The sequence below is a fragment of the Paracoccus wurundjeri genome (assembly GCF_030678915.1).
GTDB lineage: Bacteria > Pseudomonadota > Alphaproteobacteria > Rhodobacterales > Rhodobacteraceae > Paracoccus > Paracoccus onubensis_A.
On record NZ_JAUUTZ010000005.1, the window covers coordinates 55,735 to 111,650 of the forward strand.

Below are 55,916 nucleotides of genomic sequence, written 5' to 3' on the forward strand. Positions count from 1 at the left end.
TGCCGGCCCGCTGGCCGAAGCCGGGCCGCGGATCGTCGCGGCACGGAAGGCGGCGCGGGCGCGGCATGGCTGGATCATGGATATCTATCTGTTGCGGCGCGGCCCCGGCACCGGGATGCCGGGGCAAGGATCAGGCGCGGGCGCGTGACCACAGCGAGGCAGTGAACAGTCCCAGCAGCACCCAGACCACCAGCCCCACACCAAGCGCGCGCCCGGCGAATTGCGCGGCCAGTTCGGGCGGCGTCGGGCCGGTCAGCTCGGCCGGGTGTGGCGCACCGATAAGATGGGGCAGCGCCGCCATGACGATGGCCACCCCCCAGGCAGCCCAGTTTCTGCCGAAGGCGATCAACCACAAGGCCCCCGCTGACAGAAGCACCGTGACCAGCCACCAGATTTCGCGCTGCGTGATATCCGCCGCGGCCATGCCCGGCAATTCAGGCGCAAGCCCGAAAGCCGGCGCAAGCTGCACGGCGATGAACCCGGCCAGCCCCCATAGCAGCCCCTCGCGCGGTGTCACCCGGTGCCCCCGGTTCTCGGCCAAGGCGATCGCGCCGGTCAGCAGCAGCGCATAGCCGGCATAGACGAGGATCGAGAACAGCACCGACAGCCCGTCCCGCGCCGGGTCTATCCCGCCGGTTTCCGGCGGGGCCGCATGACCACCGGAAGGCGCGGTATCCGTCACCGCGCCGTGGCCGTGATCATGATCGTGATCACCCTCGGCAGCGAAATGGGTCAGTTCTCCACCTTCGTAAAGCTCGGCATGCAGCAGCACGGGCTGGACGAAAACAAGCTGCATCAGGGCGGCAATCAGCCCCGCAGCAGCACCAGCGATCAAGGCGCTGGTCAAAAGTCGTGCAAGCATGTCAGTGGCAGGGAAAGCCGGTCGCGTGGCGGACATCATGCGCGGCATCGTGAAGGGTTTCGGACTGGGCAAGGCCCGCCGTAAAAACCAGCGCCGCGCCGATACATATCACGATGAGAATATCCCGGGCAGAGGTGGAAACCGCGCCTGACGCGCGGGAAATTGTGGTCATGTTTACCTCCTTGCCGTCGACCCCGACGGCGGATTGCGTTTCACGCAGGGTCGGTCTCCTGACTCGCAGGTCGCGGCCTGTCCCGCCTTCCCATGGCCATGCGGCCACAGTGGACTTTCGGGTCGGCTCTCTGCTCACAGTCGCGGGGGCGGTCGGGTTGGGATGATGCCATCCTCCCTGTTCCCGTGCAGCTTTGGGGCTGCACCATGCGCTTTGGCACAGTGGCACCTGCATCCACATGGGTCAAGCGGCGGGAATCCGCGCCAGCACCTTGAAACGCAGCCGTGTCAGCGGGCGGGCATCGTGGATCACGCCCCTGGGATCGGATCGGTAAAGCCCAAGAAAGCGGCGTAGATCGTCAAGATCCCCTTCCTCTACCGGGCCGAACAGTCAGGCCATGCGCCCCGGCGCCCGCACCGCGACCGAGCCGCCGCTGCGGCAGCCGGACAGGCAGGCCGACGCGCGGATCTCGCATTCCTCGCCGGCAAAGGCCCCGGCGATCATCGACAGCCGGCGCGCGCCATCCGGGCATTCAGAGCAAACGAAGATACAGGTCATGCCGCCCGCTCTGCCCCGGCAATCAGATGAAAGAACGTGCCGGTGACATTGCCCCGCCGCGATCCGGCTTCGGGAACCGTCATTCCGTCCGCGTCCACCACATCGGCCAGCGGCTCGTCGGGTTGCGACTGAATGGTCGAATAATGGAACTCGTGCCCGCGCAGTCTTGCGCCCGCCTCATGTCCCGGCATCGGGGCGGTCAATCGCGCCAGACGATAGCCCAGATGCATCCGGCGCTTTTCATAGCTGGTGACCAGCCCCAGCAGCCCTGCCATCGGATGGGTCACGCCTTCGCCATCGGTCAATGCGCTGCCCAGCACCATATAGCCGCCGCATTCGCCATGCACCGGGCGATCCGTCGCAAAGCGGCGCAACCCGTCCATAAACCCCCGCGCGCCCGAGATCCGGCCGGCGTGAAGTTCGGGATAGCCGCCCGGCAACCAGCAGATATCGGCACCCTCTGCCGGCGCCTGATCGGCAAGCGGAGAGAAAGGCAGAATTTCCGCGCCCTGTCGTCTCCAGCCGTCCAGAATATGAGGATAGACGAAGGAAAACGCATCGTCCTGCGCCAGCGCGATCCGCTGCCCGGGTGGGGGAAGCAGTTGTTCTGACAAGGGAACCGGCCTGCCCTTTGCTGCCGCGCGGATGGCGTCCAAATCGATATGCCCGCGCAGAAAGGCGGCATATCCGGCGATGGCCCGGTCCAGATCCGGATGTTCGGCGGCCTGCACCAGTCCCAGATGCCGCTCGGGCAGGGTCAGGTCGCCTCGTCGTGGCAGGGCGCCGAAGACGGGGATCCCCTGTTCGTCGAAGGCAAGGCGGCACAGCCGTTCGTGACGGGGCGAGGCGACACGGTTCAGGATGACGCCCGCGATACGCACATCGTCGCGAAACCGCACCATGCCAAGCGCCATCGCCGCCGCCGTCTGCGCCTGTCCCGACACATCCAGCACCAGCACCACCGGCCAGCCGGTCAGGGCAGCGATATCCGCGCTTGCCCCGTTGCCGCTTTCGCCGGCGCGGGCAACGCCGTCGAAAAGCCCCATCGAGCCTTCGGCCAATGCAACCCCGCCGCTGCGCGCCAGTTGCGTCGCCAGTATCCCTTGCGTCATCGCCCAGCTGTCGAGGTTGAACGAATCCCGTCCGCAGGCCGCGCGGTGAAACGCCGGGTCGATATAATCCGGCCCGCATTTATAGGGCTGCACCGGCACGCCCTCTTCGGCCAGACAACGCAGCAGCCCCAGCATGACCGTGGTCTTGCCGGTGCCCGAGCGCGGGGCCGAGACGATCAGCCCCGCCGTCACGGTTTCGCCGCATCAGCCCGACCCGCACGAAAGCGGCGGTCGTAATCGGCGGCATAAAGACGGCTTTCGTCAAACCCCTCCTGCGCCAGTACCGGGCCGACAAGGATCAGTGCCGTCCGCTCTATCGTACCGCCGACCCGAGCCTCGATATCCGCCAATGTGCCTTGCACGACCCGCTGATCGGGCCAGCTTGCGCGCCAGACGACAGCCACCGGACAATCCGAGCCGTAATGCGGCAGCAGTTCCGCCACCGTCTCGGCCAATCGGTGAATGGACAAGTGAATCGCCAGCGTCGTTCCGGTTGCGGCAAAGGCAGCAAGGCTTTCCCCGCCAGGCATGGGCGAGGCGCGGCCGGGTGTCCGGGTCAGCACCACGCTTTGCGCGACGCCGGGCAGCGTCAGTTCCACCCCAAGCGCGGCGGCCGCAGCAGCGAAAGAGGGAACGCCCGGCGTCACCGTATAGGCGATCCCCGCCATGCGCAGGCGCCGCAACTGCTCGCCCATTGCCGACCAGACCGACAGATCGCCGGAATGCAGCCGCGCCACGTCAAGCCCCTGTTCATGGGCCGCCGCGATTTCGGCCATGATCGCGTCCAGATCCAGCGGCGCGGTATTCACGATCCGCGCCTTTTCCGGGCAATGGGCCAGCACGGTCCGGGGAATCAGGGATCCCGCGTAAAGGCAGACCGGCGAGGCCGCGATCAGGTTGCGCGCCCGCAGGGTCAACAGATCGGGCGCGCCCGGCCCCGCACCGATGAAATGCACCGTCATGAATTATCTCCTGTTTCGGCAAGCGCCGCCGTCGCCATCCTGTCGGCCGAGACAACCCGCGCGATCAGCAGGCGACTGCGCGCGCCTGCGGCCAGCGCACAGGCTTCGGCGACGCTGCCGGTACCGTAGACTTGCAGTGAAATCCGGCTTTGCGTCGGTGTGGTGATACGGGCCAGCGCTTCCTGCGGGATCGGCGTCACCCCGAACCCCTGCGCAATCAGTTCTGAAACCAGCGGATCGTCCCGTTTCGCCGCAGGCACGGCAAGGTGGCGCAGACCGGCTGCCCCGGCACGTTCCATCGCATCCAGGACCGAGGTCACAGTTGCGCCGCTTCGAAACCCGATGCCGGCGATTTTCATCGCAAGACCCTCCATTGCGTGACGGGATAGGATGATTTCCAGCCGCGCCTGCCACCGATCGGCGCGGCTTCGGACAGGTCGATGCGCAACAGGCTGCCGCCTTTCGCCGCCTGCCATGCGGTCAGCAGCGCCTCGGTCTCCAGCGTCACGGCATGCGCGACAATCCGGCAGCCCGCAGGCAGGCGCTGCCACAATGCGGTCAGCAGGGCATCATCTGCGCCGCCGCCGATGAATATGGCATCGGGATCGGGCAGATCGGGTAGCAGGTCCATGGCGCTGCCCTGCCGGATTTCCAGCCGATCCATTCCCAGCCGTGCCGCATTCCCCGCCGCCCGTTCCGCCCGGGCAGGATCGCGTTCGATCCCGATGCAGCGCGTCGAAGGATGGGACAGCAGCCATTCGATGCCAACGGAACCGGCCCCCGCGCCGATATCCCACAGAAGTTCGCCGGGCCGGGGCGCCAGCGCCGACAGGGCCAGAGCCCGCACCGGGCGCTTGGTGATCTGGCCGTCATGATCAAAATACCTGTCCGGCAATCCCGGCGTGCAGGGTATGATCCGGCCGCCGCCCCGAACCGACAGGGCGACCGCAACCAGATCGCCGATATCGTCGAAATCCAGCCCATCGGCGCTGGCCTCACGGATCCGTTCGCGCGGACCGCCCAGATATTCCATCACCGTCAGAATGCTGTCACCGAAACCCTCGGCGCTCAGCCACGCGGCCAGTTCCCGCGCCGCCACCCCGTCGCGCAGGGTCAGGATGGCCCGCCGCCCCGGCACCAGTTCCTGCCGCAGACGCGGGATCGGCGCGGCATGAAGCCCAATGCACAACGTCTCTTCGATCCGCCAGCCCATGCGGGCGGCTATCAGCGAAAAGACTGAAATCCCCGGGCAGGCGCGCCATTCATCCCGTGCCAGCACCTGCGCCAGCGCCCCGCCCGCCCCGTACCAGAAAGGATCGCCCGATGTCAGCACAGCGACCGGCCTGCCCCGCATCGCCAGCACCGGCTCGACCGAGAACGGCACCGGCCATTCGCGCCGGTCGGGATGGGCAATCATCGCCAGATGACGAGGGCCGCCAAAGACGGCTTCGGCCAGTCGCAGCGCATTCAGGCTTGTCATCGACAGCCCGTTGACGCCATCTTCGCCGATACCGATGATCGAGAGCCACTCAGCCATGACGACCCTTATCCTTGGCGGCACGACCGAGGCCAGCCGGCTTGCCGCAGCAATGGCTGAACGCGGCCTGCCCGCCATCCTGTCCTATGCCGGACGCACCGAAGCGCCGCGCCTCCAACCCGTGCCCACCCGTATCGGCGGTTTCGGAGGGGCCGGGGGATTGGCGGACTGGCTGCGGGCGAACCGGATTTCGCGGATCGTGGATGCAACCCATCCCTTTGCCGCGCAGATCAGCCGCAACGCCATGAGCGCCAGCGCCCTGACCGGCCTGCCGCTGCTGGTCTTTCAGCGGCCCGAATGGCAACCCGGTCCGGGCGATGACTGGACCGAAGTCGCCGATATCGCCGCCGCTGCACAGGCACTTGCCGGGCCCGGGCGGCGGGTCTTTCTGGCCATCGGCCGCCAGAACATTGCGGCTTTCGCGCGCCAGCCCCAGCATCATTACCTGCTGCGTCTGGTTGACCCTCCGGCCAGCCCGCCTCTGCTGCCCGACCATCATGTGGTGATCGCGCGCGGCCCCTTTGACCTGGCCGCCGATCAGACACTGCTGGCGCGCCACCGGATCGACCTGATCGTCACCAGGAATGCCGGCGGCACCGGAGCCGAGGCAAAGCTGATCGCGGCCCGCGCCCTGCGCCTCCCGGTTCTGATGATTGCCCGCCCCAAGATGCCGGACTACCCGGTTACCTCGCGGCTCGAAGAGGTGCTGAACTGGTGTCATGCCGATCTCGGCGTATAGACAAACCGCCCGATCCGGCGCGTCAGCGACGATCCGACCAGCACCATCGTCCGCATATCCGCCATGTCGGGCGCAGCCTCGGCCAGCGTTACCGTGCGGATCTGTTGTTCCGGGGTCGATACCGCGCGTGCGAAGGTGATCAGACGATCTGCCCCACAGCTTTGCCGCAGCAGATCCAGAACCTGCCCGAACTGATGCGGACGGCTGTTTGAACGCGGATTGTAGAAAGCCATCGCAAAGTCACCCTGCGCCGCAAGCCGCACCCGGCGCAGGATCAGATCGAAGGGTTTGAGGTTGTCCGACAGGTTGATCGCGCAGAAATCATGCCCAAGCGGCGCGCCCGCCGCCGCCGCCGCCGCCAGCATCGCCGTTATTCCCGGCAGCACACGCATATCCAGCGCCTGCCATTCTGCCGGACCGGCCTCCATCGCCTCGAAAACCGCCGAGGCCATGGCGAACACCCCCGGATCGCCCGAGGATATGACGACAACCCGCCGCCCTTCCGCCGCAAGCCGCAGGGCCAGCGCGGCACGATCGAGTTCCACCCGGTTGTCGGAACCATGCAGCACAAGCCCGGTGCGTGCCGGGATCCGGGCGATATAGGCCGCATAACCGATCACGTCGGTCGCATCGTGCAATGCCGCCTGCACCTCGGGCGTCACCATGCCCTCCGCACCCGGACCAAGCCCGGCGATGACCAGCCAGCCGCTCATGGTCTGCGCCCCTGTCCATGGATCAGAACGATCGAGAAATAGGCTACCGGCCCCTGAACCTCGGCCAGCGGGCAGACACGTTCGGCAGGCATGGTGCCATGTTCGACCAGCCATGCCTCGGCCAGCCGCCCCGCCGCCGCAATTGCCCTGCGCAGGCGCGGCAGGTTGCGCCCGATCTTCATCACCACCAGCGCATCGGTATCGGCAATGCGGCGCACAAGCTCTGTTTCGGGCAGGGTGGCGGGAAGGATGGTCAGGATATCGTCGCCCCATGTGATCGGCCGCCCCGTCGCGGTCCAGCACCCGGCCATGCCCGGAATGCCCGGCACCACCTCGACCAATTCCCGTGGCAGGCGGGCGTGCAGATGCATGAACGAGCCGAAAAAGAACGGATCGCCCTCACACAGAACGACCACGTCGCTGTGCTGTGCGACATTCGCAAGCCGCCCGGCCCAATCGTCGTAAAAACCCCTGAGCATGGCATTGTACGCGGGATCGCTGACCGGGATTTCGGTCGTCACCGGATATTCCATCGCCAGTTCGGTCACGCCTTCGGGCAAAAGCCCCCCGACGATGCGGCGGGCCTGCCCCATGCGGCCGGGCTTGCGGAAATAGGCCACCGTCGCGGCAGTCGTCAGATGGCGATGGGCGCGCAGGCTCATCAGATCCGGGTCGCCGGGGCCAAGGCCGATGCAGACGATCTTCCCCCCGCTCATTCCGCGGGTCCCGCCAATGCGTTGATGGCAGCCACGGTCATGGCCGAGCCGCCCGGCCTTCCGCTGACGATACACCAGGGCACGGGGTTGTCGGCAGCCAGCGCCGCCTTGGATTCCGCCGCACCGATGAAGCCCACGGGGCAACCGATAATCGCCGCGGGGCGGGGACAGGCCGGATCCTCAAGCATGTTCAGCAGGTGAAACAATGCTGTCGGCGCATTGCCGATGGCGACCACGGCGCCTTGCAGATACGGGCGCCACAATTCCAGCGCGGCGGCCGAGCGGGTGGTGCCCAGTTCGGTCGCCAGCCCCGGAACCTCGGGCCCGCGCAGCGTGCAGATGACCGCGTTCGAGGCGGGCAAACGCGCGCGGGTGATCCCCTCGCTGACCATGCGCGCATCGCAGAGGATCGGCGCGCCGCGCATCAACGCCTCTCGCGCGTGGATGGCGAAGCCGGGGGCAAACCGGATCCGCGGGGCCAGTTCGACCATGCCGCTGGCATGGATCATGCGAACGGCCACGGGTTCTTCCTCGGGCGTGAAGCGGGCAAGATCCGCCTCGGCGCGGATGGTTGCGAATGAGGCGCGATAGATCGAGGCGCCATCGGTTTCATAGCTGTGAGGCATGCAGGTCACTCAATATGCCGGGAAGGTCGTCCGGGTGAAACCCGCGCCGCGCCGGGTGGTCAGCGGGCGCGCCGTTCAGGATCAGATCAAACCGCCCGTCGCGCCCGGTCAGGGTCAGATCGGCGGGGCCGGGATGCGCGCAACCCTTGGCGCAGCCGGAAACATGCAGGGTTCCGCCCGCCGGCAGATGCGGCGCAAGGCGGTTGGCCAGCGCGAATGTCCCGACACTGGCCGAAGGGCAGCGGGGCTTGCCGATACAGGCGGCGATACGCAGGCGGGGGTCGCCGGGATCCCCGATCAGGTCGTCATGAACGGGCAAGACGGCGTCACCCTCGGCCAGCACGCCCCGCCAGGGCGTCAGGCGGACCGGCGCGGCGGCCAGATCGCGGAATGTTCCGGCACTGATGCGCCCGAAGGCGATGGCGCGGTATCTGCCGCCCGGTCGTAACGGCGCAACGGTCAGCGGCGCGTCATCGGCGCGAAGTTCAGGGGTTTCGCCAGCGCTCACCAGCCGCGCCATGCGGACCGCTTCGCCCGCCCTTGCGGCGAACCAATGGGCAAGCTCGATGGCGCGGGTGATCGCGTCGGCCTTTGTCACATATTCGCCCCGCGCCATTCCGTCGGCACGCAGGATCAACCCGCGCGGGCCGCGCTCGATACGGATATCGGCCGGGGCGGCGCCAAGGATCGCAGCCGGTCCAGTATCGATGGCAAAGCCGAATTTCGGGGGCAGGACAGGAAGCTCGCGCAGTCGCCGGGTCAGCTCCCCGGCCAGCGGCAGGGTATCGTCATCCGCCCTCCAGATCGGCGTCGTCAGCAGGTTGCGCCGGCGTTCCAGATCGGCATCGCCATCGATCAGCCCCTGCCCCCGCAGCGCGGCCTGAACCGCCGTCAGATCATTCGCGGATACCGCCCGAAGTTGCAGGTTGGCGCGACTGGTCAGCGTCACTGCCCCGTCGCCATACCGTATCGCCAGATCGGCGATCATCCGGATTTGATCGGGCATCAGCCGCGAGACATGGGGCCTGATCCGCAGGATCAGCCCATCGCCTGCGGGCATCGGCGTCAACGCGCCGGGACACCAGCCCTTGATCGCTCCGCTCATCCGATGCCCGCCATCCGGCTGTTCGACCGGCTGTGCCACAGACCGGATTCGGCCAGCGCGGCGAAACATGCCTGCATCGCGGCCAGCGCCTGCGGGTTCCGGTCACGCAGGAATGCCTCGACCTTGGGGTCGCCTAGGGTCGCGGCATGATAAAGATCGAAAAGATGCGGGGGCACGACTCCGGCAAGATGCGCGAAAGCGGCCATGTGATCCAGCGTCGCGGCGATTTCCGCCCCGCCCCGGAAACCATGCCGCATCATTGAGCGGATCCAGCGCGGATTGGCGGCGCGGGCACGGGTGACACGGGCGATCTCCTCGGCCAGAGTCCGGGCACGCGGGGCTTCGGGCCGGGTGGCGTCCAGATGATAAAACGCAGCCCGCCCGCCCAGATTGGCCAGGGCGGCGGCAAAGCCGGCCTCATGCGTGGCGTAATCCTCGGCCAGCAGCAGATCGGTTTCCGGCATATCCTGCATATGCACGAATGCATCGGTGCCTTTCAGCCGCGTTTCCAACGCCGCGCGGGCGGGGATCCCATCGGCGGAATGGGCTGACGCCGCCAGCCATGCATCGCCCGCCCGCTGCCGCGCTTCCGGGGTGAACTGTGCCGTGGAGATGCCCAGCCCATAGCTTGCAGGCGGGGGGGCGAAAACGCGCGGACCGGGCGGGGCCGCGACATAGGGATTCATGTCGGCAGCCTCATCCCGTGCCGCAAGCGCGCCGGTCGCGGCCTCGAACAGCCGTGCGAGATCGGGAAAGACATCGCGGAACAGGCCCGAGATGCGCAGCGTCACGTCGATCCGGGGCCGGTCCAGCAATGTCAGCGGGATGACCTCGAAGCCCGTGACCCGGCCTGATTGTTCATCCCATTGCGGCGAAATCCCGGCCAGATGCAGCGCCATGGCGAATTCTTCCCCCGCCGTGCGCATCGTCGCCGAACCCCAGAGGTTCACGACCAGCCCCTGCGGATAATCGCCCTGATCCTGCAGATGCCGTCGCAGCAATTCTTCGGCCAACCTGCCCCCCTGCGCGTAAGCCGCGCGCGACGGCACGGCGCGGGGATCGGTGCCATAGAGATTGCGCCCGGTGGGCAGCACATCGGCCCTGCCCCGGTAAGGCGAACCTGATGGCCCCGGCCTGACCCACCGGCCCGCCAGCGCCGCGATCAGACCCGCGCTTTCCGCCGCGATCGAGGCGGCATCTCCGGTCAGCCCGCCAGCCTCGGGCGTGCCGCGCCCCCAGATATGCAGCCCCTCGCCGAAATGCGAATCCTTCACGTCGCAGACGAACCGGTCGATCAGCGGAATCGCTTCTGCGGCGCTGGCATTGCCGGGAATGCCCAGATCATCCTCGACGCCTGCTGCCTGCGCGGCCTCTCTTATCGCAGAAATCAGCCGCTTCTGACGCGGCGCGTCCAGGCCGTCTGCCATCGAATATTCGTCAAGCAGCCGTTCCAGCCGCGTGAACTGCACCGGAGTTCCCGCCTGCGCCAGAGGCGGCGGCAGATGGCCAAGCGTCACCGCGCCAAGGCGGCGGCGGGCCTGTGCCGCCTCACCCGGATCGTTGACGATGAAAGGATAAACTACCGGCAGCGCACCGGTCAGCACCTGCGGCCAACAATCAGGCGACAGCGCCGCCGCCTTGCCCGGCAGCCATTCCAGCGTCCCATGCGCACCGATATGGATCAGTGCATCCACCTGCGTCTGAAGCCACAGGTAAAAGGCAATATAGGCATGGCATGGTACGCGCGTGACATCGTGATATTCGCCTTCGCGGTCGGGATCGCGGCTGCGCTCGGGCTGAAGCGCGATCAGGGCATTGCCGCGACGGGTGGCGGCAAAGGCGAAACCGGCGGTGGTCAGGGCAGGATCATCTTCGGGACGGCCATGCGCTTTGTGCAGCGCTTCGCGCAGGGATCGCGGCAGCCGGGCAAGTGCCTTGCAGTAATCGTCAAGCGGCCAGAGGATATGCCCGGTCGCAAGCGCCTGTTCAAGCGGCTTGCCATCGGCGACGGTATAGCCCGCACCACCCAGATCGGACAGCATCGCCCCGGCCGAAGCGATGGCATCCAGCCCGACCGCATGGGCCATCCGATGCGCTTTGCCGGGATATGTGGACAGGATCAGCCCGACCCGTTTTTCCGCCACCGGGATTACCGCCAGCCGGTGCCATGCGGCCACCCGTGCCACCGTGACCGCGATCTGCACCGGATCGGCGCTGTGGCGGGGGCAGGCGAATTGCAGATCGGGATCATGGGCCGCGCTGTCCTTGAACGAAATCACGCCCGCGGCAATCCGCCCGTCGACCTCGGGCATCGCGATATGCATCGCCAGATCCGACGGCGAAAGCCCACGGTCGGAAGCGGCCCATGCCTGACGGTCGCTGGTTGCATGGATCACCTGAAAAACCGGCACTCCGGCCAGATCGAGTGGCGATCCGCTGTCCGATCTGGCCGAGAATGCGGTGGCGTTGACGATGGCTGCCGGGGCAAGGCCGGGCAGGATGCGGCGCAGCCAGCCAGCGGCCCCTTCATCCTTCAGGCTTGGGACGAACAGCCCGCAGGCGTCGAAACCCGCATCCTCGAACGCCTCGATCAACGCGCGGATGCCGCCGGTATCCGCTGCCGCAAGCCAGGCGCGGTAAAACGGAATAATGACCAGCGGTCTGCGATCCGGCGCGGATGGCATGATCCCGGCCCGAGCATGCCAGAAACCGAAGGCGGGCAACGTTTCCGGTCCCGGCACCGGACCGGCAGACAGGCCCGCCGCCTGTGCCAGTTGCGCCAGCGCGCCCTGCGCCGCGATCTCGCCCCCGGTATCGCATAACCTGCCCAGCCTGCGCAGCGCAGCGGACGAAACGGTCGAGGCCCGATCAAGCGCCGGATCGATGCGCCCGTCGCCGGGCAGAAAGGCCAGCGCGATCCCGTTCTGCCGGGCGAGGCAAGAGACCTGCTCGACGCCGTAGGACCACCATGACATGCCGCCGATCAGCCGGATCAGGATCGCTTTCGCACCGGACAGCGTGCGCTCGATATAGGTATCGACAGACAGGGGATGGACCAGCGCCGACAGATTCGCCAGCCGTAGCGATGGCAGGGATTCGCGCCCGCGCCGCCATCCTGCCGCGAAAGCCCCCAGATCGCTGTCGGAAAAGGACAGCACCACCAGATCCGCGGGCGTCTGCCCGAGATCGCGGGGAGCCGCGCTTTCCTCCAGCCCGTGGCTTTCCCGGAACAGGACGTGCATTTCAGGCCAGTGCCCGCTCGACGGCGATGCGGTCAATATCGCCCTTTTCAGCGATCACCACCAGCCGGCTTTGCCGGGTCTGGCTGCCCCATGGCCGGTCGAACTGATGCCGGACGCGAGGGCCCACGGCCTGCACCAGCAGGCGCATCGGCTTGCCTTCGACCGCGACATGCCCCTTGACGCGCAGGATGTTCCGGGCGCTTGCCAGCGCCTCGATCCTTGCGGCAAGCGCCTCGGGGTCGCTTTGTTCGGGCAGGTCGACCACGATCGTATCGAAATCGTCATGGTCGTGATCCTCGAACCCGTCATGATGCGATGGCCGCGCGTCAAGGCTGTCCTCGGCCGCAGCGCCCAGACCCAGCACCACACGGGCATCGATCTCGCCTTCCGTCAGTGCCAGGACCGGCAGGGGGCGCGGGGCCTCGGCCGCGATAATCGCGCGGGCCTTTGCCACGCCCTCCTCGCCGGCAAGATCGGGTTTGGACAACAGCACCAGATCGGCACAGGCGATCTGATCCTCGAACACTTCGGACAGTGGCGTTTCGTGATCGGCATCCGTGCCGTCGCCCGTATCGGTATTGCCGGGCCGTGCCGGATCGGGGGCGAAACGGCCCAGCGCCACCGCCTCGGCATCGGCCACCGTGATCACCCCGTCAATGGTGATGCGCGAGCGCAGATCGGGCCAGTCGAACGCCTTGAGCAACGGCTTGGGAAGCGCCAGCCCCGAGGTCTCGATGACGATATGGTCCGGGCGCGGCTCCATCGCCATCAGCCGTTCGATCGAGGGGATGAATTCATCGGCGACGGTACAGCAGATGCAGCCATTGGTCAGTTCGAGGATATTCGCCTCGGGACAGTTCGCATCGGCGCATTCGCGGATCAGATCGCCATCGACGCCGACATCGCCGAATTCATTCACCAGAACCGCAAGACGCCGTCCGTCCGGGTTGCGCAGCAATTGACGTATCAGCGTGGTCTTGCCGGCGCCAAGAAAGCCGGTGATGACGGTGACGGGGGTTTTTTCCAGAGACATGATCAGACCTCGAATGGGGGGATGCGTGCAATGGTGTTCTTGCGGATGACCTCGGGGCGTTCGCGCCACGGCACGATCCCGTCATCCGTTGCGCCATAGGCGCGGTACATCTTGATCAGATCGGCAAGGTTGCTGTCGGGATCCAGCCCGCCCTGCACATAGGTCCAGAGTCCGGCTCCGCGCAGCACCACGGCACAGCCGCGCGTGCAGGCGGACAGGCATTCCTGCCGCCGATGCGCGATCCCGGCAGCCGACAGCGCATCCGACAGGCGTTGCCCGTCGCGTTGGGTCAGGGGGGCGGCCTGCGGATCGGCCCCCGGAAAACGGCAGGTGGTACAGACCACCAGTTCGAATGTCTCAGCCACGCGGCCCCTCCGGCCTGATCGTTTCTCGGGCGGCGGGATGGATCGGCCGGACTTCTCTGGCGGGGCCAGAAAGGTTCAGGACGACGACACACCCCGGTCGCACAGTTCATGGCGGTCCCTTGCGGAACCGATGCTGGCAGGTCTCCCGGCTTGCGGATGTCAGAGGAACTGGCCTCTGGCGGGTGCCCTGCCTTCCCGGCGCATCTGCGCCAGTGGCGGTGGGCAACCTCTCCGGTCACGGTCGCGGGGGCGGCTGCGCTTGGGCCTGGCGGCTTGTCGCATTCCCTCTTCGCCTGCCCTGAGGCAGGAACCAGCGATGGCAGAAGCCAAGCCACGGACCGGGCCCAAAGTCAAGCAAAGTTACGATGGGTGAACGCCACACAATGGCGGGCCAGACCCTTTGGCGCGCCGAAAAGCAGATGGAAATCAAGGCTCAACATGCCGAACAAAGGATGAGACCGGCTTTCCGCCGATCCCGTTCACGCAGCCGGAACCGTCACGGCGCTTGACTGCCTTCACCGTCTCGGGCATTCCACTTGCGATGGTTCCCGGGATGGCCAGGCCGACCGGGTGAAAAGGGAACGCGGTGAGGTGCTGCCAAACGGCGCCGATTCCGCGACTGCCCCCGCAACTGTAAGCGGAGAGCGTGCCCCGACAGCCACTGGCGCAGATGCGCCGGGAAGGCGGGACACGCGGCGACCCGCGAGTCAGGAGACCTGCCATCTTCACGTCAACCAACCCGGGCGGGGTGCCCCGGAAGGAGGAGCGATGACTGGATACAGTTCCTGGCGGAAGCCAACCGTCGACCTGTCCCTGCCGGCAGAAGCGCCGTCTTGCCTTGGTTTTACGCGACCTTCCCACCCTGTCCTTCACATTCAGGAAGGACATCAGCATGAACCTGACTACCGTTTCGATCGCCGCGATGGGCATATTGATGGCAGTTGCGGCATCGGCCGCCCCGACCGAATATCCGCTGACCATCGATAATTGCGGCCACGAAATCCGGTTCGACGGACCGCCCGAGAATGTCGTCTCGATCGGACAGGCCGCAACCGAGGTTCTTTACGCGCTGGGCGCCGAGGATCGCATGGCGGGCACATCGCTGTGGTTCAACGAGGTTCTGCCACGTTTCGCCAAGGCCGATGCCGGGGTCGAGCGGATCGCCGACAACATGCCCAGCTTCGAGGCGGTGGTGAACAAGCGTCCGGGTTTCGTGCCCACCATGTTCGAATGGATGATCGGCACGCAAGGCGTCGTCGGCACGCGCGAGCAATTTGCCGATCTGGGCATTCCCACCTATGTCATGCCGCCCGATTGCGAGGGCAAGGACAACCTTGTCGGCGCGGATGGCACGCGCCTTGCGCCATTCGACATCGCGACGGTCTATAAAAGCGTCGATCAGATGGCCGCGATCATGGACAGGCAGGATCGCGGAGCGGAACTGGTCGCCGAATTGAAGGCGCGCGAGGCTGATGCGGTCAAACGTGCCGCGGCGCTCGGGTTGCCTGATGCCTCGGCGGTGGTCTGGTTTTCCTCTGCCGATCTCGAGCTTGATCCCTATGTCGCCGGCCGCAAGGGCATTCCGGCATGGATGCTGGACGCACTGGGCCTGCGCAACGTGATCGAATCCGATGAGGAATGGCCGACTGTGGGCTGGGAAAGCATCGCCAGGGCGGATCCGTCGGTGATCGTGATTGCCCGTATGGATCGCCGCCGTTTTCCGGCCGACGATCACGAAAAAAAGCTGGAATTCCTTAAATCCGATCCGGTCACCAGCCAGATGACCGCAGTGAAAGAGGACCGTATCGTGATCCTCGACGCCGAGGCCATGCATGCCTCGATCCGGCTGATCGACGGTCTGGAAACGCTGACCAAGGCGATGGAGGCGTTGCCGCGATGACTCTGGCCCTGATCGGCACCCGGCCCCGGCGTCGCGGCCTGCGGGCGTTTCACGGAATCTGGATCGCCCTGATCCTGATCGCCGCGCCGCTGGCAGGGATTTGCATCGGCGAGACGCGGATCCCGGTCAGCACGGTTTTGCAGGTGATGGCCAACCGGTTCTGGGATGCGGGTTATGTGCTGGACCCGATAGATGAGGGCATCATCTGGTCCTACAGGCTGCCCCGCGCCCTTGTCGCCGGCGGATGCGGCACCGCATTGGCGGTTTGCGGGGTGATCCTGCAATCGCTGCTGCGGAACGCGCTGGCCGATCCCTATCTGCTGGGTATCTCTGCCGGTGCGTCGACCGGCGCGGTTCTGATCGCGGTCGTCGGTGTCGGAGCGGCAGCCGTGCCGATGTCGGCGGGTGCGCTTGGCGGCGCTTTGCTGGCCTTTGGCCTTGTCGCCCTTCTGGCACGCATGGCTGGCGGCGGAACGGGATTGCGCGGCGCCGGGCAGATCATTCTGGCGGGCATTGCCGGATCGCAGCTGTTCAACGCCATGACCTCGTTCCTGATCGCCCGGTCCGCCAATGCCGAACAGGCGCGCGGGATCATGTATTGGCTTCTGGGCAATCTGTCCGGGGTTCGCTGGGACGATGTCTGGCTGGCGCTTGCCGCCGCGATGCTGCTGCTGATCGTCGCGTTCTGGCATATGCGGGCACTCGACGCCTTTACCTTCGGGGCGGAATCCGCGGCTTCGCTTGGGGTCCCGGTCAGGCAGGTGCAGGTGGTGCTGATCCTCGTCTCGGCGATGGCGACTGCGGTCATGGTATCGATCACCGGCTCGATCGGCTTCGTGGGGCTGGTCGTTCCCCATGCCGCGCGGTTTCTGGTCGGGGTGCGCCATGCCCTGCTGGTTCCCGCTTCGGCACTGATCGGCATGGTTTTCCTGATCGCCGCAGATATCATGTCCCGGATCATGATTCCCGGGCAAACCTTGCCCATCGGCGTCGTTACCGCCCTTGTCGGGGCGCCGGTTTTCGCGGTAATCCTGATCCGCGCAAGGACCGTATCGCGATGATCCGCGCCACCGATCTGAGTTGGCGCGCGGGTGGCAAGGCGATATTGCACGGGACCAGCCTGACCGTCGCCAAGGGTGAGGTTCTGGGGCTGATCGGTCCCAACGGCTCGGGAAAATCCACGCTGCTGCGGCTGCTTGCGGGGCTGTTGAAACCGTCTTCCGGCCATCTTGAACTGGCCGGAAGACCGCTGGACCGAATGCGCCAGCGCGATATCGCCCGCCTGCTGGCTTTCGTGGCGCAGCAGGCCGAGACCTCGGACCGGATTTCGGTTCGCGACGCGGTCGAGCTGGGCCGCACGCCCTGGCTGGACGCACTGCGCCCCTGGTCGGAAGAGGACGACCGGCATGTCGCGCATGCGCTGGCGCGTGTCGGCATGCAGGGGTTCGAGACCCGCGACTGGATCACCCTGTCGGGAGGCGAGCGGCAGCGCGTCCATATCGCCCGTGCGCTGGCCCAATGCCCCAAGGTCATGCTGCTGGACGAACCGACCAACCATCTTGATATCCATCACCAGCTTTCGATCATGCAACTGGTCCTGGACCTGAAACTGACAACGGTGATTGCGCTGCATGATCTTAATCAGGCGATGATCTGCGACAGGTTGGGGGTCATGCATCATGGCAGGCTGATCGCGTTTGGCCCTCCTGCCGGGATCCTCACCCCCGAATTGCTGGAGCGGGTCTTTGCCGTCCGCGTCACCGAACTGACCGACCCTTCGGACGGGTCGAGGATCATGCGTTTTCTGCCCTTAAACCGAAAGGAAACCATATGCGCTTTCTGACATTCATCGCGCTCTTGCTTGCACATCCTGCGGCGGCCGAGGTTTTCGAAGTCAGGATGCTGAACCGGAATCACACCGGCGGCATGGTATTCGAACCCGACTATCTGGAACTGAGGCCCGGCGACCGGATCAAATTCCTGGCAACCCATCCGTCTCATAACGCCGCCTCGATGCCGGAAATGCTGCCGGAGGATGCGCAGCCCTTCAAAGGCCAGATCAACGAAGAGATCGAAGTCGAATTCACCGAACCCGGCTTCTATGGCATCAAATGCATTCCGCATTACACCATGGGCATGGTGATGCTGGTACAGGTGGGTGAACAGCCCGCTTCCTCGGCAGAGATCCCGGCTGATCTTCCCGATCATGTCATCGAACGCCTTACCCGGATCGTGGACCGCGCCCAAACCGGAAACGGCATCTAGACCAGCCCTTGCGCGGGCTGCCATTTGAAGCAGGCAGGGAAGATGCCGTGATCATTGGCAATCCGTAACCCGGCCCCGGTCAGCCCCCAGAGCCGAGACGCCATCTTGCCAGATGGATATGCCGCCCTTCTCCCTGCACGCTGTCGATCAGAGCGATATCCCGAATGCGCCACCCGAGAGGAGCGGGCAAAAGGCGTTCCCCATCGAAACCTGCGCCATAGGCAAGCGTGACATGAGGCGTAACCCTGCCCGGTTTCGGGAATTTCGGGAATGTTCCGGTCAGGGCGCGGCCGACCGTCCGGGCAAGCCGATCCACAAGGATATCCGTTTCCGGCGTTCTTAGCACGATCGGCCGCTTTTTCTTTGCCCTGAAGGTCATAATCCGGTCGAAAGTGATATCGAATGACGGAAAGCTGAACCCGGCAAGGGCTCCGCTCAGGGCGCGGACCAGTCCCGGGTCGATCGCGTCGTCCCTGATGACCGGCAATATGGTCATGTGAAGCGTCTTGTCGCGCAGCCTGTCGCCGGTGCCGACAAGCGGCCATATCTTCTGAACATGCCTGATGAAAGGCGGCGGCGGAACCGCGGCAAAGAAAAGGATGTGCCGGGGCCGGGGCCAGTCGGAAATCCTGTATCCGCCCATGATTGCAACCTCCTTGCAGTTGATGTTGCATCATAGAACAAAAATAGAACATTTTAAAGAGACCGGCAAGAAACCCGGCGGCGGAAACCGTTTCAGGTCGTCGGATCCGATAACGGACGACCGGCCAGCTCTGCCGTTACGGCATCGTCGACCGGCGTGTCGTAAGTCATCAGAAGATAGCCCAGAACCGAATAGAAGCCGACGGTTGCGATCAGGTCAAATACGCCGTCGCGCCCTAATATTGCTGCCAGATCCGCCTCCAGCGCTTCGGGCAGACGCCGCTGGTCGAACAGGGCGTCAACCGCCCGGGCGATCAATCCGTCCTCGCCGGCCGGCGCGCCGCGCATGGCAAGGATGCGATCATCCGACATGCCAAGTGCGCGGGCGCGGCTGACGTGATGGGCCCATTCATAGGCCGAACCCATGCGGCAGGCCGCACGAAGGATCACCAGTTCCGAGCGAATCGCCCCCAGGGCGCTGTCCTTGACGACATGCTGCCGCAGCGGCGCCCAGGCCCGCAGCAAGGCCGGATGATGCGCCATGGTGCGATAGACGTTCAACGCCCCGGCAAAACCCTTGCGCAGATCGAGAATCTCGGCGGGCCAGTCGGCATCCGAAAGCGGTGGGCAGGAAGAGGTCATGAAAGACTCCGGTCAGGGAAAGTATTTCGCATAGATCTCGGGCGCGCGATCGGCCCAGATGCCTGTAAAGCCGCGATAACGGGCAATCTGCGACAGGTCGATCTTGACGCGCAGAACGTCTTCGTGGTCGTGATCCAGCGCGCCAAGCACGGTGCCATCGGGCGCCAACGCGCAGGAACGCCCGAAAAAGCGTTGCCCGCCGGTACTGCCGCTGCGATTGCAGCTAAGGAAGAAAACGCCGTTCTCGACTGCGCGCGTATAGGCGCGGTGCAGGAAAAGCGCCTCATCGGCGACGGGGGCATCCTCGGCGCCGAAAGAGGCCCAGACCGAGGTCACGATCCCTGCCCCCTGCATTGCGAGAATGCGGGTAATCTCGGGAAAGCGGATGTCGTAGCAGATCTGCATGCCCAGCCGCGTCTCGCCAAAGGCAAAGCTGTCGATCCGGTCGCCACGGGTGAAATACAGCTTCTCATTCTGCCACTGGTGGATCTTGGCATAGCAGCCCAAAACCCCCTGCGGCCCGATCAGCACCGAGCAGTTGCGCATCACCCCCTCGCGCAGCGGATCGCGCAGGCCCATGCCGATGACGATATGGCAGCCGTGCCGCTGCGCCGCCTCGGCCAGCGCGGCAATCTCGGGGCCGTCGGGCGTGGCGCAGGCGCGGTGCAGCGCGGCGGCGTAATCGGCCGGGGGCAGCGTCATCGCACCGCCGGGAACCAGCGGTTCGACATAGCCGGTATTGGCGAGTTCGGGAAACAGAACAAGCCCCGCGCCACGGCTTGACTCGGCGGCGATATGGTCGTGGATGCGACGCAGGTTCAGGGCCGGGTCCAGCGGCGCTACATCCATCTGGATCAGACTCGCATTGATCATATCGCGGCCCCCGCCGGTTGTGCCAGCCGGTTGCCGGACGCGAAATCCCAGTCGCGGCCGGGGGCAGCGGCGATCAATGCGCGGGTATAATCATGGCGCGGACGGGCCAGCACTTCAGCCGCCGGACCCTGCTCGACCACCGAGCCGCGGCGCATCACCATCACCTCGTCGCAGATCTGGGCTGCCACGCGCAGGTCATGGGTAATGAACAGGATCGCCAGATTACGGCGCGCCTGCAATTCGGCCAGAAGATCCAGCACCTGCGCCTGAACCGAAACGTCCAGCGCCGAGACCGCCTCGTCGGCGATAATCACCTCGGGATCCATCATCAATGCCCGCGCGATCGCGATACGCTGGCGTTGCCCGCCCGAGAACTGATGCGGAAAGCGTTGCAGGCTAGCGCGCGGCAGGCCGACCACCTCGAGCAGCTCGCCTGCCCGTTCCAGCGCCGCTGCGCGGTTTTCACCCAGATTAAGCGGCCCCTCGATCAGACTTTCGGCAATGCGCAGCCGCGGGTTCAACGATCGGTTGGGATCCTGAAACACCATCTGGACGTTGCGCCGCGCAGGCGCCAATGCCCGAGCGCCGCGCAACCGGGCGATATCATTCCCGTCGATCAGGATTTCCCCGCCGGTCGGATCCTCCAGCCGCAGGACACAGCGCGCAACGGTGGACTTGCCCGAGCCGCTTTCGCCCACGATACCCAGGGTGCGGCCCCGCGACAGGCGGAAATTCACAGCGTTCACCGCATGGACGCGATGCGGCGTCCGGCCAAGCAGCCTGGCGGGCAGCGAGCCGATCTCGAATATCTTGTCAAGCGACCGGACCTCGATCACCGTCGGCCCGCCATCTCCGCTTCGCGCCTCTCGTGGCACCAGCGAGGGCACGGCGCGCAGCAACGCCTGCGTATAGGGCTGGGCCGGACGGCTCAGCACCTGATCGACGGTCCCGGTCTCGACCATCTCGCCGTGCCGCATGACGCAGACCCGGTCGGCGATATCGGCGACGACCCCCATATCATGGGTGATGAACAATACCGCGGTGTTCTGCTGTTCCTGCAATTCGCGGATCAGGGTCAGGATCTGTTTTTGCGTGGTCACGTCAAGCGCGGTTGTCGGCTCGTCGGCGATAAGCAACTTTGGCTTCAACGCCAGCGCCATGGCGATCATCACCCGCTGCCGCTGACCTCCGGAAAGCTGGTGCGGATAGCTGTCATAGATACGCGGTGGATCGGGCAGATGCACCGAGGCGAAAACCTCCAGCGCCGCCTGCCGCCGCTCGGCCGGGCGCATCCGGCGATGGGCGCGATAGACCTCATCCATCTGCAACCCGATCTTCAGCACCGGGTTCAGTGCCGTCATCGGTTCCTGAAAGATCATCGCCATATCCGCGCCGCGCAGCTTCTTGGTCCGCTCGGGCGTGGCGGTCAGGATATCCTCGCCATTCAGCAGAACGGAACCGCCGGTGGCCTTCAACTCTCCCTGCGGCAACAGATCCATCGTCACCAGCGAGGTGACGGATTTGCCCGACCCGGATTCGCCGACAAGGCAAACCGTCTCGCCCGGTGCGATGTCGAAGCCGATGCCCTTCAGGATTTCGGCCGGACGGCGGCCGCAGGTCGCGACGCGCAGATCGCGGATCGACAGCACCGGCGCGTCGGCCGTCACATGGTCGCCCATCACTCGTCCCTCCCTTTCATCTTCGGATCCAGACGGTCGCGCAGCGCATCGCCCAGAAGATTGATCGACAGGATGCATAGCGACAGCACGATGGCGGGCCAGAACACCAGCCAGGGCCGCATGGCGAAGTAAAGCCGCCCCTCGGCCATGATATTGCCCCAGGTCGGGATCTCGGTTCCGATGCCCACGCCAAGAAAGGACAGCGCCGCCTCGGTCAGAATGGCAGAGGCATAGATATAGGTCGCCTGCACGATCAAAGGCGCGACGGTCGCGGGCAGCAGGTGGCGCGTGATAAGCCGTGGCGCGGGCGTGCCCAGCAATTGCGCCGCTTCCACATAGGATTCGGCCCGCGCCGCCAGCACGCGCGAACGGACCAGCCGCACCACTTGCGGGATCTCGGGCAGCATGATGGCGATGATCACCGTCACCAGCCCGGCCTTGGTCAGGGCGACGATGGCGATGGCCAGCAGGATGCCGGGAATCGCCATCATGCCATCCATCACCCGCATGATCACGGCGTCGAAGCCGCGGAACCAGCCTGCAAGCAATCCCAGCGGCAGGCCGATCACGATCGCACCGGCAGCAACCCCTGCACCAACCAGCAGCGAGACCCGCGCACCATAGACGATGCGCGAATAAAGGTCGCGGCCGAAACTGTCGGTGCCCAGCCAATAGGTTTCGGAACCCGCCTGCAGCCGCATCACGGCGTTAAGCTCCGTGGGTTCAAAATTCGCTAGTTGCGGAGCGGCGACGGCCATGGCGACGATAGCCGCAAGGACCAGCAGCGACAGGACGATGGTCCAGTGCGGCAGGTTCCCGGCCAGCCGGCGATGCGGGATCTCGGGGGTCACGGGCGCTGTCATTGATAACGGATCCTTGGATCGGTCAGGGCATAGGAAAGGTCGATCAGCAGGTTGATCACGACATAGGTCCCGGCGGTCAGCAGAATGATGGTCTGAATCAGCGGGTAGTCCCGCGCCAGCACGGCATCGACGACCAGACGGCCCAGACCGGGAATGTTGAATACCGTCTCGGTCACCACCACGCCCGAAATCATCATGGCAAAGCCGGTACCCACCACGGTCAGGATCGGGATGGCGGCATTGCGCAGCGCATGGCGGAACAGAATGACCCATTCCGACAGTCCCTTGGCGCGGGCGGTGCGGATATAATCCTCGCCGAGAACCTCTAGCATCGCGGCGCGGGTCATGCGCGAGACCAGCGCGATATAGATCGACGACAGCGCCAACCCCGGCAGGAATATGCGGTGCAGGAACGGCCACAGCCCTTCCGAAAGCGGCTTGTATCCCTGCACGGGAAACCATTCCAGATGCACCGCGAAAATGCCGATCAGCACATAACCGATGACGAAAATCGGCACGGAAAAGCCCAGCACTGACAGGGACATGACCAGGCGGTCGACAAACTGTCCATGCCTGCGCGCGGCAACAACGCCCAGCGGCAGCGAGATCACCACCGTCAGGATCATCGCCACCGTCGCCAGTGCCAGCGTCGGACCGATACGCTGACCGATCATTTCGAGCACCGGCCGCCGCGAGATCAGCGAATACCCGAAATCTCCCTGCAGCATATTGCCGATCCAGGTAAAGAACTGCACCGTCAGCGGCGCGTCCAGCCCAAGACTGTCGCGGATGGCGGCGATCTGTTCCGGGCCGGCCTGATCGCCGGCAATGGCCTGCGCCGGATCGCCGGGCGTCAGCCGCAGGATCAGGAACACGATCAGGGCGATCAGGAACATGACGGGCACCGCCATAAGCAAGCGGCGCAGCAGGTAATAAAGCATGGCGACCTCTTGTGAAGCGTCAGGGCGGCAAGGACCGCCCGGACATGCTATTCGGATTTCTGCACGCCCCAGAACAGCGTGATGGGGCCGGGTTGGATCTCGCTGATCTCGTTCCGCCAGGCAGCAACCGACTGGAACTCGCCCGCATTATAGTAGAAACCCTGATCATAGGCGATCTGCTGGATTTCGGCGGCAAGACGCTTCTGTTCGTCCAGATCGGTCGCGACCAGATAATCTGCGCGCAAAGCCTCGATCTCGGGGCTGACCGGCCAGCCGGACCATGCATTATCGTCGCCCGAACCGTCCAGCAGCGCGTGAACCAGCGGATCCCAGATCCCGGTGACGCCCCAATAGGTAAACAGCATGTTCCAGCCGCCCTCGGCCACCGGCTGCCAGCCATTCTTGCGCGATTGCAGCGTCGCCCAGTCCATCGAGGCGACATCGACCGTGAAGCCTGCCTCGCGCAGCCGCTCGGCGGCGACGATCGGCTGGGTGGACAGAATGGTCAGATCGGTCGGCTGCATCATCAGCACCGGCGTTCCGTCATAGCCTGCGGATTGCAAAAGTTCCTGCGCCTTGGCCATACGCTCATCGGCGCTGCCGGCAAGATATTCCGAGCCCGCATCCGAGGCCAGCGGCACCTCGCAACCGTAATCCGACGCGCAAAGCGTGTAATATTCAGGATCGCCGACAGCAGTCTGCATCAGCTGTTCCTGATCAAGCGCATACATCGCGGCACGGCGGATATCGGCATTGTCAAAGGGCGGCAGACGGTGGTTGAAGCGCCCGGTCACCTGACTGCCCAGCGGGTTGATGGTGCCGATCTGCACCTCGTCATTCATCTGCAGAAGCGGCAGCAGGTCGATCGCGACCTGTTCGATCAGATCGACATCGCCCGATTGCAACGCATTGATCGAGGTCTGCATGTCGGGCATCGCCTGCCAGACCACCTTGTCGACATTCACCACCTTTCCCCCGGCGGTCCAGCTTGCCGGTTCGGAACGTGGCTGATAATCCTCGTTCCTGACATAGACCGCCCTGTCGCCGGGCCGGTATTCCTCGGCCACGAATCTGAACGGACCCGAGCCGGTCATCTCTTCTACCTGCTCGCCCGGGGGCGTCTCGGCCAGGCGCTTGGGCATCATGAAGGGTGGCACCGGCGAAGGTTTCGCCAACAGTTCCAGCACATGACCAAAGGGCTTGGCCAGCGTAAGCACCAGCACCTTGTCCGAGCTTGGCTCGATCGAGGCGACATATTCCATCATCTTGCGCCCGGCGGCGTCGTTATCGGCCCAGCGTTTCAGCGAGGCGACGCAATCCTCGGCCGTTACCGGGCTTCCGTCATGCCATGTCAGCCCATCGCGCAGGGTAAAGGTATAGGTCAGCCCGTCGTCGGATATCTCGTAATCCGCCATCTGCGGCTGCGGCTTGTATTCCGCATCCATGCCCAGAAGCGTGTCGAAAACCATGAAGCCATGCGTCCGCACGATCTGCGCCGTGCTCAGATGCGGGTCAAGGGTGCGCAGCGGCGCCTGCATCACCACGTTCAGCTCTGTCTCGGCCGATGCCGGACCGGCCTGAAACAGACCCGCCGCGATGGCCGCCCATCCAAGGGCGCGAAGTCCCGGAATTGTCATCATACCTCTCCTGTTTCTGGTTCTTTTGTGATTTCCGGCGATGCGCACCACGGCCAGGCGCGCGTGACGTCAAGCCGGCGATAGGGGATCAGCCGCACATCCGCGGGGCCCAGATCGGGTGTATCAACCACAAGGATGCGTTCGGCCAAAGGTTCGTAGAAGTCGCGGAAATGGGTCTTGGAGCGCAGCAGGATCACGTCGTAATCCTGCGGTTGTTCGTCAAAGATGGTGAAAGGGTCGCCATCGACCGCAAAGGCGAAATGCGAAACGACCGAGACCCTGACCCGCCCGATCTGCAACAGCGCGGTCAGTCCCAGATCGACGAAACTGCCCTGCTGATAGCGGCCCGAGACGGTAAAGGATTTTTGCCCGGTCCAGAGCACCTCGGCCCCGGTCTCGACCGGACCGCCGGTTTCCGGCGCGCTCTTGCCGCCAAGCCTGACATCGATACGCGCGCCTGCACCGGCGGCATGGGCCTGCGCGGCGGTTTCCGGATCCAGCAGGAAGGGCACCATGACCTTTCCCACATCGCGGCACAGCAACGCACGCAGCAGATGGGTGGAATCGTTCATCCGGTCGGCATGTTCCAACAGCACCACCGGCCTGCCCGTCGCCGGATGCTTGGCCAGATCGGCCATTGCCTGATCGGCCGTCATGACCGGTACAGCTTCGGACAATTCCCGCCGCAACCCGTGCAGCCGGCGCGCGAAATGCTGTGCCCGCCCTTCGGCGGCCTCATGCCCCTGCCAGTCGAGGCAGATCACCGACATGCCGGTATTGCCCGCATCGGCATAGGAAAACCCGGCCATGACCGAAATGTCGCAATCGCCCCCTGCCTCGGCGGCCCGCGCCTCGGCAATGACCATCGCCAGCGGCTGCAAAGAGGTGGCCGACATGATAGAGGGGATCACGATGCCCGGCCGCGCCACCGCAAGGCCCGGCCGCCGCCCCTCGCGGATCATGCGCAGCAGGGCGCTGGCGGCACGCTGCCCGGTCTCGCCCATGTCGATATGCGGGGAATGACGGTAAGCTACGGCAATATCGGCACCGCGCAGCATCCGCGCATCGACATTGCCGTGATAATCCAGCGCCACCGCAATGGGCAGGTCTGGCTGCGCGGCGCGCAGGCTGTCGATGATATGACGCTCGACATCCGCATGACCTTCGGTCCAGCATGCGCCGTGCAGGAACAGGACGATCCCGTCCAACCGCCCGGCAGAGGCCACGCCCTGCAACAATTCGCGCCTGTAATGCGTCACCGCCTCGTCGCTGGCGGGACCAAGCGCGCCCAGCAGCGTATGGAACAGCGGGACGAATTCCGCGCCCTCATCCTCGCAAATCGCAATGCAGCCGCCGGGTACGGTATTGGTGCCGCGAAACCGCGCCGGGATCGCAGCGCCGCGGGTGCAGACACGCTGGAACTCGGACAGTTCGACGCGCTGGGGCACGGAACTCACCGATTCGAGGTTGAACCCGGCAAAGGCGATGCGTGGCGCCATGACTGCCCTACTCCGCCGTCACGGTGGCGATAGCGCCGGCAAGACGATCAACGATCTGGTCGATTTCGTCGGGCTGGACGATATAGGGCGGGGCCAGCAGCACGTGATCACCATGCACCCCGTCTATGGTTCCGCCCATCGGATAGCACAACAGGCCACGCGCCATCGCCTCTTTCTTGATCCGGGCATGGATACGGCGGGCAGGATCGAAGGGGGTCTTGTTGTCCTTGTCGGCAACAAGCTCGATGCCCCGGAACAGCCCCCTTCCCCGGATGTCGCCGACATGGGGCGATTGCCCCAGCGCGGCGTCAAGGCCGGATTGCAGGCGCTCGCCCATGGCCTGAACATGCTCCATCATTCCGGGCCGCGACAAGATTTCGACGACCTTGTCGGCGGCCGCAGCCGCGACAGGATGGCCGATATAGGTATGGCCGTGCTGAAACAGGCCCGAACCATCCGCAAAGGCGCGATAGATATCCCGCGACAGCATCACCGCGCCGATCGGCTGATAGCCAGCGCCCAGCCCCTTGGCGATAGTGATCAGGTCGGGGCGTACTCCTTCGGCGGAGCAGGCGAAGATCGAGCCGGTCCTGCCCATGCCGCACATCACCTCGTCCAGGATCAGAAGCACGCCGTAACGGTCGCAGACCTCGCGGATACGGCGGAAATAACCCGGCACCGCCGGCACCGCGCCCAGCGTCGCGCCGACCACCGGTTCGGCCACGAATGCGATCACCTGATCCGAACCCAGTTCAAGGATCCTGGCCTCCAGTTCCGCGGCCAGCCGTGCGGCATAATCCTCGGTTGTCTCACCCTCGCGCTGGTCGCGATAGGCGTAACAGGGCGAAACATGATGCGTTTCCGGCAGGATCGGCTGAAACTGCGCCCTGCGCCAGGCATTGCCCCCCGCCGCCAATGCGCCGATGGTATTGCCGTGATAGCTTTGCCTGCGCGCGATAATGTGGCGCCGCTGCGGCTGGCCGATCTCGACGAAATACTGCCGCGCCATCTTCAGTGCCGCCTCGACCGCCTCGGAACCGCCCGAGACCAGATAGACATAGTCCAGCCCCTCGGGCGCCAGCCCCACCAGGCGCTCGGCCAGCGATTCCGCGGCATCGGTAGTGAAGAAGGAGGTATGGGCATATGCGATGCGATCCATCTGCCCGCGCATCGCCTCCAATATCTCGGCATTGCCATGTCCAAGACAACTGACCGCCGCGCCCCCAGAGCCGTCGATATAGCTGCGCCCCTCGGCATCGCCGATATGGACTCCCTGTCCTGAAACCGCGCGCGGCAATGCCGCCGCGATGGAACGGTGAAGAATTCTGGTCATTCGTCTGTCCCGTATCTGCAAGGGAATCGCGGCGCCGCCGCCTGAAACGATTCGTGCCAGAATCCGTCTCGTATTGCAACAATTGTTTTATAAAGTAATATCAAGATACATTTGAATCCTTCGCTTGCCGGAAGCCCATTGCTTTCCAGCGACATTCAGGCAAGTTGGTGACCCAAGGAATAAAGGCTTGAAACATATGTCTCATGGCGACGCATTGCGTGACCGGATCATTGGCACCTATGAGTCCATGCCACCCCAATTGCAGCAGGCCGCGCGCCACATTCTGGAACATCCTGACGAGGTCGCACTGGTCTCGATGCGGGAATTGGCGCGGAACGCGGGTGTTCAACCCTCGACCATGACCCGGCTGGCCAAGTTTCTGGGCTTCGACGGCTATGAAGATATCCGCGCCCATCACGCCCGGGCAATCCGGCTGAGAGTGGATGGCTTCGCCGCCCAGCAGCAACGTTCCAGCGATAGCGGCGAAGGGCTGGCGCAGCAGATGTTGTACAGCCTGTCCGCCCAGATCAACCGACTGGCCGAGCCCGCGTCGATTGCCCGGCTGGAGGCAGCGGCCGAACGGCTGGCACAGGCGCGACGCGTCTATGTTCTTGGCCTTCGGTCATGCCATCTTGTGGCGTGGCATTTCCATTATGTCATGAGGCTTCTGGGCGAGCGCACGGAACATCTGGACGGTCTTGCGGGAACCATCGGCGACGGGCTGATGCGGGCCGGGGCCGAAGATGTGCTGCTGGCGATCTCGATCAGTCCCTATGCGCGCCACAGTCTGGAACTCGCCCAGCTTGCCCGTGAAAAGAACATGGGCGTCGTTGCCATCACGGATAGCGAAGTTTCACCGCTGATCGGCATCGCCGACGAGGCCATTCTTTGCGCGACGGAAAGCCCGACCTTCTTCCACACGCTTTCCCCTGCACTGGCCGTTTCCGAAGTGCTGTGCGGCCTGCTGGCAAATCGCGACCGCGCCGCCGCACTTGAAGCGTTGCAAAAGGCCGATCAGCACCTGCAGGGCCTGAACACCTATTCCGGGGCCATCCCTAAAAGGCAGTGAACGGGCCAGCATGCGAGAGGCTCTTGATGGACCGACCGGAGCGCCGTTCCCGCCAGCCCCACCCTTTCAAGCTGGCACGCCGGAAAAGGCGGGTAGTTCTTGCAATGTGGCCAGCGGCACCACCATCATCATAGCCGGATAAGATCGCATGAGATGGATCGGGCATGCGCGACCTGCGTGCCCCCCCCGCTACAGAAGCCCTGCCCCAGCAAGATCGGCCATGAGCGCGCGCGTGCCATAAGTCCAGGCCGGACATTCAGTCGATAGCCCGACCGTGTTCACCAAGGCCCCCAGCGCCGGGGCCGAGATCGTCACCACGTCGCCGATCTTGTGGGTGAATCCTTGCCCTTGCCCGTCACGATCCTGTACCGGCGCGAACATCGTGCCCAGATACAGCACCAGCCCGTCAGGATACTGATGATGATCCCCAATCGCCGCCGCCGCCAGCGCTTCCGGGCTGCGCGAGATCTGGCCCATCGACGACGACCCGGTCAGCACGAAACCATCCTCGCCGGTCACCTCCAGCGCGACCTCCAGCGCCTTGACGTCATCCAGCCCGAAGCCGCCATTGAACAGCCGGATGAACGGCCCAAGCGCGGCAGACGCGTTGTTATCCTTGGCCTTGCCCAGCAGCAGGGCCGAGCGCCCCTCGACATCGCGCAGGTTAACATCATTGCCAAGCGTCGCACCGACTATCCTGCCGGTCGAGGACACCACCACCGCCACCTCTGGCTCGGGGTTGTTCCAGGTCGAGATCGGATGCAGCCCGATCATCGCGCCATGCCCGACACTGGCCATAGGCTGACATTTTGTGAAGATTTCGGCATCCGGGCCAATGCCGACCTCCAGATACTGGCTCCAGACGCCGCGCTCGATCAGCCGCGCCTTGACCGCCATCGCGCCCCTGGATCCCGGCACCAGATCGGACAGATCCTCGCCGATCAGTTCCAGGATATCGCGCCGCAAGGCATCCGCGCGACCCGGATCGCCCATTGCCTGTTCCTCGATCACACGTTCCAGCAGGCTGACCACAAAGGTCACGCCAGAGGCTTTCACAGCCTGAAGATCGACCGGTGACAGCAGCGTGACCGCCTGTGCCCCGCCCGCCAGCATCGCATCCAGATCCGCTACGGGCTGACCCGGTGCGGTCGCCACATAGCCCGCCGGATCCGACATCTCGCAGATGTCGCGCACCGTCGGCGCGGCCTTTGCGGTGATATCCATCACCTGTCCGCCGCGGATCGTCACCACCCGGGGATGCCCGCCCTGTGCCAGCCGCACCCGGCCAAGAAACACTCCGTCGTCAAAGACGCTCATCTATCCTTATCCTCTTCCCACAAATGGCATCTGCGTCGCCATCACTGTCAGGGTCAGCGCATTCGCATCCAGCGGCAGCCCCGCCATGTAGCGGACCGCATCGGCGATATGGGCAACGTCAATCGTCGGCTCGACCGCCAGCGAGCCGTCGGGCTGCATCACCCCGGTCGCCATCCGCCGCGTCATCTCGGTCGAGGCGTTGCCGATATCGATCTGCCCGACGGCGATATTGAACGGCCGCCCGTCCAGCGCCGAAGCCCGCGTCAGACCCGACACCCCGGCCTTGGTCGCAGCATAGGGCGAGGCCAGCGGGCGCGGCATCGTGGCCGAGACCGAGCCGTTATTGATGATCCGCCCGCCCTGCGGCTGCTGCGCCTTGAACTGGCGAAAGGCGAATTGCGTGCAGAAGAACGCGCCGGTCAGGTTCACGCCCATGACCTGCCCCCATTCCTCGGCGGTGATATCTTCCAGCGGCACCGCGGACGGGTTCATGCCGGCATTATTGACCAGCAGATCCAGCCTGCCCCATCTCTCGATCACCGCAGCGAAAGCCGCGCCCACTGCATCCCGCTGGCCAATATCGACCGGGACGGCCAGCAACCGGTCGCCCGATGGATCGATGCCGGATGCGGTCTCGTCCAACACCTCCTTGCGGCGCCCGAACAGCGCGACATGAAAGCCGTCCCCATGCAGCGCCGTGGCGATGGCCTTGCCGATTCCGGTACCCGCACCGGTGACGATGGCAACCCGCATACTCATGACGGGATATCTCCGCCAAGCTCATCCTCGATATGGATGCGAATGATCTCGTCAAAGGACCCGTCGGCCTGAAACCCCAGCGATATCGCCCGTGCGGCGTCGAAATCCCTGGCCCAACCATCAACTATCCCGGCGATCATCGCATCCGGTTCACGCCGGATCAGTGCGGCTGCCTTGTCGCCGGCCACGCGCCGCAAAGCCTCGATCTGCTCGCCCACCGTGGCCGACAGGCCCGGCATGTTCAGATTGCGCCTTGCACCAAGGATGGCCGTGTCCATCTCGGCCGCGCGGATCAGAAAGCCCACCGCCGCGCGCGGGCTTGCATGCCAGTGCCGGACGCTTTCATCGACCGGCAACACCGCCTGTTGCCCCACCAGCGGCTCGCGCAGGATCGATGAGAAGAACCCCGAGGCAGCCTTGTTCGGCGCGCCCGGCCGGATGCAGATCGTCGGCAGGCGGATGCCGACGCCATCCAGAAAGCCGCGCCGGGAATAGTCGGACAGCAGCAATTCCCCGATCGCCTTCTGGGTGCCATAGCTGGTAAGTGGCGTCTGGAAGAACTCGTCGCCGATCCGGTCGGGAAACGGCGCACCGAAGACCGCGATGGAAGAGGTGAAAATCACGCGCGGACAATAGGGCTGCGTCAGCCCTTCTTGCCGGATCGCCTCGAACAAGTGGCGGGTGCCGTCCAGATTGATCGCATAGCCCTTGTCGAAATCCAGCTCTGCCTCGCCCGAGACGATGGCGGCAAGATGAAAGATAACGTCGGGCCTGCGTGAAATCAGTCCGGGCGCGACCTTGGGGTCGGAAATGTCCACGGCCCGCGCCGAAATGGCGATGCCGCCGCCCGTGACTGGCTCGGGCGCGACCACATCCAGCAGCTCGATTTTCCGGATCGGCTTACCGGCAAGCGCCTTTCGCTCGATCAGCGCCGAGGTGAGCTTGCGCCCTATCATCCCCGCCGCGCCTATGATCAGGATATTCATGTCTCTGGTGGCCCTCCCTGCCGTTTCAGTCAACGCGCCGTGCTTTGTCGCGCCTTCAATTCGTAACCCACGTCGATCACCGCGGGATCAGGACGCTCGCCCCGGCCCGCCGCCGCAATCATCTCGATCGCGCGGCGGCCCATCTCGTAGCGCAACGTCCAGATGGACGAAATCGAGGGGCACGAGGCCGCCGTGTATTCAAGATTGTTATATCCGATGATCCCGAACTGCCCCGGCACCCGGATCCGCCGCCGCTGGCATTCGAACAGAGCCCCCATCGCCATATCGTCATTGTTGCAGAAGACCGCATCCGCATCAGGCACCATCGCAAGAAAATCGGCGAACATCTCGGCTCCGTGAGTGACCGAGGACGGCTGCGGCGAGGTATGGATCAGCGCCTCGTCATAAAGACCCGCGTCCTGCAGCACCTCGACATAGCCGTTAAGACGCCTCTGCGCGCGGGGATCCATCCGTGCTCCGATGAAGCCAATTCGCCGGTAACCCTTTTCCAGCAGATGCCGGGTCGCCGCGCGACCGCCCTCGTTGTGGTCGAAGCCGATCATCATGTCGATCGGATCGGGCCCGATATCCATGATCTGAACCACCGGACAGCCAAGGCTGGACAGGATCCGCCGGGTCGCCGGAAGCTGATCGATCCCTGCCACGATCAGACCCGCAGGACGCTGCGCGGCAAACACCCTGACCAGTTCCTCTTCCTTCCGGGCCGTATAGCGGGAATTGCCAAGCTGAACCTGAAACGCAGTCCCCTCGACGGCTTCGTAAACACCCCGAAGCACATCGGCGAAGACCTGATTGGTGACCGAAGGAATGATCACCCCGATGATCGAGGTCGTCGCCGAAGCCAGCGCCCGCGCGGCCTGATTGGGCGAGTAGCCAAGCCGGGCAACCGCTTCTGCCACCCGCGCCCGAACCTTCTCCGACACGATGTCAGGGGTTCGCAGCGCACGTGAAACCGTGATAACGCTTACATCTGCTGCTTCAGCCACGTCTTTCAGTGTCACAGATTTGTAATTACTATCATATTTCTTCATTCACTCCCCCTGACCCTGCCGTATTTCTGCGTCAGGTCGTTGACAATGATATACGCTGTCATTTAACCTCCTGTCCAGTCCGGTGCGGAATGGCGCGACATCATGCCCGCCCAGTCATCGGGATCTGCAATGGCGCGGGTGGAAACCGGAGGCGCGCCGAAGGGGAGGATATAACGTGCCCTGCACGACTTGTTTGATCTCGGCCGCGAGGGGTCGGGAATGAAGGCAATTGTCAACGGTATCGTCAAACTCATCGAGTTCGTCATCGTGGCCCTTCTGGCCGGCATGGCGCTGATGGTATTCCTGAATGTGATCCTGCGTTACGGCTTCAATTCCGGCATCGTCATGTCGGAAGAAATGAGCCGGTTCTTTTTCGTCTGGCTGACCTTCATCGGCGCGGTACTGGCTTTCAAGGAAAACGGTCATCTGGGCGTCGAGACACTGGTGCGGGTATTCGGGCGGCGCGGGCGCGTCATCTGCATGGCGCTGACCAATATGCTGATCCTGCTTTGCGTCGGAATCCTGTTCTGGGGCACATGGCAGCAGGCGCCGATCAATGCCAGCATGACATCGCCCGTCGCGGGCATGCCGATGATCATGGTTTATGGCGTGGCCTTCTTCACCTCGGTCGGCATGGGGCTTATCGCGGGCTGGCGGCTGTTCAACATCCTGACCGGTCGCGTCACCGATGCCGAAATCGCCGAGTTCGTCGGTGAATACGACGATGTGGAAACCCTGATAGGGCGCGGCGAATGACCATCTTCGTTTTTCTGGCCTCGCTTCTGGGGGCTATGGCGATCGGCGCGCCAATCGCCTTTTCACTGATGTTCTGCGGTGTGGTGCTGATGACCTATATGGGCATCTTCAACCCGCAGATCGTCGCTCAGAACATGATCGACGGGGCCAACAGCTTCATTCTGCTGGCGATCCCCTTCTTCATCCTTGCCGGAGAGCTGATGAATGCGGGCGGGCTGTCGAAGCGGATCATTGATTTCGCGCTTGCCTTCGTCGGCCATCTGAAGGGCGGGCTTGGCGTCGTCGCCATCGTCGCCGCGTTGATCATGGCCTCGCTGTCGGGCTCTGCGGCGGCGGATACGGCGGCACTGGCCGCGATCCTGATCCCGATGATGCGGAACGCAGGCTATGACGTGCCACGCTCTGCCGGGCTGATCGCGGCGGGCGGGATCATTGCCCCGGTATTGCCGCCTTCGGTCGCCTTCATCGTTTTCGGCGTCGCCGCGAATGTGTCGATCACCCAGCTTTTCCTGGGTGGTATCGTGCCCGGCATCCTGATGGCGGTCGGCCTGCTGATCGCCTGGCAGATCGTCGCCCGGCGCGACAATGTAAAGGTGCTGCCGAAACAGGACTGGGCAGCGCGTGGTCAGGCCACGCTTAAGGCAGGCTGGGCACTGATCATGCCGGTCATCATCATGGGTGGCATCCGCTTTGGCATCTTCACCCCCACCGAGGCAGGGGTCATCGCCGCGTTCTACGCGCTGTTCGTCGGCCTGTTCATCTATCGCGAGCTGAAACTTTCCGATCTTTACGGTGTACTGCTACGGGCGGCCAAGACCACGTCTGTAATCCTGTTTCTGGTCGCCGGGGCGCTGGTCTCGGCATGGCTGATCACCAGCGCCAATATTCCGGGCGAGATTACCCGGATGCTGGAGCCGGTGATGGATAATCCGATACTGCTGATGTTCATGATGATGGTGCTGGTCTTCATCGTCGGCACCGCGCTGGACCTGACGCCGACGATCCTGATCCTGACCCCCGTCCTGATGCCGATCGTCAAGCAGGCGGGGATCGATCCGGTCTATTTCGGGGTCCTGTTCGTGATGAATAACTGTATCGGGCTGGTCACGCCCCCGGTCGGCGTCGTGCTGAACGTGGTCAGCGGCGTGGCGCGGGTGCCCATGGGCAAGGTCATCGTCGGCGTCCTGCCGTTCCTGGTCGCCCACACCATCGTCATGCTGCTCATGGTGCTGTTTCCTAGTCTCGTGCTGGCCCCGCTTGAAATTCTCGGCCGCTGACAAGGCGACCGGGCAGAAACGCTGAAGTCCCAAGGAGGAGGAGGACGATATGGCAACGAAGAAACTGGCACTGAAGAAAACCCTGACCGCAGGTCTTGCGGCAACCATGATCGCGGGCCTGCTGGCCCCGGCCAGCGCCGACATCAGCAAGCGCACCATCCGCGTTTCGAACGGCGTAGCCGAGGATCACCCCAATGGCGAGGGTGTCCGCGCCATGGCGCAATGCTTCGACGAAAAGACCGGAGGCGAATGGACGCTGAACGCGTTCTGGAGCTCTGCTCTTGGCGATGACCTGCAGGCGACGCAGGCCCTGCGCTCGGGGACACAGGAAATGGTCGTGACATCGTCTTCGCCCATCGTCGGCATCGTGCCCGCGCTTGGCGTTTTCGATCTGCCCTTCCTGTTCGCCAACGAGAAAGAGGCCGATGCGGTTCTGGATGGCGAGTTCGGGCAATATATCGCGGACATGATGCCGGCTGCCAATCTGGTCAATCTGGCCTATTGGGAAAATGGCTTCCGCAACCTGACCAACTCTGCCCGGCCTGTGACCAAGCTGGAGGATTTCAGCGGCATGCGCGTGCGGGTGATGCAGAATAATGTCTTCCTCGACACGTTCCAGACGCTGGGCACCAACGCCACGCCGATGGCCTTTGGCGAGGTGTTCTCGGCGCTTGAGACCGGGGCAATCGACGGGCAGGAAAATCCTTACGTGACCATCGACACGTCGAAATTCTACGAGGTGCAGAAATATCTGTCGAATACGCGCCATGCCTATACGCCGTTCATGGTGCTGTTCTCGAAGACGATCTGGGATCAGTATTCGGAAGAAGAACAGCAGATCCTTGTGGATTGCGCCGTTGTCGGTCGTGATGTCCAGCGCGAGGCCAGCCGCAAACTGTCCGAAGAATCGCTGGCCCGCGTGGAAGAGGCTGGTCTGGAGGTAAACGACATCGACACCGCCGAGATGGAGAAAATCCACGAGGCCGTGCAGGGTGTCTATGAACGTCACGCCGAAGAAATCGGCCCGGAAGTGATCGAGAAGATGCAGGCCGCGCTGGCCGAGATCCGGGGCGAGTAAGCCCTGATAATCCGCTGGCTGGCCCGGGTTTCGGGCCGGTCGGCATCACGCGCCAATCCCGGATTCTGCCATGAAGATCACCGCCGTTGAAACCCTCAGGCTCAGCGAATTCTCGAATATCGTCTGGATTCTGATCCGCACCGACGAAGGCATCACCGGGTTGGGCGAGACCTTCATGGGTGCCGCTGCGGTCGAGGCCTATATCCACGAAACCGTCGCCCCCAAGCTGATCGGGCGCGATCCGATGCAGATCGAGGCGATCAATCGCGATCTGCTGGGCTATCTCGGCTGGCGTGGCGCAGGTGTCGAGACGCGCGGCAATTCCGCCGTCGACATTGCGCTTTGGGATATTTTCGGCAAGGCGCTTGGCGTTCCCGTTTCGGTCGCACTCGGCGGCCGCTCGCGCGACAGTGTGCGGACCTATAATACTTGCGCGGGCTATCGCTATGTCCGCGACGCGCGGGCGCAGGCGGTGGCGAATTGGGGCCTGGACCGGAAAAGCGACGGCCCATACGAGGATCTGGACGCTTTCCTGAACGATGCCGGGGAACTGGCGCAATCGCTGCTGGAGCAGGGCATCACCGGCATGAAGATCTGGCCTTTCGACATCGCCGCCGAACGGACCAACGGACTTGATATTTCCGCCGATGAATTGCGCACCGCCCTGCAACCCTTCGAGAAAATCCGCAAGGCTGTCGGCGACCGTATGGATATCATGGTCGAGTTTCATTCGCTGTGGCGTCTGCCCGCCGCACAGCGGATCGCCCGCGCCTTGCAGGAATTCGATACTTATTGGCATGAAGACCCCGTCCGCATGGACAGCCTCGAGGCGTTGAAAGCCTATGCGCCGCACAGCCGGGCGATGATCTGCGCGTCGGAGACGCTGGCCTATCCGCATGCGTTCCGCGACTATCTGGCAACCGGCGTGGCCGGGGTCGCGATGCTGGATCTGTCATGGTGCGGCGGGCTGTCCGAAGCCCGCAAGATCGCCGCTTTGGCCGAAGCGCAGCAGATCCCGGTCGCGCCTCATGATTGCACCGGCCCGGTGGTCTTCATGGCCTCGTGCCAGTTCTCGCTTCATGCCCGGAATACGCTGGTTCAGGAATCGGTCCGTGCTTTCTATACCGGCTGGTATACCGAGCTGGTGACGGCCCTGCCGCAGATCGAAAACGGTCAGATCACCATGCCCGACACGCCCGGCCTGGGCATCGAGTTGCTGCCCGATCTCTTCACCCGCCCGGACGCGATCCACCGGCGGTCCACTGCCGACGGCGAAGCCGGATGAACGAAGCTGCGGCCACGCCCACCACGATGTCGCCAACCCGGCTTGGCGTGCTGATCATGCTGCTGGCGATGTTCCTGTTCTCGCTGAACGACGCCATGGGGAAATGGCTGGTCACAACCTATTCGGTCGGTCAGGTTCTGATGCTGCGCTCGGGCGTCGCGCTGGTCATTCTGCTGCCGTTTCTGTGGCGCGCGGGATTGCGGCCGATCCTGTCGGCTGATCGTCCATGGCTGCAATTCGCCCGCGTGGTCTTCTCGACCGCCGAGGTGTTCTGCTTCTACTGGGCGGTCTGTTTCCTGCCGCTGGCCGATGTGATGACCTATTGGCTGGCCGCTCCGATCTATGTCGCCGCATTATCGCCGTTCCTTCTGGGCGAGAAGGTCGGGCGGATCCGCTGGGCGGCCATTGCGCTTGGCTTCATCGGCGTGCTGGTCGCATTGACCCCTTCGGGTCAGGTGAATCCGCTGGCGATCCTGTTCGCCATCATCGGCACATTGGCATTCGCCCTGATGATCATCACCGGGCGCAGCCTGCGCGGCACGCCTGACACCACGCTGGTCCTGTTCCAGATTCTGGGCGCGCTGCTGGCCGGGATCGTGCTTGCGCCCTTTGGCTGGGTGACGCCGACCCTGCCGGATTTCCTGCTTTTGGGAGCGCTGGGCGTGGTCGCCATGCTGGCCCATATCTGCGTCAACCGCGCCGTGAAACTGGCCGATGCGTCAACAGTCGCACCCTTGCAATACACGCTGCTGCCATGGGCGATCATCCTTGGCTGGTTGTTCTTCGATGACCTGCCCCGCCCGCTGACCCTGATCGGAGCGGCGATCATCATTGCATCGGGCTTTGTCATCTACTGGCGGGAAAACCGCGTGAAATCCCTTGCCGGGATGGGAGAAATATCGTGAAGAAACTGCGGTCGCGGGCATGGTTCGACAATCCCGACAATATCGACATGACGGCGCTTTACCTCGAACGCCATATGAACCACGGCATCACCCGGGAAGAGCTGCAATCCGGCAAGCCGATCATCGGCATTGCGCAATCCGGCTCGGATCTGAACCCGTGCAACCGTCACCATATCATTCTGGCGCAGCGTATCCGCGAAGGTATCCGCGAGGCCGGCGGCATCGCCTTCGAATTCCCGGTGCATCCGATTCACGAAAATTCGAAACGCCCCACGGCAGGGCTGGACCGCAACCTTGCCTATCTTGGTCTGGTCGAGATTCTGTATGGCTATCCGCTGGATGGTGTCGTGCTGACCATCGGTTGCGACAAGACCACGCCCGCCATGCTGATGGCGGCGGCGACGGTGAATATTCCGGCTATCGCCTTCTCGGTCGGACCGATGCTGAACGGCTGGTTCAAGGGCAAGCGCACCGGATCCGGCACGATCCTGTGGAAAGCGCGCGAGATGCTGGCGGCGGGTGAAATCAAGAATGAGGAATTCATCGAACTGGTCGCCTCATCCGCGCCTTCGGTCGGCTATTGCAACACGATGGGCACCGCCACGACGATGAATTCGCTGGCCGAGGCGATCGGTATGCAGCTGCCCGGCTCTGCCGCCATTCCCGCGCCGCATAAGGACCGCGCGGCAATGGCCTGGCGCACGGGTAAGCGGATCGTGGAAATGGCGCATGAGGATCTGAAGCCTTCAGACATCCTGACGCGCGAGAATTTCCTGAACGCCATCGTGGTCAATTCGGCCATCGGCGGATCAAGCAACGCCCCGATCCATATCAACGCGCTGGCCCGGCATATGGGGGTGGAGTTGTCGATTGACGATTGGCAGACCCACGGCCATCACATTCCGCTGCTGGTCAATCTGCAACCCGCCGGGGAATATCTGGGCGAGGATTACCACCGAGCGGGCGGTGTTCCTGCCGTCGTGAACGAATTGATGACGAAGGGCCTGATTCACGAAGACGCGCCGACGGTCAACGGCCAGACTCTGGGCCAGAACTGCCGCGAGACGCCGATCCTTGATCATGACGTGATCCGGCCTTTCGATCTGCCGCTGCAATCCGAGGCGGGCTTCCTGATCCTGCGCGGCAATCTGTTCGACAATGCGGTAATGAAAACCTCGGTCATCTCGCAGGAATTCCGCGACCGCTACTTAAGCAACCCCGATGATCCCGACGCGTTCGAAGGCCGCGCCGTAGTCTTCGACGGCCCCGAGGATTATCATGCCCGCATCGACGATCCGGCCCTGGGGATCGACGAATACACCCTGCTGTTCATGCGCGGCGCCGGTCCTATCGGCTTTCCCGGCGCGGCCGAGGTCGTGAACATGCGCCCACCCGATTACCTGATCAAGCGCGGCATCCTTGCCCTGCCCTGCATCGGTGACGGGCGGCAATCGGGCACTTCTGGCTCGCCTTCGATCCTGAACGCCTCGCCCGAGGCGGCGGCGGGTGGCAATCTGGCGATCCTTCAGACCGGCGACCGGGTACGGATCGATCTGAAGGCGGGGATTGTGGATATGCTGGTGTCTGACGATGAAATCGCGCGCCGTCGCGCCGGGCTGGAAGCCGCAGGAGGCTATCCTTACCCGGACCATCAGACGCCGTGGCAGGAAATTCAGCGTGGCATGGTCAGCCAGCTTGGCGATGGCGCGGTGCTGGAACCTGCCGTCAAATATCAGCGCATCGCCCAGACCATGGGCCTGCCCCGCGACAATCACTAAAGCTTTCACGACCCGGCTTCAAACGTCCGGTTTTCAAGCGGCAGAGCAGAGTTTGCGGTGGCGGGACATCAGGGCTGTGGGGGGTCCTTGCAGATAGCGATCAAGTGATATCGCGGTCAGACGCCACGTTTGTTGCCCCAGATCAGGACGTGCAGCTGCGGCAGCACATGTGCCGCAAACCATCGCTCTGCGATCACCCGATCGATCAGCCAGCCCATGCGCCCAAGAATGCCTTCGGTGTCGATGCAGGCATCCATATCCTCTGGCCCCGGCGGGGTGTGATTGCCCGGTTGCAGATAGACCGACAGATATGGAAACCGGGCGGCCGCCTTGCGGGCATAGGCAAAATCCGCCTCATCGAAGATCACGAATTTAAGCGCGATGCGCGGCTTCGACGCGGCTGCCTTGACGCAATCCCCCAAAGCTTCCCAATCGGTCGTCATGGCGCTGGAAGGCGGTTTCGGGCTTAGAACCAGCATATCCAGATCGGAAAACCAGTCCCGGCTGACCGAGCCCTGCGTCTCCAGCGCGAACCGATAACCCTTGGCCTGCCCCTGCCGGATCAGCGGCCCAAGGGGCTGGATGGCGGGGTTTCCACCCGAAAGCGAGACCATCAGGGGGGTGTCCCCGGAAAGCGCGCGCACTCTGGCAAGAATTTCGGTGGTGGTCATTGGGCGCCAGTCCGCGCGAAAACGGGAATCGACGGCATGCAGACTATCGCACCAGGAACAGCGGTAATCGCAGCCGCCTGTGCGCACGAACACCGTGGGCTGACCGATCAGCGCGCCTTCACCCTGAATGGTCGGCCCGAAGATCTCGCTTATTCGGATCGTTTCGGAAGCGGATGCGCTCATGGCCGGTACTCGGCCCAGGTCTTGGGCGTCTCGCTGACCCTGACCGCAACGGTTTCGGGCAGGCGCGACTTGCACCAATCGAAGAAATGCCGGGCCAGACATTCGGCGGTGACCGCATCATGGCCAAGCACATCGTTCAGGTGGCGATGATCGAAATTCTCGTCGAGATAGCGCCTGAAAGGGGCCAACTCATGATAATCGCGCACGAAGCCAAAACTGTTCAGCTTTGCCGCTGCAAGCTCGACCACCACGATATAGTTGTGGCCGTGCAGCCGCGCGCATTGATGATCGGGCGGCAGTTGGCAAAGCTGGTGCGAGGCGGAAAAGTGGAATTCCTTGGAGATCCGGAACATCAGTGCGCACCGCCCTTCACGGCGTGACGCCAGAAATCGGCATCCTCATAGGCAGTGGGATCGGCAATGCCGGCAAGATCGAAAGCCTCGCGGCGCTCGACACAGGTGCCGCATCTGCCGCAATGGATATCGCCGCCCTTATAGCAGGACCAGGTTTGCCCGAAGGGCGTGCCGTGGCGGGCGCCGTCGGTCACGATGGCCGATTTCGGCGCGTTGATGTAAGGCGCGAACAAGGTGACGTCCGCATATCCTTCCAGCGCATGGCGCTGCATGGTCCGGAAGGCATCGATAAAGCCGGGGCGGCAATCGGGATAAATGAAATGATCGCCTCCATGCACGGCGGTCGCCACCGCATCCGCGCCCCGGGTGGCGGCAAGGCCGAAGGCGATGGCAAGCATGATGGCGTTGCGATTGAGCACCACGGTGATACGCATGGTTTCTTCCGCATAATGCCCGTCGGGTACATCAACATCGTCCGTCAGCGCCGAGCCGGACAGGCTGCGGCCAATGTCGCGAATGTCGATGGTCTGGTGCGGCACCCTCAGGCGGGCGGCACAGGCGGCGGCGAAGGTGATTTCCTTGCGATGTCTCTGACCATAATCGAACGATACAAGCCCAAGCAATTCATGCTCGGCCGCGATCCTGTGGGCAAGAGAAACGGAATCCAATCCGCCAGAGCAGATCACGATGGTTTTCATTCGGCTATCCTTGTTTTGACCGGGTAGGCTGCGACCGGTAGTCTGCGGGCAGCGATACACTGCGACGACAGGGTATGTGAAGACGAAATTTGCGGCGATAGCTTCAAAAGCAGAGCATCAGTTCTCACTGAATTGAAATACGCGACCCATTGCGCCGGCTCAAAGCGCCTCTCGTTTCAGCAGCGCCGCCAGCCAATCGGCAAAAACCTGAAGACGGCGGGAAAGATGCTGACGATGAGGATAGAGCAGCGTCATGGGCAGGGGTTCGGCGCGGTGGCCGGGCATCACTTCGACGAGTTCGCCCGCTTCGAGATGGCGTCTGACGTCATAAGCGGGAATCTGGATAAGACCGAGGCCCGCCAGACAAGAGGCGATATAGGTTTCCGCACTGTTGACGGTGACACGGCCGCGCATCGGCATGGATCGCACTGTGCCATCCTCGCTCCATTCCCACGCCTCGACACGCCCGGTTGACGGCGAGGCGTAGTTGACCGCCAGATGATCATGCAGGTCATCCGGCGATTCGGGAATGCCATGATGTTCCAGATAGGCGGGGCTTGCGACATTGATCAGCGGCAGGTCGCCGATCGACCGCGCGATCAGGCCGGAATCGGTGAGCGGTCCAACCCGCAGGACACAATCGACGCTTTCCTCGACAAGGTTGACGGCACGGTCAGTGACACCGAAATCAATGTCGATCTCGGGATAAGCGTCGAGAAAGGCCGGCAATGCCGGCGTGATGAGCAGGCGTCCGATGCGGCCCGGAACGTCGATACGCAGCCTGCCCGAGGGCATCGCCGATTGCCGGAAGATGTTTTCGGTTTCTTCAACATCCGCGATCAGCCGCAAGCAGCGTTCATAGAAGGTCGAGCCGTCCTGTGTCGGCGAAACGACCCTGGTGGTTCGATGCAGAAGCCTGGCGCCGACACGGGCTTCCAGCTCTTGCACCGCCGCCGACACCGAAGAGCGTGGCATGCTTAGCCTGTCTGCCGCGCGGGTGAAGCTAGAACATTCGACGACCCGGGCAAAAATGCGGAAAAGATCAATACGGTCCAAGCGGGAACGGCCTCCATTGTCCAGGAATTGCGACAAGTGATGTCAGAATGATCTCCTTTATAGGGAAATGATAGACGATATTCTGTGTCCTCGGAAGCGGCTGCATGGCGCAGCCGTATATCTTGAAAGGAAGGAAGCGGACGTCATGACCGATCACAGTATCAAGGGTAAGACCGTCATCATCGCCGGCGGCGCAAAGAATCTTGGCCAGCTGATCGCGCGCGACCTTGCCGGGCACGGCGCAAAGGCAATCGCGATCCACTATAACAGCGCCGCCACGAAGGCAGATGCCGATGCGACGATAGCGGCAATCAAAGCCGCCGGAGCCGAAGCGGTCGCCTTTCAGGCGGATCTTACGACCGCTGGCGCGATGGAAAAGCTGTTCGCCGACGTCGTGGCCGCTGTCGGCAGGCCGGATATCGCCATAAACACCGTCGGCAAGGTGTTGAAGAAACCCATGCTCGACATCTCGGAAGCCGAATATGACGAGATGAGCGCGGTCAATGCGAAATCCGCCTTCTTCTTCCTTAAAGAGGCCGGCAAACATGTCAACGACAACGGCAAAATCTGCACATTGGTGACCTCGCTGCTTGGGGCTTTCACGCCATTTTACGCTGCCTATGCAGGCACCAAGGCGCCGGTGGAACATTTCACCCGCGCGGCGTCCAAGGAGTTTGGCGAGCGCGGCATCTCGGTGACAGCGATCGGCCCCGGGCCAATGGATACGCCATTCTTCTATCCTGCCGAGGGCGATGACGCAGTCGCGTATCACAAAACAGCGGCTGCGCTGTCGAAATTCTCGAAAACCGGCTTGACCGATATCGAGGATATCGTTCCCTATATCCGCTTCATGGTGTCGGAAGGCTGGTGGATGACCGGCCAGACCATCCTCGTCAATGGCGGCTATACGACGAAATAGAGGATCGCCCTCCCTCCCGCCGCGCCTGACGAATAGCGGGAGGCTTTCCCGGATTATCGGGCTATGGGCGTCAGGCTCGCGGTAAATTCCGCAAGCGCGGCCTCGCCCGGCGCACATGCCTGTGCAAGTTCGTCACGCTCGACAGAACCAAGCAACGCCAATCGCGAAGGGCGGCGTTCCGGCAACTGCGCTGCCCGGTCGAGCCAGACGGCAGGCGCGTCGCATCCAAGATAGGCGACCAGTGCCTTGATCCACAAAACCGGGTCGCGGCACAGATCCTCGTATCGCAGGATCAGCGGCTGCGCACCGCCAAGACCCGCCAATCCGCGAATGGTGATTGCCGACCAGAACTCCCCGGTCTGAGCCAGCGTCGGGCGGCGCGAGATGATGCGGCGCACCCCGGACGAACCAGCCAGGGCGGCGATCAGGGGCCACAGGGCGCCGCGACCGAAATGGCGGTCGGGGTGCAACAAGTCGATGCCCAGAAACCCCAACCGGCGCCAGCACCAGATGGCAAGCCGCGCCGCCGGATAATCGCGCATGGACAGCGTCGTCTCGGGGCCATTGCGGGTCAGCAGGACCAGCGCCGCGTCAGGAAACATGCTGCGCAGCGTCTTTGCGGCAACCAGTGAACCGCCCGAACGCTCGACCCAGATCTCGCGGCCTCCCAGTTGCCGGGCAAGCTCCTTGAACAGCGCCCGGTAATGGTCGGCAAGCGTCGCGCGCGGCGCGGCGGCAAGACGTGCCGCCAGCGTATCGAACAGGGCATCAGGATCATCGCAAAGATGCGGAAGGGTGACAGCCAGGATCGGCGGACAATGCCAGGGATCATGCGCCGAGCCGGCCATGCACCCATACAGAAACTCGCCCGGGGCGGCATCCGGGTTGGCCACTTGCGACATGGCGGCAGAGGGCATGGCGAGATGCGACCAGAAACGCGCCCCGTTCAGAACGGCGGGGCGAAACGCATTGTGCCCGGCCGCGGCGAACAGCTCGGACACCGACAGGACCGCCGGATGCTGCCGCAGGATGTTCGACACCAGCGTCGAGCCGCAACGGGCCGAGCCAAGAAGCAGCGCAGCCCGCATCGAAGACGCCGCCTCACCGGTCAGCAAGGTCATTCGGCACCGGCCCGGATAGAGGCGATCATACGCTCGACCGCCGCATGGGCCAGATCCATCGGCTTCTGCCGGGTGATCAGATCCAGCCGCTCGATGGCGGCCAGCGCGACGATGCCATGCACGGACAGCAAAAGCTGTTCGGCCAGCAGGCGAGGATCGCCCTTCGGTTCAAGCGCCGTGATCGGCTGGGCAATGCGGTCGATCAGGCCGTCGATCTGCGCCAGATACCAGTCGGGAAAGACGCCCGTTATCCGTGGCCCCTCGAAGAAGGCGCGCCAGACCGCGCGGCGGTCCAGCATGAAGCCGACATAGACTTCGGCCAGCGCAAGCAGCCGGGCCCGCGGCTCGCTGTCGCCGACGCCATCCACCAATCGCGCCAGATCGACCAGCGCCTGCCGGTTCACCTCTTGCAGCACTCCGCTCATGCCGTCGAACAGGTTGTAGATGGTGCCGGGTGTCGTCCTGACCGATTTCGCCAGCGCACGCGCGGTCAGCGCAGTCGGGCCGCCTTCTTCCAGCAGCAGCTTGGCAGCCTTGATGACCTGAATTCGCAGGGTGTCGTGATTGTATTGTCTGGGTCTGGCCATGGGATTCCTGAACAATGTTCAAAAATATTCTTGACAGATCGGGGAAGCCTTGTCAACGTTAGTGAACGCTGTTCAATAATGGTGCCGAAAGATGTTATTCAACAACCTTACAATCACCGGAACCGGCAGCTATCTGCCGCGCCGGGTCCTGCGCTCGACCGAAATCGACAGCCAGATGGGCTGGCTCCCGGGCACATGCGAGAAGCGTTACGGGATCGCCGCCCGTCATGTTGCGGATGCCGGGGAAACCACCTCGTTCATGGCGGCGCAGGCGGCATTGCAGGCAATGGAGATGGCCGGCTGCGCGCCCGGGGATCTGGACATGCTCCTTGGCGCCTGTGGCGTCATGGAGCAGCCCATCCCTTCGACGGCGGCGCTGGTGCAGGACCGATTGGGGCTGGGCCGTTCGGGGATCGCGGCCTTCGATGTGAACGCCACCTGCCTGAGCTTCCTGCAAGCACTGGATCTGGCGGCAATGCAGATCAGGCTTGGCCGGGCGCGGCGTGTGCTGGTGTTCTCGTCGGACATCGCCTCGGTCGGACTGGATTGGAGCCATCCCGAAGCGGCGGCCATCTTCGGCGATGGCGCGGCGGCGGCGGTGATCGAGGCGGGGGGCGACGGCGCGGTGCTGGCCCATGACTTCCGTACCTATGCGCATGGCCGCGACGCCTGCGTGCTGGCGGCAGGGGGAACCCGGGTCAATCCGGCACGCGGCATCGGTCCGGGTCAGGACCGCTTTCATATGGATGGCAGCAGGGCCTTCAGGATTGCCTCGCGCTATCTGCCCCGCTTCATGCAAAGATTGTTGCAGGCGGCCGGGGTCGAACTTGACGCGGTCGGCTGCGTCGTGCCGCATCAGGCCAGCGCGCAGGCCCTGCAGCATGCCGTCCGCAACCTGTGGCTCCGACCCGAGCGGGTCATCGACATCTTTGCCCGGATCGGCAACCAGATCGCCGCCTCGATCCCGACGGCTCTGGATCATGCGGTCCGCTCGGGGCGGCTGCGGCGGGGCGATACGGCCCTGCTGGTCGGGACCTCGGCCGGAATTTCGATCGGCGGCATGATGGTGCGGTTCTGATGCGGGCGCTGGTGACAGGGGCCAGCGGCTGCCTTGGCCGGGCACTGGTCGAGCAGCTGGAAACGCATGGCTGGAAGATCGCGACCACCGCCCGGCGACCCGTCGACCTGCCCGGCTTTCGCGCCGCCGATCTGATCACAGCCGATCTTGCCCCGCTGGTTGACGACAGCGACGTGGTCTTCCACTGTGCGGCGCTAAGTTCGGCATGGGGCAGCAAAGCGCAGTTTCATGCGGCCAATGTGCAGGCAACCGGGCGCCTGATCGCCGCCGCCGAACGGGGCGGAGTCAAACGCTTCGTATTCGCCTCTTCACCCAGCATCTATGCCGACGGGAGCGACCGGCTGAACTTGTCCGAGGATGCGGCACTGCCGCAGCGGCCGCTGTCTTTCTATGCCGAAAGCAAGCGCCTGGCCGAGCAGATGGTGCTGGCCCATTGCGGAAACATGCACTGCACGGCGATCCGCCCGCGCGCCATCTATGGCCGCCATGACCGGGCACTGCTGCCGCGCGTGATCGACGCCCTGCGGCATGGCCGCGTGCCGATGATCCGTGGCGGCCGGGCACTGATCGACCTGACGCATCGCCATGACGCGGCGCGGGCAATGATCCTGGCCGCCTCCGGTCCGCATGGCGGAGTCTGGAATATCACATCGGGGGAGACATTCCAGTTCCGCGAACTGGTCGCGATGATCGCCCAGCGTGGCGGATTGCCTCTGCGCACCCTGCCGCTGCCGCATGGTATGGCCCGCGGGATCGCCGCGCTTTCGGAACGCATCGCCCGGGCGCGAAACGGACCCGAGCCGCGGCTGACCTTGCAGGCCGTCGCCTCGCTGGGCAGCAGTCTGACACTGGACATTTCAGCCGCCCGCCGGGATCTGGGCTATCGGCCACGTGTCGATTTTGCGGAAGGAGCAGCCGAATGCTTCGCCTGAAGACGCTGCGGATCGGCGAGTGCCGCGCACCCGCATGGGCGGCGGGCCTTCCCGGCCTGCGCGGCACGACATTTCCCGCGCTTGCAACATTGATCGAGACGGACAGCGCCCGCGTTCTGATCGATAGCGGCTATGGCCCGGCCTTCTTCACCGCGACCCGGGACTTTCCGGCGCGGCTCTATCGCTGGCTGACGCCGGTATATCTGCCCCGGTCCCGGCATCTGCCGGACCAGTTGCCGCGATTGCCGGATCTGGTCTTCCTGACCCATATGCATGCCGATCACAGCGCAGGGCTGATCGATCTGCCCAGGAATATTCCCGTCATCGCTTCCGCCGAGGCAATCGCAGATCTGCGGGCTCGTGGCGATCTGTCCAGTCTCGGCGCCGCCTGCCCGCCAGGGCTGCGCGACGCCATATTGACCCGCAACCCGCAACCGGTCGAGAGAGGGCCGCAGATTGCAACCGGGCTGGAAGAATTTCCGCTGGGCCACGACCTTCTTGGCGACAAGCGCCTGATCGCCATTCCCCTGCCCGGCCACGGCACCGGCCAGACCGGCATCTGGATTCCTGAGATCGCGCGCTTCCTGATCGCCGACGCCGCCTTTGGCCGCCGCTCACTGCGCGAAAACCGGCTGCCACCCGGCGTCGTGCTGTCACGCCTGGGCGATGCGACCCGCTATCGGCAGACCTTCGCCCGGCTGCGCACGCTGCTGCAGCGCCGTCCGGATATCACTGTTGATCCCTCGCATTGCCCCGAGGTGACCGGATGAGCTTGTCCGCTTTCCTGCACACGCGCTATGGCCGCGGCTTCGCCTCGCGTGATGAGATCGAGGCACATCACGATGCGGCCTTTCGGCGGTTCCGGGCAAAGGTCATGCCCCGTTCTCCCTTCTATCGCGACATGACCGGGCTGCCGCTGGCGCAACTGCCGCGCATGAACAAGGCCCGGCTGATGGCGGAATTTTCGGCCATCAATACCTGCGGCATAGATCGCGATCAGGCCATGCAGATCGCCCTGCGCGCCGAAACCAGCCGGGATTTCAGCCCGCTGATCGGGGGGGTTTCGGTTGGTCTGTCCACCGGCACATCCGGGCAGCGGGGCCTGTTCCTGGCGACACCCGGCGAAAGGCGGCTATGGGCGGCAATCATGCTGGGCCGCTACTGGCCGCAATTGTGGCGGCGTCAACGCGTGGCCTTCTTCATGCGCGCCGACAATGCACTGTATCGCAGCATGTCGAACCTTCTGGTCCGGTTCGAATTCTTCGACCTGCTCGCCTCGTTCGACGAGCATCTGTCACGTCTCGCCGCGCTCGATCCGACCGTCCTTGTTGCGCCCGCACAGGTTCTGGCGGCCCTTGCGCGACAGCATATCGCCGGCCGTATCGCCCTGTCGCCGCGGCGGATCATCTCGGTCGCCGAAACGCTGTCACCCGACGATGCCACGCTGATCCGCCACGCCTTCGGCAACGGCGCCGATCAGGTCTATCAGGCGACCGAAGGCGTGCTGGCCATGACCTGTCCCCAGGGTCAGCTGCATCTGAACGAGCGCTGGCTGCGCGTCGACCGCGATGTGATCGATCCGGCCACCGGCGCGTTCTGCCCGATCATCCACGACTTCACGCGCAAGAGCCTGCCGATCCTGAATTACCGGCTGGACGACGTTCTGATCCCCGATCCCACCCCTTGCGCCTGCGGCTGCGCCAGCCAGCGCATCGCCCGGATCGAAGGCCGCGAAGATGATATCCTGTGGTGGGATTCGGCGCAGGGCCCGCGCCTGATCACCTCCGAGGCGATCCGCACCACCATCGCTTGCTTGCCGCAGAAACTGCGTGACTACGGGATCGTTCAACGCGGCAACGCGCTGCATATCTGGCTGGATGGCGCCGAGGTAGGCGCCGAAAACGCGCTGCGCGACCAATTATTGAATCTGGGGAGCCGTTTGAAGTGTCGCCCGCCGGAATTCGTCTTCCATACCGGTTCGCCACCCGAGACCGGCGCGAAAAGGCGCCGAATCAGGGTCGAGAAAGACCCGCATACCGATGAGCTTCAGACTTAAAACGAAATATCCGCTTTTAAAGAACCAAAGCCAGCCGGTTTTGTCGCACAGATCGACTGATGATTCACCTTGCGGACCGGGATGATCACCGAAACTCATGGACAGTTGGCCTGTCACAAAGGCCAAGTTCCCGAACTGAACCACCTGCAATGGCAAGGTGGTTGCGGAAAGGAAATTATCCCTTTCCGCAACCAGTCCCCCTTACGCCGCCCTGCAGATCAGACGAACTGATCGCGGATAGGCAGCGCGCGGATGCGCTTGCCGGTCGCCGCGAAAATCGCGTTCGTGATCGCCGGAGCAACCGGAGGCAAACCGGGTTCCCCGACCCCACCCAGAGGCGAGTCATAATCAAGCGACGGGACTAGATGCGTGTGGATCTCAACCGGCGATGCATCGATACGGGTCAGTTCGAACCCATCGAAATTCGACTGCTCGGGCACGCCGTCCTTGAACGAGATCTCGCCAAGCGTGGCAAGACTCACTCCCTGAACAACAGCCCCTTCCAATTGCGCGCGCACACGGTCCGCCGAGATGATCGCCCCGCAATCGAACGCGATATCTACCCGCGGGAAGATCAGGCCCCCATCCCTGACCTCGACCTCGACGACAACGGCGGTATAGCTGACGAAACTGTGATGCGCCGCCAGCCCCAATCCCCTGCCTTCAGGCAAATCGCGGCCCCATCCGGCGGCTTCGGTCGCAGCTTCGATGACCTTACGCAGCCGGGCCGTGTCATAGGGATAAAGTTCCGGGTCCTCGCCATAGACTGCCGTGTCGTTCATCGCGGCACGGCTGATCTCGCGGTCAGGGCCCAGCAGTTCCAGAAGATATTCCTTGTGATCCCGGCCCGCAGCAGCCGCAAGCTCCGCCGCGAAACTCTGCACGGCAAAGGCATGCGGGATATTATAGACCGATCTGAACCACCCGATGCGGGTATGGGCTGCGGCTTCCGGGTTCTCGACACGCAGATTCGGGATATCGAACGGGTTGTCCACCGCCCCCATCCCCAGTTCGCCCGCCGATTGATGGACGACATCCGGCTCGAATGTCGAGCCGATACTCGGTGCCACCGTCCGATGCAGCCATGCCACAGTCTTGCCGTTTTCATCCAGCCCGCCCTCAAGGCGCTCTACCGAAACCGTGTGGAAGAAATCATGCTGGATGTCGTCTTCCCGCGTGAAGGTCAGCTTGACCGGACGACCATCGAGGGCTTTCGAAATGATCGCCGCCTCGCTGGCATAGTCCGGCTTGGATTTGCGCCCGAAGCCGCCACCCAGCAGCATGGAATGGACGACCGCGTTTTCCGGCGCAAGCTCAAACCGCTTCATCAGGTCGGTACGCAGCGCCTCGGGGGCCTGAACGCTGGTCCAGACCTCGCATTTTCCATCGGCGAAACGGGCCGTCGCGGAAGGCGGCTCCATCGACGCATGGGCGAGATGGGGCAGATAATAGGATGCCGAAATCCGCTCTGCCGCATCGGCCAAAGCGGCATCCACATCGCCATCGTTCCGCATGACCTCGCCCGGTTGTTCCGAGGCGGCTTCAAGCGTTTTCCGGTATTCGGCGGAATCGTAGCTTTGGTTGTCGCCGGCATCCCATTCGATTTCCAGAAGCAGACGCGCCTTGTTCGCGGCGAAAGTATTTTCCGCGACCACGGCAATGCCGCCAAGCGGCAGGAAGGCCGAGGGAATGTCGGGTGAATCGATTTCGAGAATCTCGATCACGCCCGGGACCTTGCGCGCTTCGGTATCGTCATAGCTTTTGACCTTGCCGCCATAGACGGGCGGACGGGCGATAACGGCATAGACCAGCCCGTCAAGCTGCTTGTCGATCCCGTAAATCGGCTTGCCCGTGGTGATATCCAGATTATCGACGTTATTGACGTCCTTGCCGATATGCTGGAAATCCTCGGGCGCCTTGAACACAAGATCTTCGGCCGCCGGAACATCGCGTTCCGCCGCCGCGCGCGCCAGTTCTCCGAAACCGAAACTGCGGTCGCTATTGGCATGCGTCACCTGATGTCCGCTTGCCCGCACCTCGTCCGCCGGCACGTCCCAGCGTGACGCCGCCTCTTGTTCCAGCATCGTCCGGGCGGCAGCGCCGATCCGGCGCAATGCCTGGAAATGGTGGCGCATGCTGCGGGAACCGTCGGTGTTCTGGTTGCCGTACAGGTCCTGATTTCCCGGCGCCTGCTCTACCCTGATCCGGGTCGGGTCGGCCTCCAGTTCATCGGCGATGACCGTGGCCCAGCCGGTGCGGACCCCCTGCCCCATCTCGGCGCGGTTGCACAGCAGACGAACGGTGCCATCCTCTTCAATCGTCAGGAAGATCCGGGGATCGTCCTTGACCCCGCCGGGCATTCCCGCCCCGCCATAAAGCTTTTCCTCTTCCGCCGACGCGCGCCGCGGCAATTGCACGGAAAGCGCGAATGTTCCGGCGGCAAGGCCAAGCAATACACCGCGGCGACTGACATTCGTGACTCTCGCCCGCGCAGGATTCCGCCAAGTGACGTTGGTATTCATTGTCCCGCCCTTTCCGCTGCAAGTTTGATCGCCGCGCGGATCCGCGGATAGGTGCCACAGCGGCAGATATTGCCGCTCATGGATGCGTTTATATCCTCATCGCTGGGATCCGGCGTCTCGGACAAGAGCGATGCGGCCTGCATGATCTGCCCCGGCTGACAATAGCCGCATTGCGCCACGTTCAACTCGCGCCAGGCGACCTGCACGGGATGGTTCCCGTCTTCTGACAAACCCTCGATCGTCGTGACCTCTACCCCATCGAGATCGCTGACCCATGTCTGACAGGAACGCGCGGCCACGCCGTCCAGATGCACGGTGCAAGCACCGCAAAGACCCAGACCACAACCGAATTTGGTTCCGGGCATCCCTGCCAGATCGCGTAGATACCACAGTAACGGTGTCTCGGGATCTCCGTCAAAGACGTGTTTCGTTCCGTTAACGCTGAATTCCGCCATTCTCCCAACTCCTGATGCGGTGCCTGCCAAGCCGGGACACAGGTAATCTGCGTCACCAGCGGTTTAGGTGGGTAACAGGCATGCCGGTTCCGTCCGACATGCCACCGCTTCACCCGTCATGGGGACAGCCTGCCTTCGGGAATCCGGAATGTCTAGTTACAGGATTCCCGTGCTGGCTCTTGGACAGATCGGCACATCGCGGGAAATCCACATACATCTGGGACGGCGGATTGCCGTCGCGCATCGCGCGATCTCCTTATGAACGTATCACCGCCTATGGGTGGGAACGCGCCTCGGTTTCCCGGCGCCGTCAGCGATATTTCTCGATGAAGGCGTCGATGGGCAGGGCACGGATATCGGGAAGCGCGCTGGCCAGTTCCTGATGGGACCAGTCCCACCAGGCGATCTGTTGCAGCGCCTCGGCCTGCATTTCCGTGAAACGGCGACGGAGCGGGCGGGCGGGCACACCGCCGACGATGGTATAGGGGGCAACGTCCTTCGACACCACCGCGCCAGCGCCGATCACCGCACCATTGCCGACACTGACACCCGCCAGCACCGTCGCCCCGTGGCCGATCCAGACGTCATGCCCGATGCTGACCCAATGATCGCGGCGCCAGCGGAAAAATTCGTCATCGTCCTCACCTAGTCCGAACTGCGCCGCGCGATAGGTGAAATGATGCTGAGAGGCACGCCATGTCGGATGATTGCCCGGATTGATCCGCGCATCCTCGGCGATCGAGCAGAACTTGCCGATAGTGGACCAGATCACGTTACTGCCCGAGACAATATAGGAATAATCGCCAAGGCTGCTTTCGCGCATCGTCACATTGGCCTGCACCTCGGTCCAGCGGCCCAGTTGGCAATCCATCACCCGCGCAGAGGGATGGACATTCGGCGCCTCGTTCAGTTTCTTCATCTTTGCAGTTTTCCATTTGTGGATAAATCAACGGCCGATCCTGCCGCGCAGCATCGGATGCCGCTAATTCGACGGAATGAAGCCAGGCGGGGCCTCATGCCGAAGAGGGCCGGATCAGCCGCCGGCGGATCCATCCGGACAGCCCGTCGATCAGATAGACCATGGCGATAATCAGAATGATGATCGACCAGGTTTCGTCCCAGCGATAGGCGCCCATCCGGTCGGCCAGCAGAAAGCCGATCCCGCCTGCGCCCACGATCCCCAGAATGGTGCCCGAACGGACATTGGATTCGAAATTGTACAGCGTGATCGACATCAGGACCGGCATCACCTGCGGCAGCAAGCCGATGCGAATCCCCTGAACGACCGACCCGCCCGAAGCCTGAACGCCCTCGACCGGCCGGGACGATGTGTTCTCGATCGCCTCGGCATAAAGCTTGGCCAGCACACCGATCTCGCTGACCGCGATTGCCAGCACGCCTGCCAGCGGACCAAGGCCGAAGGCGCGGATGAAGATCAGCGCAAGAATCAGCGTCTCGAAAGCGCGGATCACATCGAAGCCGCGGCGCAGGCAGAAGCGCGGCCAGCCCATGCGATTGATCGTCCGCGCGCCCAGAAAGGACAAAGGAAAGGCCACCAGCGCACCCAGAAACGTGCCCAGAAAGGCCATTGCCAGCGTTTCGCCCAATCCTTGCAGGATTTGCGAAAACTCGCTCCATTCGGTCCACAGATGCGGCGGAAACATGAAGGACAACACATTTCCCAGCCGCCCCAGCCCCTGCCAGATCCGCTGTGGCGAAAAGCCGAAATCATAGAGGCACCAGCAGAACAGCACCACAAAGCCGATCCAGAACAGACGCTGGCGCAAGCGGGGCGGTCGGGGGAGTATGATCAGGGATGTGCCGGACATCAGGTGCCCTCCAGTCCGATGACGCGATGGCGCAACCGTTCCGACCCCCAGTCGATCAGGCAGACGGTAGCAAGAATTATCAGAAACAGCGCCGACAGGTCGGTATATTCCTGCAGGCTGACGGCGGTGCGCAGTTCCTGCCCCAGGCCGCCCGCGCCCACATAGCCGATGATCGAGGACGAACGGACATTGATCTCGAAGCGCAGCAGCGTATAGCTGAGCGTGTTCGGCAGCACCTGCGGGACCACGCCATAGCGCATCTGCTCAAACCAGGTTCCGCCCGCGGCACGCACGCCCTCGACAGGGCGCATATCCGCATTCTCGTTCGCCTCGGAATAGAGTTTACCAAGCGCACCTGCGCAATGCAGCGCGATTGCCAGCACACCCGCCATGGGTCCGACACCGAAGCAGAAGACGAAGATCAACGCCCAGACCAGATCCGGCACGGTGCGTGCGATCTCTAGGAAGCGGCGGGTGATCCATGTCAGCAGGGGCGACGGCGACAGGTTCCAGGCCGCAGGAAAAGACAGCAGAAATCCGGCCGCGACGCCAAGCGAGGTCGCCATGAAGGCGATCAGCAGCGTTTCAAGCAGCAGGTCGGCCCAGATCGGCCAACGCCAGAACCACTGGACCAGATCCGCATCCAGACTTGACCAGCTCAGGTCAGGGATGGTCTTGGCGACGTAATCACCCAGATTCGGCAGCCCGGCGAGCAGGATCCAGCGTTCCTCGCGAGAACCATCCGGCATGGTGATCTGGGTCACACGAAAGAAATTCGCCATATCCGTGATAACCCACAGGGCCATTGCCAGGATCGCCGCGACCAGCCAGAAGAACAGGCGCATACGGCGGCGGCGATTGCGGTAATCCGCCTCGAACGCGGCGAATGTGCAGGTTGCTGTCATGCGTTCCGACCGGGCAAAGCCCGCCTTTCATTGAATCGGTGATGGAGGCGGCGGCACCGCCTCCACCGGACCGGACATCCGGTCAGCTGCGGCGCTGGGATTTCAGCCATTCGCGCATGTCCACGATCCATTGATAACGGTCGTGATCCACCTCGACAAAGCCCTTCGCGGTGGCGACGTCACCCCCGCTGATCGACCGAAATGCCTCGGGCGCATCTTCGGGCGCGCGCAGATAGGCCTGTTTGATATCTTCGATCAGATCTTCGGGCAGAT

The 55,916-nt window shown here is 63.8% G+C and carries 57 protein-coding genes and 3 riboswitches (2 of these 60 only partly in view); of the genes, 18 read left to right on the plus strand and 39 right to left on the minus strand.

Annotation, left to right across the window (positions count from 1 at the left end):
- Positions 1–148, plus strand: partial view of a precorrin-6A synthase (deacetylating) gene (gene cobF, locus Q0601_RS06715; RefSeq protein WP_305288465.1) — the 3' end only. It extends 638 nt beyond the left edge of the window; 148 of the gene's 786 nt are visible here — the last part of the coding sequence; its start codon lies off the left edge, out of view; the stop codon is at positions 146–148.
- On the opposite strand, the gene Q0601_RS06720 is transcribed toward cobF, so the two are convergent.
- From Q0601_RS06720 to cbiT, 7 genes are all read right to left on the minus strand, one after another.
- A complete protein-coding gene (locus Q0601_RS06720; protein WP_305288467.1) occupies positions 131–862 on the minus strand; it encodes a CbtA family protein in 732 nt (243 codons plus the stop codon). The two genes, cobF and Q0601_RS06720, sit on opposite strands and share 18 nt — an antisense overlap.
- Before the next feature lies 1 nt (position 863).
- Positions 864–1,034: a CbtB domain-containing protein gene (locus Q0601_RS06725; protein WP_305288469.1), complete on the minus strand. Its 171-nt coding sequence runs from the start codon at positions 1,032–1,034 to the stop codon at positions 864–866.
- 31 nt (positions 1,035–1,065) lie between these two features.
- A riboswitch (cobalamin riboswitch) is annotated at positions 1,066–1,258 on the minus strand.
- 166 nt (positions 1,259–1,424) lie between these two features.
- Positions 1,425–1,592 (minus strand): thioredoxin domain-containing protein, encoded by a 168-nt coding sequence (locus Q0601_RS06730; RefSeq protein WP_305288471.1) that lies wholly within the window; start codon positions 1,590–1,592, stop codon positions 1,425–1,427.
- Positions 1,589–2,896, minus strand: coding sequence for a cobyrinate a,c-diamide synthase (locus Q0601_RS06735; RefSeq protein WP_305288473.1), 1,308 nt, complete (start codon positions 2,894–2,896; stop codon positions 1,589–1,591). The genes Q0601_RS06730 and Q0601_RS06735 overlap by 4 nt, the downstream gene beginning before the upstream one ends.
- A complete protein-coding gene (gene cobM / locus Q0601_RS06740) occupies positions 2,893–3,666 on the minus strand; it encodes a precorrin-4 C(11)-methyltransferase (protein WP_305288476.1) in 774 nt (257 codons plus the stop codon). Before cobM ends, Q0601_RS06735 begins: the two co-directional genes overlap by 4 nt.
- Positions 3,663–4,025 (minus strand): cobalamin biosynthesis protein, encoded by a 363-nt coding sequence (locus tag Q0601_RS06745; RefSeq protein ID WP_305288478.1) that lies wholly within the window; start codon positions 4,023–4,025, stop codon positions 3,663–3,665. The genes cobM and Q0601_RS06745 overlap by 4 nt, the downstream gene beginning before the upstream one ends.
- Positions 4,022–5,203, minus strand: a complete 1,182-nt coding sequence (gene cbiT, locus Q0601_RS06750) for a precorrin-6Y C5,15-methyltransferase (decarboxylating) subunit CbiT (RefSeq protein WP_305288479.1) — start codon at positions 5,201–5,203, stop codon at positions 4,022–4,024. Before cbiT ends, Q0601_RS06745 begins: the two co-directional genes overlap by 4 nt.
- Between cbiT and Q0601_RS06755 the strand changes: the two genes are divergently transcribed.
- The gene (locus Q0601_RS06755; RefSeq protein WP_305288481.1) at positions 5,202–5,942 is read left to right on the plus strand and encodes a cobalt-precorrin-6A reductase; all 741 of its coding nucleotides are present in this window, start codon (positions 5,202–5,204) and stop codon (positions 5,940–5,942) included. The genes cbiT and Q0601_RS06755 overlap by 2 nt on opposite strands.
- Here the strand turns inward: Q0601_RS06755 and cobJ are convergent.
- Genes cobJ through Q0601_RS06790 form a run of 7 tightly spaced genes read right to left on the minus strand, consistent with a single transcriptional unit; the run spans position 5,921 to position 13,742 of the window.
- Positions 5,921–6,655 (minus strand): precorrin-3B C(17)-methyltransferase, encoded by a 735-nt coding sequence (cobJ, locus tag Q0601_RS06760; RefSeq protein WP_305288484.1) that lies wholly within the window; start codon positions 6,653–6,655, stop codon positions 5,921–5,923. The two genes, Q0601_RS06755 and cobJ, sit on opposite strands and share 22 nt — an antisense overlap.
- Positions 6,652–7,371 carry a precorrin-2 C(20)-methyltransferase gene (gene cobI / locus Q0601_RS06765; RefSeq protein ID WP_305288486.1) on the minus strand — a complete coding sequence of 240 codons (720 nt, stop codon included), beginning with the start codon at positions 7,369–7,371 and terminating at the stop codon, positions 6,652–6,654. Before cobI ends, cobJ begins: the two co-directional genes overlap by 4 nt.
- A complete protein-coding gene (locus Q0601_RS06770) occupies positions 7,368–7,997 on the minus strand; it encodes a precorrin-8X methylmutase (protein ID WP_305288488.1) in 630 nt (209 codons plus the stop codon). The genes cobI and Q0601_RS06770 overlap by 4 nt, the downstream gene beginning before the upstream one ends.
- The gene (locus tag Q0601_RS06775) at positions 7,981–9,102 is read right to left on the minus strand and encodes a cobalamin biosynthesis protein CobG (RefSeq protein WP_305288490.1); all 1,122 of its coding nucleotides are present in this window, start codon (positions 9,100–9,102) and stop codon (positions 7,981–7,983) included. Before Q0601_RS06775 ends, Q0601_RS06770 begins: the two co-directional genes overlap by 17 nt.
- Positions 9,099–12,344: a cobaltochelatase subunit CobN gene (gene cobN, locus Q0601_RS06780; protein WP_305288492.1), complete on the minus strand. Its 3,246-nt coding sequence runs from the start codon at positions 12,342–12,344 to the stop codon at positions 9,099–9,101. Before cobN ends, Q0601_RS06775 begins: the two co-directional genes overlap by 4 nt.
- Before the next feature lies 1 nt (position 12,345).
- Positions 12,346–13,377, minus strand: a complete 1,032-nt coding sequence (cobW, locus tag Q0601_RS06785) for a cobalamin biosynthesis protein CobW (RefSeq protein WP_305288494.1) — start codon at positions 13,375–13,377, stop codon at positions 12,346–12,348.
- A gap of 2 nt (positions 13,378–13,379) precedes the next feature.
- Positions 13,380–13,742: a DUF1636 domain-containing protein gene (locus Q0601_RS06790; protein ID WP_305288496.1), complete on the minus strand. Its 363-nt coding sequence runs from the start codon at positions 13,740–13,742 to the stop codon at positions 13,380–13,382.
- 118 nt (positions 13,743–13,860) lie between these two features.
- A riboswitch (cobalamin riboswitch) is annotated at positions 13,861–14,072 on the minus strand.
- 196 nt (positions 14,073–14,268) lie between these two features.
- Positions 14,269–14,480, plus strand: a riboswitch (cobalamin riboswitch).
- A 154-nt stretch (positions 14,481–14,634) separates the two neighbouring features.
- Between Q0601_RS06790 and Q0601_RS06795 the strand changes: the two genes are divergently transcribed.
- From Q0601_RS06795 to Q0601_RS06810, 4 genes are read left to right on the plus strand one after another with little or no spacing between them, the layout of a single operon-like run.
- The gene (locus tag Q0601_RS06795; RefSeq protein WP_305288498.1) at positions 14,635–15,642 is read left to right on the plus strand and encodes an ABC transporter substrate-binding protein; all 1,008 of its coding nucleotides are present in this window, start codon (positions 14,635–14,637) and stop codon (positions 15,640–15,642) included.
- A complete protein-coding gene (locus Q0601_RS06800) occupies positions 15,639–16,703 on the plus strand; it encodes a FecCD family ABC transporter permease (protein WP_305288499.1) in 1,065 nt (354 codons plus the stop codon). Before Q0601_RS06795 ends, Q0601_RS06800 begins: the two co-directional genes overlap by 4 nt.
- Entirely contained in the window at positions 16,700–17,485 is a 786-nt protein-coding gene (locus tag Q0601_RS06805) for an ABC transporter ATP-binding protein (RefSeq protein ID WP_305288501.1), read from the plus strand. The genes Q0601_RS06800 and Q0601_RS06805 overlap by 4 nt, the downstream gene beginning before the upstream one ends.
- Positions 17,473–17,907, plus strand: coding sequence for a pseudoazurin (locus Q0601_RS06810; RefSeq protein ID WP_305288502.1), 435 nt, complete (start codon positions 17,473–17,475; stop codon positions 17,905–17,907). The genes Q0601_RS06805 and Q0601_RS06810 overlap by 13 nt, the downstream gene beginning before the upstream one ends.
- A 79-nt stretch (positions 17,908–17,986) precedes the next feature.
- On the opposite strand, the gene Q0601_RS06815 is transcribed toward Q0601_RS06810, so the two are convergent.
- From Q0601_RS06815 to Q0601_RS06855, 9 genes are all read right to left on the minus strand, one after another.
- Positions 17,987–18,550, minus strand: a complete 564-nt coding sequence (locus Q0601_RS06815) for a 2'-5' RNA ligase family protein (protein ID WP_305288504.1) — start codon at positions 18,548–18,550, stop codon at positions 17,987–17,989.
- Between the two features lie 92 nt (positions 18,551–18,642).
- Positions 18,643–19,191: a carboxymuconolactone decarboxylase family protein gene (locus tag Q0601_RS06820; RefSeq protein ID WP_305288506.1), complete on the minus strand. Its 549-nt coding sequence runs from the start codon at positions 19,189–19,191 to the stop codon at positions 18,643–18,645.
- 12 nt (positions 19,192–19,203) lie between these two features.
- On the minus strand, positions 19,204–20,064 hold the full coding sequence (locus Q0601_RS06825; RefSeq protein WP_305288508.1) for a carbon-nitrogen hydrolase family protein: 861 nt from the start codon (positions 20,062–20,064) through the stop codon (positions 19,204–19,206).
- On the minus strand, positions 20,061–21,743 hold the full coding sequence (locus Q0601_RS06830; protein WP_305288768.1) for an ABC transporter ATP-binding protein: 1,683 nt from the start codon (positions 21,741–21,743) through the stop codon (positions 20,061–20,063). The genes Q0601_RS06825 and Q0601_RS06830 overlap by 4 nt, the downstream gene beginning before the upstream one ends.
- Positions 21,743–22,606: an ABC transporter permease gene (locus Q0601_RS06835; protein ID WP_305288510.1), complete on the minus strand. Its 864-nt coding sequence runs from the start codon at positions 22,604–22,606 to the stop codon at positions 21,743–21,745. The genes Q0601_RS06830 and Q0601_RS06835 overlap by 1 nt, the downstream gene beginning before the upstream one ends.
- Positions 22,603–23,547 (minus strand): ABC transporter permease, encoded by a 945-nt coding sequence (locus tag Q0601_RS06840; RefSeq protein WP_305288512.1) that lies wholly within the window; start codon positions 23,545–23,547, stop codon positions 22,603–22,605. Before Q0601_RS06840 ends, Q0601_RS06835 begins: the two co-directional genes overlap by 4 nt.
- Before the next feature lie 47 nt (positions 23,548–23,594).
- Positions 23,595–25,184, minus strand: a complete 1,590-nt coding sequence (locus Q0601_RS06845; RefSeq protein WP_305288515.1) for an ABC transporter substrate-binding protein — start codon at positions 25,182–25,184, stop codon at positions 23,595–23,597.
- Positions 25,184–26,683 (minus strand): M81 family metallopeptidase, encoded by a 1,500-nt coding sequence (locus Q0601_RS06850; protein WP_305288517.1) that lies wholly within the window; start codon positions 26,681–26,683, stop codon positions 25,184–25,186. The genes Q0601_RS06845 and Q0601_RS06850 overlap by 1 nt, the downstream gene beginning before the upstream one ends.
- Before the next feature lie 7 nt (positions 26,684–26,690).
- Positions 26,691–28,016, minus strand: a complete 1,326-nt coding sequence (locus tag Q0601_RS06855; protein WP_305288519.1) for an aspartate aminotransferase family protein — start codon at positions 28,014–28,016, stop codon at positions 26,691–26,693.
- A gap of 196 nt (positions 28,017–28,212) precedes the next feature.
- On the opposite strand from Q0601_RS06855, the gene Q0601_RS06860 reads away from it, so the two are divergent.
- Positions 28,213–29,085, plus strand: a complete 873-nt coding sequence (locus tag Q0601_RS06860; RefSeq protein ID WP_305288770.1) for a MurR/RpiR family transcriptional regulator — start codon at positions 28,213–28,215, stop codon at positions 29,083–29,085.
- 189 nt (positions 29,086–29,274) lie between these two features.
- Here the strand turns inward: Q0601_RS06860 and Q0601_RS06865 are convergent, their stop codons facing one another.
- From Q0601_RS06865 to gntR, 4 genes are read right to left on the minus strand one after another with little or no spacing between them, the layout of a single operon-like run.
- On the minus strand, positions 29,275–30,402 hold the full coding sequence (locus tag Q0601_RS06865; RefSeq protein WP_305288521.1) for a fumarylacetoacetate hydrolase family protein: 1,128 nt from the start codon (positions 30,400–30,402) through the stop codon (positions 29,275–29,277).
- Between the two features lie 6 nt (positions 30,403–30,408).
- Positions 30,409–31,161, minus strand: a complete 753-nt coding sequence (locus Q0601_RS06870; protein ID WP_305288523.1) for an SDR family oxidoreductase — start codon at positions 31,159–31,161, stop codon at positions 30,409–30,411.
- Positions 31,158–32,147, minus strand: coding sequence for a D-erythronate dehydrogenase (gene denD, locus Q0601_RS06875; protein WP_305288525.1), 990 nt, complete (start codon positions 32,145–32,147; stop codon positions 31,158–31,160). Before denD ends, Q0601_RS06870 begins: the two co-directional genes overlap by 4 nt.
- 29 nt (positions 32,148–32,176) lie before the next feature.
- Entirely contained in the window at positions 32,177–33,199 is a 1,023-nt protein-coding gene (gntR, locus tag Q0601_RS06880; protein WP_305288527.1) for an HTH-type transcriptional regulator GntR, read from the minus strand.
- Between the two features lie 219 nt (positions 33,200–33,418).
- Here gntR and Q0601_RS06885 point away from each other — a divergent pair, with 219 nt between their 5' ends.
- The 6 genes from Q0601_RS06885 to Q0601_RS06910 all read left to right on the plus strand — a co-directional run bounded on the left by Q0601_RS06885 (position 33,419) and on the right by Q0601_RS06910 (position 40,278).
- Positions 33,419–33,955 carry a TRAP transporter small permease gene (locus Q0601_RS06885; protein WP_305288530.1) on the plus strand — a complete coding sequence of 179 codons (537 nt, stop codon included), beginning with the start codon at positions 33,419–33,421 and terminating at the stop codon, positions 33,953–33,955.
- A complete protein-coding gene (locus Q0601_RS06890) occupies positions 33,952–35,232 on the plus strand; it encodes a TRAP transporter large permease (RefSeq protein ID WP_305288532.1) in 1,281 nt (426 codons plus the stop codon). Before Q0601_RS06885 ends, Q0601_RS06890 begins: the two co-directional genes overlap by 4 nt.
- 49 nt (positions 35,233–35,281) lie before the next feature.
- Entirely contained in the window at positions 35,282–36,310 is a 1,029-nt protein-coding gene (locus Q0601_RS06895; protein ID WP_305288534.1) for a TRAP transporter substrate-binding protein, read from the plus strand.
- Positions 36,311–36,380: 70 nt separating this feature from the next.
- Complete coding sequence (locus Q0601_RS06900) at positions 36,381–37,595, plus strand: mandelate racemase/muconate lactonizing enzyme family protein (protein WP_305288536.1); 1,215 nt, start codon at positions 36,381–36,383, stop codon at positions 37,593–37,595.
- Positions 37,592–38,500 (plus strand): DMT family transporter, encoded by a 909-nt coding sequence (locus Q0601_RS06905; protein ID WP_305288538.1) that lies wholly within the window; start codon positions 37,592–37,594, stop codon positions 38,498–38,500. The genes Q0601_RS06900 and Q0601_RS06905 overlap by 4 nt, the downstream gene beginning before the upstream one ends.
- Positions 38,497–40,278: an IlvD/Edd family dehydratase gene (locus tag Q0601_RS06910; RefSeq protein WP_305288540.1), complete on the plus strand. Its 1,782-nt coding sequence runs from the start codon at positions 38,497–38,499 to the stop codon at positions 40,276–40,278. The genes Q0601_RS06905 and Q0601_RS06910 overlap by 4 nt, the downstream gene beginning before the upstream one ends.
- Before the next feature lie 116 nt (positions 40,279–40,394).
- Here Q0601_RS06910 and queE read toward each other — a convergent pair whose 3' ends face one another.
- The 4 genes from queE to Q0601_RS06930 all read right to left on the minus strand — a co-directional run bounded on the left by queE (position 40,395) and on the right by Q0601_RS06930 (position 43,275).
- Entirely contained in the window at positions 40,395–41,132 is a 738-nt protein-coding gene (queE, locus tag Q0601_RS06915) for a 7-carboxy-7-deazaguanine synthase QueE (RefSeq protein WP_305288542.1), read from the minus strand.
- Positions 41,129–41,485 carry a 6-pyruvoyl trahydropterin synthase family protein gene (locus tag Q0601_RS06920; RefSeq protein ID WP_305288544.1) on the minus strand — a complete coding sequence of 119 codons (357 nt, stop codon included), beginning with the start codon at positions 41,483–41,485 and terminating at the stop codon, positions 41,129–41,131. The genes queE and Q0601_RS06920 overlap by 4 nt, the downstream gene beginning before the upstream one ends.
- Positions 41,485–42,183 (minus strand): 7-cyano-7-deazaguanine synthase QueC, encoded by a 699-nt coding sequence (queC, locus tag Q0601_RS06925; protein WP_305288546.1) that lies wholly within the window; start codon positions 42,181–42,183, stop codon positions 41,485–41,487. Before queC ends, Q0601_RS06920 begins: the two co-directional genes overlap by 1 nt.
- Positions 42,184–42,342: 159 nt before the next feature.
- Complete coding sequence (locus Q0601_RS06930) at positions 42,343–43,275, minus strand: LysR family transcriptional regulator (protein WP_370656099.1); 933 nt, start codon at positions 43,273–43,275, stop codon at positions 42,343–42,345.
- Positions 43,276–43,384: 109 nt separating this feature from the next.
- Between Q0601_RS06930 and Q0601_RS06935 the strand changes: the two genes are divergently transcribed.
- Positions 43,385–44,158, plus strand: coding sequence for an SDR family oxidoreductase (locus Q0601_RS06935; protein ID WP_305288549.1), 774 nt, complete (start codon positions 43,385–43,387; stop codon positions 44,156–44,158).
- A gap of 53 nt (positions 44,159–44,211) precedes the next feature.
- On the opposite strand, the gene Q0601_RS06940 is transcribed toward Q0601_RS06935, so the two are convergent.
- Positions 44,212–45,279 carry a sulfotransferase gene (locus tag Q0601_RS06940; protein WP_305288551.1) on the minus strand — a complete coding sequence of 356 codons (1,068 nt, stop codon included), beginning with the start codon at positions 45,277–45,279 and terminating at the stop codon, positions 44,212–44,214.
- Complete coding sequence (locus tag Q0601_RS06945; RefSeq protein ID WP_305288552.1) at positions 45,276–45,866, minus strand: TetR/AcrR family transcriptional regulator; 591 nt, start codon at positions 45,864–45,866, stop codon at positions 45,276–45,278. The genes Q0601_RS06940 and Q0601_RS06945 overlap by 4 nt, the downstream gene beginning before the upstream one ends.
- A gap of 91 nt (positions 45,867–45,957) precedes the next feature.
- On the opposite strand from Q0601_RS06945, the gene Q0601_RS06950 reads away from it, so the two are divergent.
- The 4 genes from Q0601_RS06950 to Q0601_RS06965 are packed head-to-tail and all read left to right on the plus strand — an operon-like array spanning position 45,958 to position 49,932.
- The gene (locus Q0601_RS06950; RefSeq protein ID WP_305288554.1) at positions 45,958–46,944 is read left to right on the plus strand and encodes a 3-oxoacyl-[acyl-carrier-protein] synthase III C-terminal domain-containing protein; all 987 of its coding nucleotides are present in this window, start codon (positions 45,958–45,960) and stop codon (positions 46,942–46,944) included.
- Entirely contained in the window at positions 46,944–47,876 is a 933-nt protein-coding gene (locus tag Q0601_RS06955) for an NAD-dependent epimerase/dehydratase family protein (RefSeq protein ID WP_305288556.1), read from the plus strand. Before Q0601_RS06950 ends, Q0601_RS06955 begins: the two co-directional genes overlap by 1 nt.
- Positions 47,864–48,646: an MBL fold metallo-hydrolase gene (locus Q0601_RS06960; protein WP_305288558.1), complete on the plus strand. Its 783-nt coding sequence runs from the start codon at positions 47,864–47,866 to the stop codon at positions 48,644–48,646. Before Q0601_RS06955 ends, Q0601_RS06960 begins: the two co-directional genes overlap by 13 nt.
- The gene (locus Q0601_RS06965) at positions 48,643–49,932 is read left to right on the plus strand and encodes a F390 synthetase-related protein (RefSeq protein WP_305288559.1); all 1,290 of its coding nucleotides are present in this window, start codon (positions 48,643–48,645) and stop codon (positions 49,930–49,932) included. The genes Q0601_RS06960 and Q0601_RS06965 overlap by 4 nt, the downstream gene beginning before the upstream one ends.
- A 218-nt stretch (positions 49,933–50,150) precedes the next feature.
- Here the strand turns inward: Q0601_RS06965 and Q0601_RS06970 are convergent, their stop codons facing one another.
- The 6 genes from Q0601_RS06970 to phnD all read right to left on the minus strand — a co-directional run.
- The gene (locus tag Q0601_RS06970; RefSeq protein WP_305288562.1) at positions 50,151–52,454 is read right to left on the minus strand and encodes a xanthine dehydrogenase family protein molybdopterin-binding subunit; all 2,304 of its coding nucleotides are present in this window, start codon (positions 52,452–52,454) and stop codon (positions 50,151–50,153) included.
- Positions 52,451–52,909 carry a (2Fe-2S)-binding protein gene (locus Q0601_RS06975; protein WP_305288564.1) on the minus strand — a complete coding sequence of 153 codons (459 nt, stop codon included), beginning with the start codon at positions 52,907–52,909 and terminating at the stop codon, positions 52,451–52,453. Before Q0601_RS06975 ends, Q0601_RS06970 begins: the two co-directional genes overlap by 4 nt.
- Before the next feature lie 310 nt (positions 52,910–53,219).
- A complete protein-coding gene (locus Q0601_RS06980; RefSeq protein ID WP_305288566.1) occupies positions 53,220–53,828 on the minus strand; it encodes a DapH/DapD/GlmU-related protein in 609 nt (202 codons plus the stop codon).
- 94 nt (positions 53,829–53,922) lie between these two features.
- Entirely contained in the window at positions 53,923–54,738 is an 816-nt protein-coding gene (gene phnE / locus Q0601_RS06985) for a phosphonate ABC transporter, permease protein PhnE (RefSeq protein ID WP_305288568.1), read from the minus strand.
- A complete protein-coding gene (gene phnE / locus Q0601_RS06990; RefSeq protein WP_305288570.1) occupies positions 54,738–55,643 on the minus strand; it encodes a phosphonate ABC transporter, permease protein PhnE in 906 nt (301 codons plus the stop codon). The genes phnE (Q0601_RS06985) and phnE (Q0601_RS06990) overlap by 1 nt, the downstream gene beginning before the upstream one ends.
- Before the next feature lie 82 nt (positions 55,644–55,725).
- Positions 55,726–55,916, minus strand: the 3' portion of a protein-coding gene (phnD, locus tag Q0601_RS06995; protein ID WP_305288572.1) for a phosphonate ABC transporter substrate-binding protein. The gene runs 712 nt beyond the window's last position; the window shows 191 of its 903 coding nt (coding positions 713–903); its start codon lies beyond the right edge, outside the window; the stop codon is at positions 55,726–55,728.

Coding starts and splice junctions, on each gene's coding strand:
- Q0601_RS06795 (WP_305288498.1), top strand. CDS start 14,635: ATGAACCTGACTACCGTTTCGATCGCCGCGATGGGCATATTGATGGCA.
- Q0601_RS06805 (WP_305288501.1), top strand. CDS start 16,700: ATGATCCGCGCCACCGATCTGAGTTGGCGCGCGGGTGGCAAGGCGATA.
- Q0601_RS06940 (WP_305288551.1), bottom strand. CDS start 45,279: ATGACCTTGCTGACCGGTGAGGCGGCGTCTTCGATGCGGGCTGCGCTG.
- Q0601_RS06950 (WP_305288554.1), top strand. CDS start 45,958: ATGTTATTCAACAACCTTACAATCACCGGAACCGGCAGCTATCTGCCG.
- Q0601_RS06865 (WP_305288521.1), bottom strand. CDS start 30,402: ATGAGCGTCTTTGACGACGGAGTGTTTCTTGGCCGGGTGCGGCTGGCA.
- queE (WP_305288542.1), bottom strand. CDS start 41,132: ATGAGCGCATCCGCTTCCGAAACGATCCGAATAAGCGAGATCTTCGGG.
- Q0601_RS06960 (WP_305288558.1), top strand. CDS start 47,864: ATGCTTCGCCTGAAGACGCTGCGGATCGGCGAGTGCCGCGCACCCGCA.
- Q0601_RS06970 (WP_305288562.1), bottom strand. CDS start 52,454: ATGAATACCAACGTCACTTGGCGGAATCCTGCGCGGGCGAGAGTCACG.
- Q0601_RS06810 (WP_305288502.1), top strand. CDS start 17,473: ATGCGCTTTCTGACATTCATCGCGCTCTTGCTTGCACATCCTGCGGCG.
- Q0601_RS06980 (WP_305288566.1), bottom strand. CDS start 53,828: ATGAAGAAACTGAACGAGGCGCCGAATGTCCATCCCTCTGCGCGGGTG.
- cobM (WP_305288476.1), bottom strand. CDS start 3,666: ATGACGGTGCATTTCATCGGTGCGGGGCCGGGCGCGCCCGATCTGTTG.
- cobW (WP_305288494.1), bottom strand. CDS start 13,377: ATGTCTCTGGAAAAAACCCCCGTCACCGTCATCACCGGCTTTCTTGGC.
- Q0601_RS06745 (WP_305288478.1), bottom strand. CDS start 4,025: ATGAAAATCGCCGGCATCGGGTTTCGAAGCGGCGCAACTGTGACCTCG.
- Q0601_RS06920 (WP_305288544.1), bottom strand. CDS start 41,485: ATGTTCCGGATCTCCAAGGAATTCCACTTTTCCGCCTCGCACCAGCTT.
- Q0601_RS06835 (WP_305288510.1), bottom strand. CDS start 22,606: ATGACAGCGCCCGTGACCCCCGAGATCCCGCATCGCCGGCTGGCCGGG.
- Q0601_RS06775 (WP_305288490.1), bottom strand. CDS start 9,102: ATGAGCGGAGCGATCAAGGGCTGGTGTCCCGGCGCGTTGACGCCGATG.
- Q0601_RS06935 (WP_305288549.1), top strand. CDS start 43,385: ATGACCGATCACAGTATCAAGGGTAAGACCGTCATCATCGCCGGCGGC.
- Q0601_RS06870 (WP_305288523.1), bottom strand. CDS start 31,161: ATGAGTATGCGGGTTGCCATCGTCACCGGTGCGGGTACCGGAATCGGC.
- Q0601_RS06860 (WP_305288770.1), top strand. CDS start 28,213: ATGTCTCATGGCGACGCATTGCGTGACCGGATCATTGGCACCTATGAG.
- Q0601_RS06755 (WP_305288481.1), top strand. CDS start 5,202: ATGACGACCCTTATCCTTGGCGGCACGACCGAGGCCAGCCGGCTTGCC.
- Q0601_RS06830 (WP_305288768.1), bottom strand. CDS start 21,743: ATGGGCGACCATGTGACGGCCGACGCGCCGGTGCTGTCGATCCGCGAT.
- phnE (WP_305288570.1), bottom strand. CDS start 55,643: ATGACAGCAACCTGCACATTCGCCGCGTTCGAGGCGGATTACCGCAAT.
- Q0601_RS06965 (WP_305288559.1), top strand. CDS start 48,643: ATGAGCTTGTCCGCTTTCCTGCACACGCGCTATGGCCGCGGCTTCGCC.
- Q0601_RS06770 (WP_305288488.1), bottom strand. CDS start 7,997: ATGCCTCACAGCTATGAAACCGATGGCGCCTCGATCTATCGCGCCTCA.
- Q0601_RS06720 (WP_305288467.1), bottom strand. CDS start 862: ATGCTTGCACGACTTTTGACCAGCGCCTTGATCGCTGGTGCTGCTGCG.
- Q0601_RS06845 (WP_305288515.1), bottom strand. CDS start 25,184: ATGACAATTCCGGGACTTCGCGCCCTTGGATGGGCGGCCATCGCGGCG.
- queC (WP_305288546.1), bottom strand. CDS start 42,183: ATGAAAACCATCGTGATCTGCTCTGGCGGATTGGATTCCGTTTCTCTT.
- denD (WP_305288525.1), bottom strand. CDS start 32,147: ATGAATATCCTGATCATAGGCGCGGCGGGGATGATAGGGCGCAAGCTC.
- cobI (WP_305288486.1), bottom strand. CDS start 7,371: ATGAGCGGGGGGAAGATCGTCTGCATCGGCCTTGGCCCCGGCGACCCG.
- Q0601_RS06800 (WP_305288499.1), top strand. CDS start 15,639: ATGACTCTGGCCCTGATCGGCACCCGGCCCCGGCGTCGCGGCCTGCGG.
- Q0601_RS06815 (WP_305288504.1), bottom strand. CDS start 18,550: ATGGGCGGATACAGGATTTCCGACTGGCCCCGGCCCCGGCACATCCTT.
- Q0601_RS06730 (WP_305288471.1), bottom strand. CDS start 1,592: ATGACCTGTATCTTCGTTTGCTCTGAATGCCCGGATGGCGCGCGCCGG.
- Q0601_RS06895 (WP_305288534.1), top strand. CDS start 35,282: ATGGCAACGAAGAAACTGGCACTGAAGAAAACCCTGACCGCAGGTCTT.
- Q0601_RS06890 (WP_305288532.1), top strand. CDS start 33,952: ATGACCATCTTCGTTTTTCTGGCCTCGCTTCTGGGGGCTATGGCGATC.
- Q0601_RS06900 (WP_305288536.1), top strand. CDS start 36,381: ATGAAGATCACCGCCGTTGAAACCCTCAGGCTCAGCGAATTCTCGAAT.
- Q0601_RS06905 (WP_305288538.1), top strand. CDS start 37,592: ATGAACGAAGCTGCGGCCACGCCCACCACGATGTCGCCAACCCGGCTT.
- cobJ (WP_305288484.1), bottom strand. CDS start 6,655: ATGAGCGGCTGGCTGGTCATCGCCGGGCTTGGTCCGGGTGCGGAGGGC.
- cbiT (WP_305288479.1), bottom strand. CDS start 5,203: ATGGCTGAGTGGCTCTCGATCATCGGTATCGGCGAAGATGGCGTCAAC.
- phnE (WP_305288568.1), bottom strand. CDS start 54,738: ATGTCCGGCACATCCCTGATCATACTCCCCCGACCGCCCCGCTTGCGC.
- gntR (WP_305288527.1), bottom strand. CDS start 33,199: ATGAAGAAATATGATAGTAATTACAAATCTGTGACACTGAAAGACGTG.
- Q0601_RS06725 (WP_305288469.1), bottom strand. CDS start 1,034: ATGACCACAATTTCCCGCGCGTCAGGCGCGGTTTCCACCTCTGCCCGG.
- cobN (WP_305288492.1), bottom strand. CDS start 12,344: ATGCACGTCCTGTTCCGGGAAAGCCACGGGCTGGAGGAAAGCGCGGCT.
- Q0601_RS06825 (WP_305288508.1), bottom strand. CDS start 20,064: ATGATCAATGCGAGTCTGATCCAGATGGATGTAGCGCCGCTGGACCCG.
- Q0601_RS06975 (WP_305288564.1), bottom strand. CDS start 52,909: ATGGCGGAATTCAGCGTTAACGGAACGAAACACGTCTTTGACGGAGAT.
- Q0601_RS06850 (WP_305288517.1), bottom strand. CDS start 26,683: ATGGCGCCACGCATCGCCTTTGCCGGGTTCAACCTCGAATCGGTGAGT.
- Q0601_RS06885 (WP_305288530.1), top strand. CDS start 33,419: ATGAAGGCAATTGTCAACGGTATCGTCAAACTCATCGAGTTCGTCATC.
- Q0601_RS06820 (WP_305288506.1), bottom strand. CDS start 19,191: ATGACCTCTTCCTGCCCACCGCTTTCGGATGCCGACTGGCCCGCCGAG.
- Q0601_RS06855 (WP_305288519.1), bottom strand. CDS start 28,016: ATGACCAGAATTCTTCACCGTTCCATCGCGGCGGCATTGCCGCGCGCG.
- Q0601_RS06955 (WP_305288556.1), top strand. CDS start 46,944: ATGCGGGCGCTGGTGACAGGGGCCAGCGGCTGCCTTGGCCGGGCACTG.
- Q0601_RS06840 (WP_305288512.1), bottom strand. CDS start 23,547: ATGCTTTATTACCTGCTGCGCCGCTTGCTTATGGCGGTGCCCGTCATG.
- Q0601_RS06945 (WP_305288552.1), bottom strand. CDS start 45,866: ATGGCCAGACCCAGACAATACAATCACGACACCCTGCGAATTCAGGTC.